Source organism: Streptomyces sp. NPDC003036, assembly GCF_040611175.1.
GTDB lineage: Bacteria > Actinomycetota > Actinomycetes > Streptomycetales > Streptomycetaceae > Streptomyces.
In genome coordinates this window covers 57,672-114,548 of record NZ_JBEXNO010000020.1, presented here as the reverse complement: position 1 = coordinate 114,548, position 56,877 = coordinate 57,672, and the positions used below count along the sequence as shown (strand labels likewise).

The window sequence follows — 56,877 nt, the reverse complement described above, 5'->3', positions numbered from 1 at the left end:
CCTTCCCCTTCATGCTGAACCTGCCTCAGGAGATTTTGGAACGCTCCCTGGAACGCCACGCCCGTGCCCTCGGGGTGACAGTGCGGCGCCGGTGCGAGGTGGTCTCCGTGTGCCAGGACCGCGCCGGTGTTGACCTCACTGTGCGGGAGACGGTGGGCCGGCACCGTATCCGGGCCCGCTATGTGGTCGGCTGCGACGGCAGCCACAGTCTGGTCCGCGCGCACGCGGGCATCGCGTTCACCGGTCCCCCGGTGCGCGCCACGTCCCTGCTGGCCGATGTGATCCTGGACCGCCCGCCCCCATGCGGAACCGCTCCGAGCAACGACGGGCGCGGAGTGCTGCTGCTATGGCCGCTGCCCGAGCGCCTCCACCGTGTTGTGGTGATCGATGAGCACACGGTGGGGCTGCCCGCGCACGGTACGGCGACCCTGGCCGAGGTCCGCGCGGCCCTGCGGCGCGTGTGCGGTGACGACTTCGGCGTGCGGGCGCCCCGGCGGCTGGCCCGGGTTTGCGGCGCCTCGTACCACGCCGAGTGCTACCGCGCGGGCCGTGTCCTTCTCGCGGGGGACGCCGCCCACGCCCTCTTCCCGGCAGGCGGACAGGGGCTCAACACCGGACTGCAGGACGCGGTCGACCTGGCGGGCGCGCTTGGCGCCCATCTGGCCGGGGGTGCTCCCGCGGAGTTGCTGGACGCCTATGCCACCCGGCGCCGGGCGGCGGTGGCCCGAGTGCTGGCGAGTACCGACCTGCAACGCGCGGTCATGACCGACTTCACTGTGCCGGGCACCGTTCTGAAGTGTCTGCTCACCCGGCTTCTCGCCGTGCCCGCGGCCAACCGCGCGCTCGCCACCACCGTCGCCGGCCTGCTTCCGCCCTCCGACTGAACCACCTCCCACGCCTGCGCGCGTCCAAAAGCGCGACGCGTGGGCCGCCGAAGGGTTCGGCTACGCCGTCTCGCACTGACGCGGTATCACCCGGCTTCCGGGTTCGTTCCCTCGAATGGCTCGACCCGATTGCCGCCGACAGGCGTGTGCCGATCCTGGAGTAGGGGCGGCGCGACGGAAGGACCAGCACTGATGTCCGAAGCAGCTTGCCGCCGGTACGTTGTCACCGAACCGCCGGCGCTGGACTTCGACCCGTTCCTGCTCGCCTCCCTGCGCGAGTGGCCGATCTTCCGCATTCAACTGCCCTTCGGCGAGGGGGTCGCGTGGCTGGTGACCCGCTACGACGATGTCGTCCGCGTCGTCTCCGACCCGCGGTTCAGCCGGGCACGCGCCGGCGTCGGCTCCTTCCCCAGGACCACGAAGCACAACATCTCACGCCCCGGAACACTGACCATGCTCGATCCGCCGGAACACACCCGGCTTCGCGCGGTGGTCAACCCGCTGTTCTCCCGGCAGGCCATGGACCGCTTGCGGCCGGTGGCCCAAGACCTCCTGGACCGGCTGCTGGAGGATTTGCTGACGGCCGGGCCGCCGGCCGATCTCGTGCGGCAGGTGATCAGCCCGTTCACGCTCCATGTCTCCGGCGAGCTGATCGGTGTCCCCACCGCCGACCGGGAGCGCATCCGCGAGTGGTCGCGGCGAGCCCTGATGCGGTCCACCGACGACGCCGGCGCCCACGACGGGCGCCAAGCCAGCCAAGCCATGAGTGACTACTTCCGCACCCTCGTCTCCGGTGAACGCGTCCACCCCGGGGACAACACCGTGCTCGGCGCCCTGCTGGCCGCCGTGAACCAAGGCTGCATCGACGAGGGCGAACTCGCCGAGACCGTCACCGGGCTGCAGATCAACGCCTGGAACATCTTGCGCAACAATTTCTCGAACTTCCTCTACGTCCTTCTCACCCGCGAGGAGCTGTGGGCCCACCTGCGCTCCGCGCCGCAGCTCCTACCGCAGGCGGTGGAGGAGCTGCTGCGCTGGACCCCCAGCCGCTACGGCATCGGGCGGCCCCGGCTCGCCACGGACGACGTCGAGATCGGTGGCGTCACCATTCGCAAGGGCGAGTACGTCTGCCACTCCTACATGACCGCCAACCGCGACGAAGACGCCTACCCGGACGCCGGCCGGATCGATTTCACCCGCCAGGGACCACCCCAGCTGGCCTTCGGACACGGCCCGCACTACTGCCCCGGCGCCCCGCTGTCCCGCATGGAAGCGGACGTCCTGCTCGGGACCCTGCTGCGCCGCCTTCCCCGCCTGCGGCTCGCCCACCCCGCCCATCAGGTGCGATGGCAGCCCGGCACGATCTTTCGCGGACCCGAGGAGCTGGCCGTGACGTGGTGATGGCGGGGTGTGGGCCGTAGGCGGCGGGCGCGGCGCCGGTCATCAGGACCGCCCGGGGCGGGCGGGTGCGACGCTACGCGGCCGTCGACGGAGGGGCCGGGACGGGCGGGCGCTACGCCGGCGTCGAGGCAGCCGCGTCGCGGTCCGCCGCCGCGCGCAGCACCGCCGCCGCGTCGTCCGTCAGCGGGTCCCCGTGGCCGAAGCAGACGGTGTGCGGGGCGAGCTCGGCCATCCGCCGCATCGAGGCCTTCGCCTCTTCGCGGTCCACGTGGAACACGCCCAGCGCCACCTGCCCCACCGACGCCACGGTGTCGCCCGTGAACAGCACGCCGTGGCGCGGCAGGTGGACCGCGATCGAGCCGGGCGTGTGGCCCGGCGTGTGCACGATCCGGGCCCCGTCGCCGAAGCCCGGCTCGTCGCCGTCCGCCAGCTCCCGGTCCACCCGCGTCGGCGGCGCCGGCGGAACCGTCAGCCCGTGCTCGTACAGCGGCACCTCCCAGTCCAGCAGGACCGGGTCCGGGACCGGCGCCTCGCCCCGTACCACCGGCGCGTCCAGCGCGTGCGCCATCACCTCCGCGCCGTACCGGCCGGCGAGCTCGCCCGCCGCGCCCACATGGTCGCGGTGGCAGTGCGTCAGCACGATGCGGCGCAGGCCCTCCGGGCGCAGCCCGGCCCGGCGTATCGCCGCCTCCATGGCCGGGGCCGCGCCCGCCCAGCCCGCGTCGACGAGCGTCAGGTCGTCGTCCGCGTCGCGCCACAGATAGGCCTGGCCGATCGAGAAGCGGAGCATGTGCAGCCGGGGCGCCACCTCGACGAGGTCGAGGTCAGGGGAGTGATCGTTCATGGGGTGAACGTACGCCCGGACCGTGCCCTGTGCCCCGGCCTTCCGCCCAGCGCGAATTCAGCTCGGGGCTCAACGGGGCCGGCTCAACCCCGCTTCGAGCGCGCGTAGTTCACCAGGAAGTGCGCCTCCGCGACCGACATCCGCTCCAGCTCCTCCGGCGACACGCTCTCGTTCACCGCGTGGATCTGCGCCTCCGGCTCGCTCAGCCCGATCAGCAGGATCTCCGCCTCCGGGTACAGCGCCGCCAGCGTGTTGCACAGCGGGATCGAGCCGCCCATGCCCACCGTCTGCATCTCCTGGCCCGGATAGGCCGCCCGCAGCGCCTGAGCCATGGAGGTGTACGCCGGGCTCGTGGTGTCCGCCTGGAACGGCTGGCCCTGCCCCACCTGCTCCACCGACACCCGCGCGCCCCACGGCGTGTGCGCCTCCACGTGCGCCGCCAGCAGCTTCGTCGCCTCCGCGGCGTCCTGGCCCGGCGGCACCCGCAGGCTGATCTGCGCCCGCGCGGAGGCGTGCACGGACGGCGTGGCCCCGACCACGGGCGGGCAGTCGATGCCCATGACGGTCACGGCCGGGCGGGCCCACAGCCGGTCGCCGACCGCGTCGTGACCGATCAGGTCCACCCCGTCGAGCACCTTCGCGTCCTTGCGGAAGTCCTCCTCCGGATACCGGAGCCCCTCCCACCGGCCGTCCGCCGCCAGCCCGTCCACCGTCGTCGAGCCGTCCTCGGCGCGCAGCGAGTCCAGTACGCGGATGAGCGCGGCCAGCGCGTCCGGCGCGGCCCCGCCGAACAGGCCCGAGTGCAGGTTGCCCTCCAGCGTGTCCACCTGGACGCGCAGCATCGTCATCCCGCGCAGCGACGCCGTCACGGTGGGCAGACCGGCGCGGAAGTTCCCCGCGTCACCGATCACGATCGCGTCCGCCGCCAGCAGCTCCGGGTGCTCCTCGGCGTACCGCTCCAGGCCGCCCGTGGCCTGCTCCTCCGAGCCCTCGACGATCACCTTGACGCCCACCGGGATCCCGCCGTTCGCCTTGAGGGCGCGCAGCGCGAGCAGGTGCATGATGACGCCGCCCTTGCAGTCCGCGGCGCCGCGGCCGTACCAGCGGCCGTCCTCGCGCTCGGTCAGCTCGAACGGCGGAGTCACCCAGCCGGCCAGGTCCAGCGGCGGCTGCACGTCGTAGTGCGCGTACAGCAGGACCGTCGGCGCGCCCGCCGGGCCGGGCAGGTACCCGTACACCGACTGCGAACCGTCCGGGGTGTCCAGGACGGCCACGTCCCGGAAGCCCTCCGCGCGCAGGGCGTCCGCCACCCACGCCGCCGCGGCCTCGCACTCGCTCGGGGGGAACTGCGCCGGGTCCGCCACCGACTGGAACGCCACCAGCTCCGCGAGCTCCGCCTTCGCGCGGGGCATGAGGGAGGCGACGGTCTCGGCGATCGGCGCGGTGGTCGGGTCGGCGGTGCTGGCGGACATGGGCACGCTCCTGGTGGGTGCGACGTTGGACTGACGGTGGTGACCGTTGCGTGTACGGCGAACGCGCGTCCGATCCTCCCACAGGGGGTGGCGCGGGCCCGAGCCGTAGGATGCGATCGAGATCATGGGCACGGGCCGGGTTCGGCCGGACGTCGGGACAGGAGCAGAAGCACATCGTGAGCAGCGAGAACGCAGACGCCGGTAACGAGCACTCCGCGCCGGTGTGGGATGTCGTCGTGGTCGGGGCAGGACCGGCCGGGGCGTCCGCGGCCTACGCGGCGGCCGTCGCGGGCCGCCGGGTGCTGCTCCTGGAGAAGGCGGAGCTGCCCCGCTACAAAACCTGCGGCGGCGGCATCATCGGCCCCTCGCGCGACGCGCTGCCACCCGGCTTCGAGCTGCCGCTCCAAGACCGGGTACACGCCGTGACGTTCTCGCTGAACGGCCGCTTCGCGCGTACGCGCCGCTCCCGGCGCATGCTGTTCGGGCTGATCAACCGCCCGGAGTTCGACGCCGCGCTCGTCGAGCACGCCCAGAAGGCGGGCGCCGAGCTGCGGACCGGCGCGACGGTGGCGCGCGTCGAGCAGCACGGCACCGCCGTGCCCGACCGGCGCACGGTCGCCGTGGTCCTGGCCGACGGCGAGGTCGTGCTCGCGCGGGCGGTCGTCGGCGCGGACGGCAGCGCCAGCCGGATAGGAGCCCATGTGGGCGTGAAGCTCGACCAGGTGGACCTGGGGCTGGAGGCGGAGATCCCGGTGCCGCCGACGGTCGCGGAGGACTGGGCGGGCCGGGTGCTCATCGACTGGGGCCCGATGCCCGGCAGCTACGGCTGGGTGTTCCCGAAGGGCGACACGCTCACCGTGGGCGTGATCTCGGCGCGCGGCGAGGGCGCGGCGACCAAGCGGTACCTGGAGGACTTCATCGCCCGTCTCGGGCTCGCCGGCTTCGAACCGGCCCTCTCGTCGGGCCACCTGACCCGCTGCCGCAGCGACGACTCGCCGCTGTCGCGGGGCCGGGTGCTGGTGTGCGGGGACGCGGCCGGGCTGCTGGAGCCGTGGACCCGCGAGGGCATCTCGTACGCGCTGCGCTCCGGGCGGCTGGCGGGGGAGTGGGCGGTGCGGCTCGCCGAGTCCCACGACGCGGTCGACGCGCGGCGGCAGGCGCTGAACTACGCGTTCGCCATCAAGTCGGGCCTGGGCGTGGAGATGGCGGTCGGCCGGCGGATGCTGGCGCTGTTCGAGCGCCGGCCCGGGCTGCTGCACGCGGCGATCACCGGTTTCCGCCCGGCGTGGCACGCCTTCGCGGACATCACCCGCGGCGTGACGACGCTGGCGGGCCTCATCCGCTCGCACGGGGTGGCGCGCCGGGCCCTGGACGCCCTGGACCGCCGCGTCGAGGGCTGACGCGGCGGCGCACCCGGCGTGCCTGTCCGGCGCGCGCCCGGCGTGGCGCGGGGCCGTCAGCCGGCGGGTGCGGCCGGAGGCGCAGGCGGGGGAGGCGGCGGAGGCGGATACGGAGGCGGCGGCGGAATCCGGGGTCCGGCCGGTCCCACGCTGGAAGGCGGCGGCGGGGGCTCCGCGGGCGGCCGGACCGGCCGCCGGGGAGGCCCCGCGGGAGCCGGAGGCGGCGGACCCGGCGGCGGTGGCGGGGGCGGCTCGATTCCCGACAGCAGCGGCCCGCCGGCCCGCAGCCGGGCGATGGCCAGCTCCCTGCGGCGGTGGGCTTGCGGGGAGTCGTCGCGCTCGTAGTCGAGCTGGACTCCGCTGGGCCAGGTGGTGCGGACGGCGAGCAGCCGGTAGCCGAGCGCGTGGGCCATCTCGTCGGCCCGGTGCCGCATCGCGTCGGTGAACCGGCCGGGCTGCAGCGCGACGCGGGCGCGGCCGTCGAAGTGCGCGCGTATCTCGTCGTCCTCCACCTGACTCCCCACTCGGTCAAGAGCGGCAGCCCCGGGGCCGCCGCATCCCGTGATCGTCGCATACGGACCGAATTCCGGACCGAATCCCCGGACCGAGCGCTACCCGGCGGGCGCGTGCACGGCGTTCGGCAGGAGCGCCGGTCCTGGCGCAGGATCCGCCGGTGCGGCTCGCGCGGTTGAGCGCGGCGTACCGGCTTACGCCTCCGGCCCGGCCGCCCGTCCGCCCCCGAACCGCCACAGCACGCGGACGACGCGGGCCACGAACCCCAGGCACGCGGTGACGGCGGCCGCGACCAGCACCGACCGCTCGGCGCCGCCGTCCAGGTCGAGGCCGACCACGGGGGCCGCCATCAGACAGAAGAGCCCCGCCGCGACGAAGACGCCGGTCACCAGGGCGTAGCCGATCTCGACGGTCATGGCGTCACGCTGCGCCTGTGTCCTGGTCCCCATGCCCGGCAGTCTGACAAGCGGGCGGCCGGTGGGCAAGCGCACAACCCACCGGCCGCGAGAACCACCTGGCGTGGCGTCAGTCCCGTACGGCGACGGCCTCGGCCGCGTCGTCGGCCACAGCGGCCACCGGCGTCGTCGACTTGGCGACCACCACCGATGGCCCGCCCGTACGGGCGCGGCGCAGACCGGTCAGGGTGATGAGCAGGCCGACGACCGCGATGGCGGTGACCACGGCCAGGCCGGGCCGGAAGCTGTCCAGGACCGCTTGCCGGGAGCCGCCCTCGGCGCCGCCGGCCGTGATCACGGCCGTCACCACGGCGAGGAAGATGGCGCCGCCCACCTGGACGGAGGTGTTCAGCAGACCGGAGACCATGCCCTGCTCGTCGTCGTCCACGCCGTTCGTCGCCTGGATGTTGAGCGACGGGAAGGTCAGCGCGCAGGCCGCGCCCAGCAGCAGCATCGACGGCAGGATGACGGCCGCGTACCGAGGGGTGAGGTCGACCTGGAGGAAGATCGCGTACGAGGCGACGAGCAGCGCGAAGCCGGTCGCGATCACCCGCGGCGTACCGAACCGGTCCACCACGTCACCGACCTTGGTGGAGGAGAGCGCCACCAGCAGACCGGCCGGCAGGAAGGCGAGCGCGGTCTGGAGCGCGCTCCAGCCGAGCAGCCCCTGCATGTACTGCGTCACGATGAACTGGAAGGCGACGTACGAGCCGAAGAACGTGGCGGCGCCCAGCTGGGCCCGCAGCTGCGAGCCGGAGCGCAGCACGCCGAGGCGCAGCAGCGGGCTCGCGGTGCGCCGCTCGATGGCCACGAACGCGGCGAGCAGGACGGCGGCCGCCAGGAACGACAGCAGGGTGCGGGCGGAGGCCCAGCCCGCCTCGGGCGCCTCGACGACGGTGAAGACCAGCAGCAGCATCGCGGCCGTGCCGGTGACGGCGCCCGGCAGGTCGTAACCGCCGCGGGCGTCCTCGCGGTCGCTGTGCGGGATCATCCGCAGACCGACGACGAGGGCGATGAGGGCGATCGGCGCGGGGAGCAGCATGGTCCAGCGCCAGCTCAGCTCGGTGAGCAGGCCCGAGAGCACCAGGCCCATGGAGAAGCCGGTGGCGGCGCAGGTCGTGTAGATGGACAGGGCCCGGTTGCGCTGCGGCCCCTCCTTGAAGGTGGTGGTGATGATCGAGAGTCCGGCGGGCGCGGTGAACGCGGCGCTGAGGCCCTTGATGAAGCGGCTGGCGATCAGCAGCGGGCCGGAGTCGACGAGACCGCCGAGCAGGGAGGCGAGCGCGAAGACGGCGAGCGCGATGAGGAAGACGCGGCGGCGGCCGAGGAGGTCGGCGGCCCGGCCGCCCAGGAGGAGCAGGCCTCCGTAGCCGAGGATGTAGCCGCTGACGATCCACTGCAGGGTGGCGGTGGACAGGCCCAGGTCGGCGCCGATGGACGGCAGGGCGACGCCGACCATGGACACGTCGAGGGCGTCGAGGAACATCGCGGCGCAGAGCACCAGCAGGGTGCCCCACAGGCGGGGGCTCCAGCGCTCCTGCGACGAGGGGGACGAACCGTTGAGCGGAGAATTCATGCGGAGCACAGTACATGCGCTTGCATTGAATGCAAACGCATTTAATTCCGTTGCAACGAAGCCCCTCCTCTCTGGTAACTTGTGCCCATGGCTGCGACGAACTCCGAGCGTGCGCTCGTCGAGCGGTGGCACGGCGTGCGTGCCCTGCATGCCCGTACGACCTGCGAACTCGACCGCGAGCTGCATCCCTACGGTCTCGGCGCCAGCGACTTCGAGGTCCTCGACGCCCTGGCCGAGGCCGCGGCCGAGGGGGACGGCTTGTCCTACCGCGTCCAGGAGCTCGCGTCCCGGGTGCACCTCAGCCAGAGCGCCCTGTCCCGGCTCGTCGCCCGCCTGGAGAAGGAGGGCCTCGTCACGCGCGGCATGTGCAGCCAGGACCGGCGCGGGGTCGAGGTCGCCCTGACGGACCTGGGGCGCGCGCGGCACGCCGAGGTGCGGCCCCTGCAGCGCGCCGTGCTCGGCCGGGCGCTGGCCGAAGCGCAGCCGGGATCGCCGGACGCCTCCGGCCAGGGGACCGCCTGCCGGGCCTGAGCACTCCAACCGTCAGATGATGGCGGAGGTCTCCCGCCACAGCCGCGCCAGGCGCTCGTCGCCCGTGACGGTCACGGCGCTCTGCGGCAGCCGGTTCCACAGCGCCAGGTAGAGCCGCTCCGCCGGGCCGCTCAGCTCGCAGTCGGCCGCGCCCCCGTCGTCGCCCCGCGTCGCCCGCGGCGGCTGGGCCGACAGCCGTACGGTCCACACATCGCCGGTGTCGGTCGCCCGTACGCGCAGGACGGCCGGCTCCTGCGTACGCACCCGGCTCTTCTCCCGCGCGTGGAAGCCGCACAGCAGCTCGTCGATCCCGTCGGCGGCGAACTCCGCGTCCACCGGCCCGAGCGCCGCGTCGCCGAGCGCCGCCTGGACGTCCACCCGGTGGACGGCCGTCTCGTGCGCCTGGCGCCGCGACCAGAACCCGCGCGGCGAGGACCCGGGCAGGAAGGTCCAGCACTCCAGGGAGTCGGGCGCGTCCGACAGCGCCTGGACGAGGAGCCCGTGGCCCTCCCGGAACCACGCCACGAGTTCGTCGCCGTCCAGGTCGGGCTCGTCCGCCATGGGGTGGAAGGAGCCGTGCCCCTCCACGACGAACGCGGTGGCCCAGCGGTGCACCACGCCGGTGTGCCGCAGCGCGTCCCGCACGCGCCATCCGGGACAGGGCGGCACGGGCGCGTCGAGGCCGGCCTTCTCGGCGGCCTCGGCCATCAATCGGCCCTCGCGGGCGAGGGTTTCGAGGTACTCGGTGATCTCCATGCGGGGATTGTGTCAGCGGCCACCGGCCTCCGGCCCGGCTATTTCCCGCGCCGACGCGCCCCCCACCGACGCGTCCCCGACCGACGCGCCCCGCACCGCGTAACCGATCATCGCCGCCCCGGCGGCCAGCATGGCCACCGTCGTCAGCGCGACCGGCAGCGAGAACCAGTCGGCCAGGAACCCGATCGCCGGCGGCCCCAGCAGCATGCCGCCGTAGCCGAGCGTCGACGCGGCGGCCACCCCGCCCGCGCCGGCCAGCGCGCCCGCGCGGGCCACCGCGACGGGGAAGATGTTCGCCAGGCCGAGGCCCGTGACCGCGAAGCCCAGCAGGGCGAGCCACACCGTCGGCGCGAGCGCGCCCAGCAGCATCCCGGCGGCCGCGGCCAACCCGCCCGCAACCAGCGTCCGGGTCTGGCCGAGCCGCTGCAGCAGCGCCGTACCGGAGAGGCGCCCGGCGGTCATGGCGAGCGCGAAGAGCGAGTAGCCGGCGGCCGCCGCGCCCGGATGGGCGTCCAGGTCCTGCTCCAGGTGGAGCGCGCTCCAGTCGGCCATCGCGCCCTCCCCGTACGCCGTGCAGAGCGCGATCACCCCGAAGACCGTGACCAGGCCGCGTGTCCGGCGGTCCATGCGCCGCGGCGCGGGCTCGTCCGAGGGAAGCGCCTCCGCCGGGGCGGGGCAGGGATGGCGCAGCAGTACGGAACCGGCCGCGGCGGTCACGAGGAGGCCGGTGACGGTGAGGCCCAGCAGGTGCGTGCGGGGCGCGAGGCCACCCGCGACGAGTCCGCCGAGTCCGGCGCCGAGCATGCCGCCGAGGCTGAAGGCGGCGTGGAAGCTGGGCATCACCGGGCGGCGCAGCGCGGCGACGAGCTCGACGGCGGCGCTGTTCATGGCCACGTTGATGCCGCCGTACGCGGTGCCGAAGACCAGCAGCACCAGGCCGAGCGCGAGCGCCGAGTGGGTCAGCGGCGGCAGCGCGATGCTCAGCGAGAGCAGGACGCCGGCCGCCACCGTGACCGGGTGGGTGCCGAAGCGGCGGCAGAGCCGGCCGGTGAGGGTCATGGTCAGGACGGCGCCGGCCGACACGCCCAGCAGGGCGAGCCCGAGGTCGCTGGGGGAGGAGCCGGTCTGCTCCTTGATCGCGGGGATGCGGACCACCCAGCCGGCGAAGAGGAAGCCGTCGAGGGCGAAGAACAAGGTCAGGGCGGTGCGGAGGCGGGTCAGGGAGCGTGCGGCGGTGTCTCCGCCTGATTCCCCCGGAACGGCCGTCCGTAGTTTGTTTAGGTGCGGCACAAAGTCAGGATAGGGGCCGCCCGGACCGGCGTACAACCGCGCCGGTCCGGGCGGCCCCTCTCACCCCCGCGGGCGGTGAGCTCCGCGGCGGGCCCCGTCAGGGCCGTTCCATGTTCCCCTTCGGCTTGCCGGACTGGAACGGCGTGCCGTGCGGCGGCGGGTGGATCGGCTGCGGCGAGCCGGAGGGCGAGACCGGCGAGCCGGCCTGGGCCTTGCCCGGATGTTCGGGCTGGAACGCGCCCGGATCGCCACCGGACGGGGTAGCCCCCTGCTCCAGCTGGTGCTTGCGGGCCGTCAGGACCTGGACGACCATGGGGCGGTCGGCGTGCGCGTGCTCGTAGTGCACCAGCTGGTCGATCTGCTCGCCGCTGAGCGCCCGGATGCGGTGCTCCAGCGCTCCGACGGGCAGCTGGTCGTAGTCGGGCAGCGGAAGTTCGCCGCGGTCGGCGGTGCTCATCCGGTCCTCCCTTGGTCAGGTCTCGTTGACTGTCTCCTGGACGTCCTCGACGACGTCCTTGTCCAGCGCGGCGCGCACCAACGCGGCGGCGAGAGCCGGCAGCTCCGCCTCGCCGGCCAGGCCGGCCAGCTGGTCGCGGTCCGTGGGCAGCCCCAGCCGTCTCGCGCCGTCCAGCGTCTTGCGGTCCAGGTACGGCGCCACTTCCGGCCAGACGCCCTGCACCTCCCGCAGGAAGATGTCCGCCCCGGCGGGGCCGATGCCCGGCGCCTCCTGCAGCAGCGCGCGCAACCGGTCCAGGTCACCGTCGGCCTTCTCGCGCATCCGGCGCAGATCGCCGCCGTACGCGTCGAGGACGAGCTCGGCGACCTGACCCAGCTGGGTGGCCGTCCGCTCGTCGTACCGGCGGTAACCGCCCTCTCCGAGTGCGTCGACCCGCTGCTGCCAGGTGGCGTCGCGCATGTGCCGCGCGTCCTTCATCCCGGCGGCGAACAGGGCGCGCGCGGCCGCGACCGCGATGTCGGCGCGGATGCGCGCGCTCAGCAGATGAGCCAGCACCAGCAGCTGGTACAGCGGCTGCGGGGTGTCCTTGAGGTGGATCCCGGCCTCCTCCGCGTACGTGCGCGCCTGCTCGTCGAGCAGCGCCCGTACCACCGCCTTGGTGTCGGAGCGTGCCATGGGGCCTCCCGTCACCTCGCGCCGCCCGCGCAGCTTGCGTCAGCCACCCGCAGTACCCGCCCACGACCGGCCGAAACAGTTCGCGGACCGGCGCGGGACGGGGTCGGGCCCCGGCGCGGGGCGAGGCCGGGGCCCGCGCGGGAGGGGGTTGGGCCCGGGCGGTGGACGGGACCGGGCAGGCCGTCCGCATGCTGGATCATGGGAGACTCGGCCCCATGAACGGCAAGGCGACCATGACCCGATCACGGCTGGACAGGGGCCGCAGCGCACTCGGCCCCGCGCTCGAACTGGTGCACACCGGTCGCGCGCCCACCCGCGCCGTGCTCACCGCCGAGCTCGGCGTCACCCGCGCCACCGCCGGCGCCGTCGCCGCCGAACTCGAAGCGCTCGGGCTGATCCGCGTCGACTCCCGCCCCGGCGCGGCGGCCGGCTCCCAGGGCCGCCCCTCCCACCGGCTCATCGTCGACGAGAACGGCCCCGTCGCCCTCGCGGCTCAGGTCCACGCCGACGGCTTCCGCGCGGCCCTCGTGGGCCTCGGCGGCCGCATCGTGGCCACCGCCCCCGGCTGCGTGACCGTCACGGCCGATCCGGCCCAGGTGCTCGCGGCCGTCGTCGAGGAGGGCGCCCGGCTGCTGCGCGAGAGCGGGCGCCGGTGCGTGGGCGCCGGGCTCGCCGTACCGTCCGCGGTCGCCGAACCGGAAGGGACGGCGCTCAACCCGCTGCACGTCGCCTGGTCGGCCGGGGCGCCCGTCCGGGACATCTTCGCCGCACAGGTGCGCAAGGCGGGCATCGAGGGCCCCGCCTTCGCCGGCAACGACGTCAACCTGGCCGCCCTCGCCGAGCACCGCCACGGCGCGGGCCGCGGTGCCCAGCACCTGCTCTGCGTCGCCACCGGGCACCGCGGCGTCGGCGGCGCCCTGGTCCTGGACGGGCGCCTGCACACCGGCAGTTCCGGCCTCGCCCTGGAGGTCGGCCACCTCACCGTCCACCCCGAGGGCGGGCGCCCCTGCCACTGCGGCAGCCGCGGCTGCCTCGACGTCGAGACCGATCCGCTCGCCTTCCTCACCGCCGCGCGGCGCGACCCGGGCCCCGAGGTGTCCCTGCTGCAGCAGGCCCGCGACCTGCTCCGTACGGAGGGCGACGACCCGGCCGTACGCGCCGCCACCGAGGAGCTCATCGACCGCCTCGGCCTCGGCCTGGCCGGCCTGGTCAACATCCTCAACCCCGACCGGATCATCCTCGGCGGCCTCCACCGCGAGCTCCTCGCCGCCGACCCCGAACGGCTGCGCGCCGTGGTCGCCGACCGCAGCCTGTGGGGCCGCAGCGGCGTGGTGCCCATCCTGGGCTGCACCTTGGACCACAACAGCCTGGTGGGAGCGGCGGAGCTGGCGTGGCAGCCGGTCCTCGACGACCCGCTCGCCACGCTGGGCCGTCCCGCGGCGGCGGCACAGACCTCTTAGACGTTGCCACAGAAAGTATTGCAACGAACGATCCAAAACGGTTAGGCTCGGGGCATGGCTCGACCGCGGATGTTCGACGAGGAAAGGGCCCTGGGCGCGGCGATGCGTACGTTCTGGGAGAAGGGCTATGAGGCCACTTCCACCCAGGACTTGTGCGAAGCCACGGGGTTGGGGCGCAGCAGCATCTACAACACGTTCAAGAGCAAGCACGACTTGTTCACGCGTGCGCTGGCCCGCTACATCGACACCATGACGACGGCCCAGCTGGCCGTTCTCGAGGACGAACGGCTCAGTGCCGCCGACCGCCTCCGCGCCCTGTTCGCCATGGTCGTGGAGGGCGAGACGGAGCACCGGGCGGGTGGTCGCGCCCTGGGCTGTCTGACCGTGAACACCACGGTGGAGCTGGCCGGTCGGGACGCCCGCGCGGCGGGGATGCTGGAGCGTGACACGGCCCGCCGGCTGGTGGCCCTGCGTGCGGTGATCGAGGAGGGGCGGCGGGACGGCAGCATCACGTCCACCCGGGACGCCGGGGCGCTGGCCCGCTTCGTCAACGCGGCCATCGGCGGCATGCGCGTCTCCAGTCAGGGCGGTGCCGACCGGGCCGTCCTGGAGTCCATCGCCGACGTCGCCATGGACGCCCTGACCTGCTGAGTTCCGGGAGTCCCCGGAATCACCCAGTCGCTGACGCGCACCTCGCCCCACGCGGCGATTTTCCATGACCAAGTTTTGGACCGATCAATACATAACCTGATCCGGTCCGCCGAGCACCCGAAGGAGAGGGAGAGCAACCGTGCCTCGCGCCGTATACGTCCTGGCACTCGGCATCTTCGCCATGGTGACCAGCGAGTTCGTGGTCGCCGGTCTGATGCCGCAGATGGCCGACGGCCTGAACGCGACCATTCCGCAGATCGGCTACCTCATCACCGCGTTCGCGGTGGCCATGGCGGCCGGCGGGCCGCTCCTGACCGTGGCCCTGATGAACCTGCGCCCGCGCACGGCCCTGATGGCGCTGTTCGCCGTCTTCCTGGCGGGCAACGTACTGGCCGCCACGGCGACCGGTTACTCCACGATGATGGCCGCGCGGATCATCACCGGCATCGCGTCCCAGGCCTTCTTCGGCGTGGGCATCTCCCTGTGCGTCCAGCTCACCCGTCCCGAGGTCCGCGGCCGCGCGATCGCGGTCGCGATGAACGGCCTGATGCTCGGCACCCTGCTCGGACTGCCGATCGCCACGCTGGTCGGTGAACGGTTCGGCTGGCGCGCGGCCTTCTGGGCCATCACCCTGATCACCGTGATCGCCGCCGTCGCCACGCTCATCGGCGTGCCGCGCATGGAGCGCGCCGAGGGCGGCGGTGGCTTCCGCCGGGAGCTCGGCGTCTTCCGGAAGCCCAAGCTGTGGCTCGCGCTGTCCACCAGCACCCTCATCATCGGCGCCACCTTCTCGGCCTTCAGCTACTTCAACCCGATCCTCACCGACGTGACCGGCTTCTCCAGCGGCACCGTCCCCCTGTTGCTGATCGCCTACGGTGCCGCCACCGTCGTCGGCAACAACATCGTCGGCCGCTTCGCCGACCGCCACACGGTGCCGGTGCTCGCCATCGGGCTGGTGCTCAACCTGCTGTTCCTCACCGGCTTCGCCCTCCTCGCCGACCTGCCCGCCCCGGCCGTCGTCTGCATGATGGGCATCGGCCTGGCCGGCGTCACCATGAACCCGGCGATGGCGACCCGCGTCCAGCGCGCCGGCAACCCCGGCCCGCTCGTCAACACCGTCCACTCCTCCTTCATCACCCTCGGCATCATCCTCGGCTCCTCCATAGGCGCCGTCGTGATCGAGGTCTGGGGCCTGCGCGCCCCCCTCTGGCTGGGCGCGGCCATGGCCTTGGCCGGCCTGGCCACCGTCCTGCCCGACCTCGCCCGCCGCTCCACCCCCGCACCGCACACGGTGTCGTCGCAGCCGAGCTGAGGCTCTTCCGAGCCGCCCGCGCCCTCACCACTGCCGCCCCCGGGGCAGCCGGTGCCGTTCCGGTGCCGACAGATGCAGGACGCGGTACACCTCACCGCCCGCCGGACGCGGCGCGTCCCCGGCCCAGAAGGTGACGTGCAGCAGCTCCCAGTGGCGCGGGTCCACGGCGAGGGCGGCGGCCACCACCCCCTCCGCACCAGCCTGCGACCGGTGCTCCTCCAGTGCGCGCCCCACGGTGTCGGCGGGCTTCTCGTTCCCGTCCGTACGCACCCGGCGGCGCGTCATGGTGCGGGGCGCGGCCGCGGCCGCGGGGCCCTCCTCGTACAAGAGGCCGGTCCAGTGCTGTACCTCGGGGCGTCCGAAGTCCTGGACGATGCCCTGGAAACCGGGGCCCCAGAGGAAGGCGTTCATGCCCTCGGGCGCCGTCCACAGGTAGAAGGGCGCGTACTGGTTCACGGGGGAGCCGTCCGCGCGCTCCCGTATCAGGTAGGCCTTCAGACCCAGCCCCGGAAAGTCGTCGAGGAGGTGTCCCTCCGTCGCGACCCGACGGCGGATGATGTCCATGTCGTAGTCGGCGGGCAGGGTGATCTCGTACTGCATGGCGTGCACGGCGGGGTCTCCTCAGGCGGCGGTGCGGGCGGCCAGCAGCGTGAGCAGGCCGCTCACGGCGGTGTCGAAGGGGGCGGGGGAGCCCGACGCGCGGGCCAGTACGTAGCCGCCCTGGACGGTCGCGACGATGGCCGCCGCCGTGTCCCGCGGGTCGAGCGGCCCGGTGAACTCTCCGCTGTCCAGGCCCTCCTGGACGATCCCGGAAAGCCGGTCACGCAGCCAGGCCAGGGTCTCCTCGACCGGGGCGAGCAGCTCTGCGTCGGCGATGACCTCCGGGTCCATCGTCAGCCGTCCGACCGGGCAGCCGCGCAGCACGTCGCGCTCCCGCCGCAGGTAGGCCTCGATGCGCGCGTACGCCGGTCCGCTGCCGCCCAGGGCGGACTCGGCGGCGGCGCGCATCTCCTCGGCGGTACGGCGGATGGCGGCGAGCGCCAGGGCGGGCTTCCCGGCGAAGTGGTGGTACATGCTGCCCTGGCCCGCCTCGGCCCGCTGCTGGATGGCCTTGGGGCTGGTGCCGACGTAACCCCGCTCCCACAGCAGGTCCCGCGTGGCCTCGATCAGCCGGTCGTGAGTGCTCATGATCGTACTGTACATAACAGTAGGTACAGAGGTGCGGGCATACCTGTACGGCGACGAGGGGGTCCTCGCCGCCGTACAGGCGCCCGGCCGTGGCATCCGGCCGTGTGCCGTGCCGTCCGGTCAGCCCGCCACGGCGGGCGATCGGTCGGCCGGAGGCCGTTCGCGCACGGTCTCGACCGTCTCGAAGGGGACCGGTTCCGTGAACGGTGCGCCGCCGGCCGCCCCGTACACCGGGAGCGACGGGATCGGCGGCAGGGGAGTGGCCGAAGGCGCCGGAAGCGTGAACCAGACGACCTTGCCGGTGTCGCCCTGCGGCCGCGCGCCCCAGCTCTCGCTGAACGCCTCTATCAGGGCCAAGCCGCGCCCCGAAGTGGGAAGCGGGTCGGCGGGGTTGAGTTCCAGGACCGTCGGGAGGCGGGGGTCGTGGTCGTGGACCGAGACCGTCAGCCGGTCGAGCAGCAGCTCGAGCTCGACGGTGCACACCTTGTCCGGTTGGGCGTGCTGGTGGACGTTGGTCAGCAGCTCGGTGACACCGAGTGCGGCTTTCTCGATCAGACTGTCGAGATTCCAGTAGCGCAGTTGCGCCGACACGATTCTGCGGACCTGACCGATCCGCGACGGCAGGGCTTGGAGCTCTACCGTGCACTGCCTGCTTGCCTGGCTGATCACGGCTGCGACTCCCCGAAATAGGTCCGGAAGAAGACGGAGATCGGATCCAGTGGATGGCTGGCTGTTCGGTCCGGCGGGCTGGATCGCAGCGTCACCGCCGGTGCACCCTGAGTAGTGATGTCAAACCAGCGTGAACCAGCGGTGACCGTTGTGCAACTCGCGGCCACCGATCGCGGTTCGGTGTCTGTCTCGGTCCTTGGCTCAATCGCCGGCCCGGTACCTCGCGCGGTCCCTGGCCCGGTCCCTCGCCGTGCCGGCCGTGCGGACCGCCTCCAGGAAGCGCCCGGCCAGGGCCGCGGCCCCGCCCGGCCCACGGCCGCGCCGCCCCATGGTCAGGCGGTAGCGGTGGCCGTTGAGCGTCGCCACGGTCGCGTCGCCGCGCCCCGCGAACCACGGCCTGCCCGCCCGGACCGCGCGCACCGGCGCACTGTCGATCACCCGCCCGTAGCTGGTGAGCAGGGCCAGCCTGCCGTCCTCGATCAGGACCTCGCCCGCCCTCGTCAGCGAACGCGGCCACCGCTCGATCCGTACGCCCGTGGCGCTGAAATCAGGCCCAGCCATGACTCTCCCGCCCCCTTCGTGCGGCTTGCCGGTGCGGTCAGTCTGCCCAAGTACCCGCGTGTGCACCAGGGCGCGTCGGCCGGCCGTTCCCCAAGCCGGTCCTATGGAGCATCAAAGTGAACGTTTGCGCAGGTGAGGAGGGTATGTTCGCAGAGAGACAGCAGTGGAGACAGTTGAGGAGCGCAACGCGTGAGCCCTGTTGAGCAGGCTGGGACGACAGGGGCCGCCGGGACAAACCAACCGGCGCCCACCATCGATGTGGACCGGAGCGATCCGGACTACCGCGCATGGCTGAAGGAAGCCGTACGCAAGGTCCAGGCCGACGCCACCCGGTCCGCCGACACGCACCTGCTGCGCTTCCCGCTGCCCGAGCGGTGGGGGATCGACCTCTACCTGAAGGACGAGTCCACCCACCCCACCGGCAGCCTCAAGCACCGCCTGGCGCGTTCGCTCTTCCTCTACGGGCTGTGCAACGGCTGGATCCGCCCCGACAAGCCCCTCATCGAGGCGTCCAGCGGCTCGACGGCCGTCTCCGAGGCGTACTTCGCGAGCCTCATCGGCGTGCCCTTCATCGCCGTCATGCCGCGCACCACCAGCCCCGAGAAGATCCGGCTCATCGAATTCCAGGGCGCCCAGTGCCACTTCGTCGACGACTCCCGCATGATGTACGAGGAGGCCGCGGCCCTCGCCGCCCGCACCGGCGGCCACTACATGGACCAGTTCACGTACGCGGAGCGCGCCACCGACTGGCGCGGCAACAACAACATCGCGGAGTCGATCTACCAGCAGATGCGCCTGGAGCGCTATCCGGAACCGGCGTGGATCGTCGCCACGGCGGGCACGGGCGGCACGTCGGCGACCATCGCCCGCTACGTGCACTACATGCAGTACGACACCCGCATCTGCGTCCCCGACCCGGAGAACTCCTGCTTCTTCGAGGGGTGGACCACCGGCAACGCGCTGGCCGCCAGTGACTGCGGCTCCCGCATCGAGGGCATCGGCCGCCCCCGCATGGAGCCGAGCTTCGTGCCCGGCGTCATCGACCGGATGATGAAGGTGCCGGACGCGGCGAGCATCGCCGCCGTACGGGCGCTGGAGAACGCCATCGGCCGCAAGGCGGGCGGCTCCACCGGAACGGGCCTGTGGAGCGCGCTGAAGATCGTGGCCGAGATGGTGGCGCAAGGCCGCACCGGCAGCGTCGTCACGCTGATCTGCGACCCCGGCGAGCGCTATCTGGACAAGTACTACTCCGACCACTGGCTGGCCGAACAGGGCCTGGACATCGCCCCGTACAGCGCCGCCATCGACGAGTTCCTGCACAGCGGCTCCTGGCCGGAGTGAGGGCGGCGGCGACGTGACCCGCGCCGGGCCGACTCGCCGGGAGCCGAGCAGCTCACCGGGGTTCGAGCAGCCCGGCCAGGGCCCGCCCGAAGACCAGCCGCCCGGCGCGCGCCAGCAGCCCGTCGCAGGCGCGCGGCAGGCCCCGTACGCGCAGCTCCTCGGTCCACGTCACACGTGTACGGCGGTCCGTGACCGCGTGGACGGCGATCTCGGCCCATCCGGCGACCACCCGCCCGCGCTTCTCCAGCCGGCACAGGCCCACCGTCCGGCCTGGCCCGGGAGGCTCCCAGCGCACGACCTCCATCGGATCGTCGAACCCGAACCGCCCGGCCCCGGTACGCGCGTTGATCCGGCTGCCGCGGCGCGTCGGCCCCTCCGGCACCACGGCCACCCGGGTCAACGGCACGCGGGCCCCGTGCGCCGGCCAGTCGGTCACCCGCCGCCACGCCTCGGCGGCGTCCAGCGGCGCCCATCGCTCGATCCGGAAAACGGCCACCCCGGGAATCAGCCCTCGCCCGCGACCGCGTCAGCGCCCGTGTCCGCGCCGCCGTCCTCACCCGCCACGATCAGGCCCGGCAGGTGTTCCGCCATCTCCGCGCGCGCCTCGGCCGACAGACCCGCGTCCGTCACCAGATGGTCGACCTCGTCCAGGCGGGCGAAGGAACTCAGGCCCACCGTGCCCCACTTGGTGTGGTCGGCGACCACCACCACCCGCCGTGCGGAACGGACGAGACGACGGTTGGTCTCGGCCTCCGCCAGGTTCGGCGTGGACAGGCCCCCCTCCACCGAGATGCCGTGCACCCCGAGGAACAGCACGTCGAAGTGGAGCGAACGGATGGCCTGATCGGCCACCGGCCCGACCAGCGAGTCCGACGGCGTCCGGACCCCGCCGGTGAGCACCACGGTCGCCGCGCCCGGCGCCGTGCCCTGCGCCGCGTGGAACACGTCCGCCACCCGCACCGAGTTGGTCACCACCGTCAGGTCCGGCACGTCCAGCAGGTGCTGCGCCAGCACGTACGTGGTGGTCCCGCCCGACAGGGCGATCGCGCTGCCCGGCGCCACCATCGCGGCGGCCGCCCGCGCGATGTCCTCCTTCGCGCTCCGCTCCAGCGACGACTTCGCCTCGAAGCCCGGCTCGTGCGTGCTCGCCTCGGCCACCGGCACCGCCCCGCCGTGCACCTTCGCGACGACGCCCTGACGGGCCAGCGCGTCCAGGTCGCGGCGTACCGTCATGTCCGACACGTTGAGCCTGCGGGTGAGTTCGTTGACCCGCACCCCGCCGCGCCGCCGCACCTCCTCCAGGATCAAGGCGCGCCGCTGCTCCGCGAGGAGGTTCTGGTTGTCGCTCACCGCAGGGGCCGGTCCTTCCACGTCGTCGACACCGCTCGCCAGGGACCCCTCATCCTGCCACGCGCCCCACAGCGCGGTACGGCGGGGAGATTGCGTGAATGAGCCGTACACATCGCCGCCCCCATGGACGATTCTTGTCAAGCGCTCCCATCCCGCCCCCACCCCTTTCCGCCACGCAGAGAGCGAGCCGCCGAAGTGCACCCAGCCACCACGGAGCCCGCCGGCCCCGGAGCCGCGCTCGAACTCCTCGTCCACGGCGTCGGCGGCACCACGCCCGAGGAGATGCTCGACGACCCCCGTACCGTACGGGTGACCGGCGACAACACCGCCGCCATCTTCCGCCGTACCGTCGACAAGGACGCCGAGAAGGAGCCCGAACGCTTCCGCCACGGCCCCGTCCCGGAGGCGTACTGCTGGTGCAACCTCACCTCCGGCAACGGATCGCGCGCCCTGTGGCTGCTGCTCCTGCCGTTCATGGTGGTCAACCTCGCGCACTGGATGCGGCCGCCGGCCGAAGGGCGGGCCGCCGCCGTCCGGCTCTACGGCGTGCTCGTACGGCTCGTCGCGCTGAGCCTCACCGTCCTGCTCACCGCCGCCGCCTGCGAGGTCGCCCTGGACCTGACGGCCTGGCAGTGCGCGGGCTCCGCCCGCTGCGCCGACGAGCGGCCCTGGCTCGGCTTCCTGTCCGTCACCAACGGCGGCTGGTGGTCGCAGCCCGGCCGCCGCCTCGCGCTCGCCGCGCTGGTCCCCGCCGCGCTCGTCGGGCTCCTGTGGTACCTCTCCAACCGCACGTGGAGCGCGTACGAGGCACAACGCCCGCCGCGCGGCGAGCAGGACGGCGACGGCACGACTGGCCGGCAGCAGCGGCCCGCGCTCGGCCGCCCCGGTTTCTGGTACGGCCGCCGCCTCGTCGCCCGGCTGCGCGCCGCGCACACCGCCGCCGGGTTCCTCACCATCGCCGCCGCCGTCGGCGGCGCGGCGGCCCGCCACGACCGGAGCGCGGGGAGCGCCACGCGCGAGCTGCTCGGCTGGGCCCTGGAAGGCGCCCTGCTGCTCGGTGCGGTGGTCGTGACGTGGGTGGTGTGCCGCCGCGGGCGCAGCGAGAAGCGGCTCGACAACCGGCTCGACCGCGCCCTGGTCGGCTGGCTGCCCGGCTCGTCCCTCGCCCTGCTCGCCTTCGCCATGGGATACGCCGCCTGGTCCCGCCCCGGCTGGCGCTCCGCGCGCACCCTCCCCGGGGACACCGCCTTCAGCGTCATCACCCTCGCCCAGGGCGTCCTCGTCCTGGCCCTCGCCGCCGTCGCCCTGCACCTCCACCGCCGCGCCCCGCACACGCGCACCGTCCTGTACGGGCTCGGCGGGCCCACCGTCGCCATGCTGGCCTGCGCACTCGGCGGCGTGATGAGCGGCGGGGTCGCCCAGCGCGTCGCCGACTGGCTCGACGGGCCGGCCACCCCCGGCACCGGGCAGGGCCCCATCGTCGGACCGCCGGTGCTGCTCAGCTGGCAGGCCTCCGTCATCCCCGTGCTGCTGCTCGTGTTACTGATTCCGGCGCTCTTCCTCGCCGTCCGCACCGCGCTCACCGCCCGCCGTCTCGGACCGGTGGTGGAGGCGGAGTACGAGGGCGAGAAACCCGATGCCGTCCGGACCCGCCACATCGCCGCCGTCCGCGCGCGGGCGGCGCTCACCGACTCGGCGCCCGGTCTCGTCGGCATCCTCTCCGGTGCCACCCTGCTGCTCGGCGCGGTCGCCCTCGCCGGGTCGCGGGCGAGCGGAACGGTGCCCGGCAAGGCCTTCGCGGGGACGCACCCCCTCGTCGAAAGCGTGGCCGAGGCCGCGCAGGCGCTCGGCTCCTGGCTGATCGGGTTCGGCTTCATACTGTTCGTCACCTGGGGCCGGCGCGCCTACCGGGACGCTTCCGCGCGGCGCACCATCGGCATCCTGTGGGACGTCGGTACGTTCTGGCCGCGCGCCGCCCATCCGTTCGCGCCGCCCTGCTACGCCGAGCGGGCCGTCCCGGACCTCGCCTGGCGGATGTCGTCGTGGACCGGCCGGACCGGCGGCCGCCTGGTCATCTCCGGCCACTCCCAGGGCAGCGTGCTCGCGGCGGCGGCCGTCTGGCAGCTCCCGGCCGCAACCCGCCGCCGCGTCGCGCTCCTCACGCACGGCTCCCCGCTGGAGCGGCTCTACGGACGGTGGTTCCCGGCCTACTTCGGCCCGGCCCCGCTGGCCGCCCTCCACCGCGAAGTGCACTGCTGGCGCAACCTGTGGCGCCGTACGGACCCGATCGGCGGCCCGGTGAACCTCCCCGCCGAGGGCGACAAGCCGGAGGTCGACCACAAGGCGCTGCGCGACCCGATCGTGTACGGGCGCACCCCCGAACGCCCGCTGCCCGAACCGGTCCTGGGCCACGGCGACTACCGGGCGGACCCCGTCTTCGTCAGGGAGCGGACCATCCTGCTCGACCGGCTCCCGCCCGCCCTGCCGCTGCCCGTCCCGCAGCAGCGCACGGACGAGTCTCAGGGCATGTCCGGCAGGTCCTCCGGATAGAGCAGGGTCAGGTCGTCGGTGCTCGTCTCGGCGAGCTCCGCGACCCGGCCCGCGTGCCGCTCGACCATCGACTCGAACGTCTGCCGCGCGGTGCGGCCGTTGCCGAACGCGGGGCCCTTGGGCAGCTCCGTGAAGTACTTCAGCAGCGCCTCGCCCGTGCCGTCGCCGAGCCGGTACTCGTGCTCCTCCGCCTGCTGCCCGACGATCCGCACCAGCTCGTCGGGCGCGTAGTCCTGGAAGGTGATCGTCCGTGAGAACCGGGAGGCGACGCCCGGGTTGACCGTCAGGAACCGCTCCATCTCGGCGGTGTACCCGGCGACGATCACCACGACCGCGTCCCGGTGGTCCTCCATCAGCTTCACCAGCGTGTCGATTGCCTCACGACCGAAGTCCCGCCCCGAGTCCTCCGGGGACAGGGCGTACGCCTCGTCGATGAAGAGCACCCCGCCCCGCGCCCGGTCGAACGCCTCCTGGGTGCGGATCGCGGTGGAGCCGATGTGCTCGCCCACCAGGTCCACCCGCGACACCTCGACGAGATGACCGCGCTCCAGCACACCGAGGGAGGCCAGGATCTCGCCGTACAGGCGGGCGACGGTGGTCTTGCCCGTGCCGGGGGAGCCGGTGAAGACCAGATGGCGGCGTGCGGAGGCGGCCTTGAGGCCCGCCTCCTGGCGCTTCCTGCCGACCTCGATCATGTTGATGAGGGTGCGGACCTCCCGCTTGACGCTCTCCAGCCCCACCAGGGCGTCCAGTTCGCCCAGGACGTCCTGCGCGCCCCGTACGGGCCTGTCCGGCGCCGCCGGGGCCGGGAGCGCCGGGGCCGGGGCCCGTTCCGGAAGGGCGGAGGCCTGTGCCGGGACCGCCGGGGCCGGGACCGCGCCGAACAATCCCCCTCCGGGCGCCTGCGCCGCCGTCCGTACCGTGCCGTGCGCGGCGCCCTCCGGCGCCGTGAGCACGCCGCTCTCGTCGCTCGTGCACTCCTCCGTGACGGGGCCGTCCTCACCGAACTCGTACCCACCGCGCGCACACCGCTCCGTACGGCACCGCCTCAGCGTCGTACGGCACCCGTCCATGACGTGGAAGCCGTACCCCCCGCTGCCCGTCACCCGGCATCCGTGGAAGGTGCCCCGGCCCTCCGCCGAGACGTAGAAACCCGCCTCGGCGGGGGAGGTGACCGTGCACCGCTCGACCGTCGGGTCGGCGCCCTTGGTGACGATGACCCCGGTCTGCACGGCGTCGATGGTGCAGCCGCTGAGCGTGCCGCCACTGCCGTGGTCCCGGAACCAGGCGCCGGTCGACGCCTCCCGGATGCGGCAGTCGTCCAGCTGTACGAGCGCGCCGTCGCTGACCGACACCGCGGTGTTGCGCACCTGCGACAGGTCGCTGTCGACGACGTCCACGCGCGAGCCGCGGTCGAGGACGAAGAGGGCGTCCGGTACGTCGCGCACGCGGCACCCATCGAGGACGGCGGCCGCGCCGTCGGAGACCCACACCGCCGGATAGTCGCCGGTGCTGTCGTGGATCTCGCACTGGTTGGCGTCCACGCGGGTGCCCGGGTCCCACACGGACAGGCCGTTGCGGCCGAACCGCCGTACCGTCGAGCGGGTCAGCGTCAGCACGGCGCGCGACCGCAGGTCGACGGCGTTCTCCGGGACGTCGTGGATGTCGCAGTCGGAGAGGGTGAGCGCGGCGTCGGTGTCCAGGGTGATGCCGTCGGCCGTCGTGCGGTGCACGGACGAGTCGGTCAGGTGCGCCGTGGCCCGTGCGGACACCTGGACGCCGCTGCCCTTGATCTCGTACACCTCGCAGCCGATCGCCTCCAGGCCGGTGCCCTCGCCGGTCACGGACACGCCCGCGCCGGAGGCGTGGTGGATCCGGCACCGCTCCAGGCGCGGATGCGCGCCGCCGCGCACCGAGACGCCGGACTGCCCGGCCGACACCACCTCGCACTCCTCGAACACGCCGCCCGCGCCGTCCAGTACGCCGATGCCGACGCCCGCCGGATTGTCGACGGTGCAGCGCCGTACGGTGGGCCGCGCGGCCCCGCGCACCTCGACCCCGGACGCCGAACGGGTCACGATCCGCAGGTCCAGGAGCTCCGGCGTACCGTCCTCGATGAGCACGGCGGGCGCCGAGCCGTCCTGGCCCTCCACCTGGAGGTCCTGCACGGTCGCGGAGGCCCGTACGGTCAGGGGTACGCCGTCGGCCGGGGCGATCCGGACGGAGCCCGAGGCCCCGTCCGTGCCGCGCAGCGTGACCGCCCGGCGCAGGATCAGATTCTCCCGGTACGTACCGGGGGCGATGGTCAGGACGTCGCCGTCCGCGGCCGCCTCCAGGGCCGCGGCGAGGGAGGCGTACTCGCCCGTGCGGCGCCGCCACCGCGATGTGCCGGTGTGCGTCACCTGGACCGTGCCCTGTGCCATGGTGCTGCTGAGCCCCCCACCTCGTCGTGCGTCGCTGCCGAAACGGTCGCACCACCGTAGCGCGCGCGACGAGGGCGAGTTGACCGGTCGGGGGCCCCACGTGCCCCCGGGTTCGCGTACGTGCCGTCAGGCCGGCTCAGGCGCCCTCGGGTCTCCCGAGCCCCGTGCCCTTCAGCTGTCCGCGCCCGTCCTGCCCCAGTCCGGGCCGGCCCTGGCCCACTCCTGGTCCAGGCGCGCGTACCGCCGCCGCGTCAGCTGCCCCACGACGACTCGGCGGGCCACCTCGACCAGGCCGGCGAACCCGACCGCGACGCCGATCCCCGCCAGTACGGCGTGGTCGCGGACCGTGTCCGCGTCCATCGGCCGGTCCACCGGGCGGCCCCGGTCGTCCGTCCAGAGGCGGAAGGTGTCACCCGGCTCCACGCTGTGCCGTGCGACGGTCACCACCCCGGTCCGCACCGTGCCGTCCGGCGCGGTCCAGCGCGCCGCGAGGGGCTCGCGCAGCCGGTGCTCGGCGGATGCCTCGGGGTCGCGCGATTCCGCCTCGCGTCCGCGGGCGGGGCCCGTCGCCTGGGCCGTGACGGGGTGGCGGTGTTCGTGTTGGATCCGCGCCGTCCGCTGGAGGGCGGATTCGGTCGCCGCGCCGGAAACCCAGCCCACGGCGGGAGCGACCAGACAGATCAGCAGCAGGGCGGCGAAGGCGGTCCACGCCTCCGCGAGATCGGTGGCCCGGCGCAGGGGGTTGTGCCGCCAGCGCCAGAGCCCGAGGACGGTGTGCAACGGGCCAGCACCCCCTTTCCGTGTCCGTCAACGCGCGTACGGACCTCCCGGGTTCCCGTGACGGCACCGCCCAAGCGCACGGTTCCGGCCTCGCAGGGGCGCTGCTCCTAGCTGTACCCGAGGATCTCGACCGGATCCCCGGCCCGGAGGGTGCCGGTGTTCTCCGGGACTAGGTTCTGGCCGAAGACCATCCGCTTGCCGAGGAGGCGGTGCCGGGCGAGGGTGCGCAGCGGCTCCTTGCCACGCTGTGCCGTGCGCTGGTCGGTGGTGGTCACGATGCAGCGGCCGCACGGCTTGGCGACGCGGAAGACGACCTCGCCGATCGCGATCCGCGTCCAGCGGTCCTCCTCCCACGGCTCCGTGCCGTCGACGACGACGCTCGGCCGGAAGCGCTCCATGGGCAGGGGGCCTTCGTCCGGGTGGTCCCCTTGTGCGATGAGCGAGTTGAGGGCGTCCAGCGAGGCGGTGGTGGTGACCAGCAGCGGGTAGCCGTCGGCGAAGCTGACCGTCTCGCCGGGCAGCGCGTAGTCCGGGTCGATGGGGCGGCGGTGCGCGGGATCGTCCATGTACGTCAGCCGCACCTCGTCGTCGAGGTAGTCGCCGAACCACGCGTCGGCGGTGGGACCGGCCGGTACGGCCTCCACCTTCGTGCCGAAGATCTCCACCGTGACCGTCCCCGCCGACCCGGACGGCACGGCGACGACGAGCTGCTCGCACCCCGGGGCGGACAGCCGGAGCGACCCGTCGGCGAGCAGCTCGGCCGAGGCCAACGCCAGCCGCGCGTGCCCGCGTTGGGTGACCGCCTTCCCCGAGGTGTCGATCAGCATCCAGCGGCGGTCGCCGGCGAGCCCCCACGGCTCCACCACCGCTTCGGCGGGCGTGGAACCGCCGAGGGACTTGACCGGGTGGATGTGCAGGGAGCGCAGTACAGGAGTGGGCATGGCCTCATCCTGCCAGTCGCTCCCGGCGCACGGTCGGTCAGTATCCACCGCCCTGGTAGGGGCGGTTGTACGGGTCGTCGTACGGAACGGGCTGGACGGGCGCCGGAGCGGGGCGCGGCGCCGCCGGGCGCATCGCCTCGTACCCGGTGGCGACCGGTCGCGCGTACGGGGCGGGCTGCGGCGCCGGATAGCCGCGCGGAGCCGTCGCCTGCTGCGGGATGTACGGCGCGGGCGCCTGGTGCAGCGGCGTGGGCTGCGGCATCTGGACCTGGACCGGCTGCGGATACGGCTGCGGCTGCGGTTGGGGGTAACCGTAGGAGCCGCCGTAGGAGGGGCTGGGCTGGGAGGGGGCTGCCGGGAGGGCGGGCAGCGCCGAAGGGAGGGCCGGCAGGTGGCTGCTGCCGGTGTCGTACGCGGCGGGCACTCGGATCGGGGCGATCTGAGGCGTGCCCCGTTCTGCGACCAGGGAGTCGTAGATCGGGGTGTCCGGGAACGACGGCGCGCCGTAGTAAGCGCCGCCGTAGGAACGGGGGGAGGTCATGGCACATAAGTTAAGCCCACGATGTGCTGAGTGGGGAGTCCGATAAGAGGGTTGTTTTACGTGTACTGAGCGGCCACCGAGGCTCAATGCGAGCGAACGTGGGGAAAAGGGGCGCCTCTTCTGGTAAATCCCATGCTGAGGAGGGGGTTACCCGTGGTCAGCCGCCCTCTTTTGGTTGGCCGGTACATAAAACTACGGCGGCCGGAACGGCGATCAAGGGCCGCCCGGTCGCGGTGGGCATGTCCATGATTAAGCGCGCGAATGTCGTGTCCGCGGACGCGGATACGTACGGCCCTTCCAGGACGCCCCGCGCCCGCGGTAGTGCTGCACCGCCGAATCGACCGTCATGCACAGATAGAGCACGGCCGTGAACGGCAGCAGGAAGGCCGACCACAGCGACTGGCGGTAGTAGCGGAGCATCGGCATGTACGTGCCCGTCATCACCGCCCACGCGCCGGCGCCCAGCAGCCCGGCCGCCGTGTCGCCCCCGAGCAGCCCCGCGGCCAGCGCGGCGGGCGGTGCCGCGTACACCAGCAGCAGCCCTCCCACCGTTCCGGCCAGGAGCAGCGGGTTGTGCCGGAGCTGGGCGTACGCGCTGCGCGACACCATCCGCCACAGGCTGCCCAGGCGCGGGTACGGGCGGATGCTGTCCACCCGTTCCGCCAGCCCCAGCCACAGCCGTCCGCCCGCGCGCCGTACCGCGCGCGCCAGTGACACGTCGTCGATCACGGCGTGCCGGATCGACTCCGGCACACCCGCCCGGTCGGCCATCCCCGTACGCAGCAGCACGCAGCCCCCCGCGGCGGCGGCCGTCCGCGCACCGGCCTCGTTGACCCGGCGGAAGGGATAGAGCTGGGCGAAGAAGTACACGAACGCCGGCACCACCAGCCGTTCCCAGCCGCTCGCCACCCGCAGCCGGGCCATCTGCGAGACGAGGTCGATGGACTGGGTGGTGGCCGCCGCCACGAGCTCGCGGAGGCTGTCGGGCTCATGCGCGATGTCCGCGTCCGTCAGCAGCAGATACTCGGGCTCGGGCCACGCCTCACCCGCGCGCGCCACCGCGATGCCGTGCCGTACGGCCCACAGCTTCCCGGTCCAGCCGGCCTCCGGCGGGCCCGGCGACGCCACCGTCAGCGGCAGCCCCCCGTACCGGACGGACAGCGCGCGGGCCAGGTCGCCCGTACCGTCCTTGCTGCCGTCGTCGACCAGGACGATCCACGCGGGTCCCGGATAGTCCTGGGCCAGGAGCGACGGCAGGCTCACCGGCAGCACCTCGGCCTCGTCCCGGGCCGGCACCACGACGGCGACGGACGGCCAGCGGGCCGGAGCCTCCCTGCGGGGCAGGCGCTGGTCCGTCCGCCAGAAGAAGCCCTGCCCGAGCAGCAGCCAGACCCATGCCGCCGACGATCCCAGCGCGATCCACGCAATGGTGCTCATTCGTCGCAGTCTGCCCCACAATGGCGGCAGCGCAAGGGGCGTCGGCTAGGGTGACCGGGTGAAGATCGCGCTCATGGACTCCGGAATCGGCCTGCTGCCGGCGGCGGCCGCCGTGCGTCGGCTGCGGCCGGACGCGGATCTGGTCCTCTCCTCGGACCCCGACGGAATGCCCTGGGGGCCGCGCACGCACGCGCCCGGTTACGTCGCGGAGCGCGCGCTCGCCGTGGCCAGGGCCGCCGCCGCGCACCGGCCGGACGCGCTCATCGTGGCCTGCAACACCGCCTCCGTACACGCCCTGCCCGCACTCCGCGCCGAGCTGGAGCCGGAGATCCCCGTCATCGGCACCGTCCCCGCCATCAAGCCCGCCGCGGCCGGCGGGGGCCCCGTGGCGATCTGGGCGACCCCGGCCACCACCGGCAGCCCGTACCAGCGCGGGCTCATCCGCGACTTCGCCGACTCGGTCGACGTCACGGAGGTGCCGTGCCCCGGGCTCGCCGACGCCGTGCAGCACGCCGACGAGGACGCCATCGACCGGGCGATCGCGGCGGCCGCCGCCCTCACACCCGACGATGTGAGGGCCGTCGTCCTGGGCTGCACCCATTACGAACTGCTCGCCGAACGCATCCGTGCCGCCGTACAGCCGGCCGGCCGGCCGCCCGTCGCCCTGTACGGCTCCGCCGACGCGGTCGCCGCCCAGGCGCTGCGCCGGATCGGCGCCGACCCGGACCCGGCCGCCACGCCCAGCACCTCCCTGGAGGTGCTGCTCAGCGGCCGGCCCTCCGAGCTCCCCGAAGCGGCACTGACGTACGCCGAAGGCCGCGTGCTGGCCGCCGTGACGCCCGCCCGCTGAGGCCCCCTGGACGTTGGGGAGGGGTACCCGCCGAGGGGCGCCGTCGAGGGGCCGCGAACGCGGAACGTGAGTACGCTGCTACGCATGAGGGACCTCCCCCGCAGTGAGCCGCCCCCTCCCGTGGACCCGGTGCCCGAGGTCTGGACGGGACGCGCCACCAACCGCGTCCAGTGGCTCCTCGCCGCCGCCGGCGCGGCCTGCGTGGCCCTCGGCATCGAGCTGGCCGTCGAATCCCCGTGGACCTCGGGCGTCGCGGCACTGCTGATGGCGGTGGTCGGCTGTGTCGCGGCGGGCCTGCTCGTGCTCTTCGGGACGCTCGCCTTCGTCCACGTCGAGCTCACCGTCGACCACCACGCCCTCGAAGTGCGCTGCGGCCACATGGGCCTGCCGCGCCGCCGCATCCCGTTGAAGCAGGTGGTGGGCGCCGACTTCGCCCCGTCCGTCACCCCGCGTCAGTGGGGCGGCTGGGGCTACCGCTGGCGCCCGGAGAAGGGCACGGCCGTGGTGGTGCGCCGGGGCGAGGCGCTGGTCCTCACCCTGGGGGACGGACGCAGCTTCACGGTGACGGTCGACGACGCGGAGGGCGCGGTCCGCTTCATCCGCCACCGCCTGCACCTCCACCGCCGCGAGAACCGCCACGAGAACCTCCGCGAGGGTCTCCGCGAGGATCTCTGAGGCCGGAACCCACCGGAGCCGTCGCCGGGGCGTGCGCCGACGCGAGGCCGGCCAGCAGCCCGGCGGCCGTCGTCACCGGGGTGAAGCTCAGCGCGTTGCCGACGGCCGCGAACGCGGCCAGCGCCGTGAGCGCCGCGGCGGCCGACAGGACCACGGGCGTCGGGCGCGGTGACCGCCACAGGCCGTACAGCAGCCAGCCGGACAGCGCCGCCAGCAGGCCCACGCCCACCAGCCCCTGCTCGGCCGCCTGCTGGAGCGGCGCCGAGTGCGGCTTGCCGTCCGAGCGCGGCGACTGCTGCGCCGTCGCGCTCAGGTCGCCGAAACGGCCGGGGCCCGCCCCCAGGAGCGGGTCCGTCCGGGCGACGCCGACCGCGTCCCGCCACACCTGCACCCGGTACGAGGTGAGCGGGCCCTCCACGGAGGCGGCCGGCCCCGGCGGAACGGCGCCCCCGGCCACCGCCCACGGCGTCCCGGCCAGCAGCCCCCCGGCCAGGGCCAGCCCTGCCAGCGCGGGCAGCCGCCTTCGTATCCGGGCCACCGCCAACGAGCACAGCAGCACCAGCGACCCCGCGACGCACCCGGCCACCGACCCCGATACGAGAGCGGCGCACGCCACGCCGAGGGCCAGCAGCCGCAGGGCGAAGCGGGACATCGGACGGCCGGCGGCCGCGGCGGCGCAGCAGGCGAAGCCCACGGCCAGCGCCGTCAGCGCGGCGTACGCGCCGGTGTCCCCGGGCAAGGCCGGGCCGACGGCCGTCGCGCCCGGCAGCCCGGGCCGCGTCGCGAGGGCCAGGCCCACGATCCCCAGCGCCGCACCCGTGGCAGCGGCCACCGGCAGCAGTGCCCCGGCGATCCGGCCGCACGCGTACCCCGCCGCGACGGCGAGCACCGCGAGCAGCACCCCCTCGGGGCGCGCGTCCCGCCCGGCCGCGCTGATCAGCGCCGCGACGGCGCAGGCACCGAGCAGCGCGGCACCGACGACGTCCGACCCCCTGCGGTGTTCCGCGTCCCGCTCGCCGGGGCTTCCCGCGACGGGCTCCGGGACCTGGTCCGCGGCGGGCTCCGCGACCCGCTGCGAGACCATCCCCTGGTACCGGTCCGGGACCGGCTTCGGCACAGCAAACATCCCCGTCAACCCCCCGAACGTGACGGGCCCCCTGGTGAAAGGGGTCCGTCACTCACCGTAGGGCACGTGAACCGAGATGTGGAGGGCCTGTGCAGAAACGATGAGGCGGTCGTCGAGGCAGACCTTGAGCAGACGTCGGGGCGGGTGTTGCGACACGGGCCGATGCGGGCGGCGAGACGGCGGTGGGCAGCCGCCCGGACCGGCTTCCCGCCCCTCCGGGGCACCGCCGTAGACTCCGCTCGTGAGCGCCACCATGACCCCCGTCGACGACGCACCCCCGCCCGCGGCCGCCGAGAAGCGGAGCGTACGGCTCCTGCGGCAGCTGGCGAGACCGGGGGCGGCGGCACTCTCCGGTGTCCTGCTGTACCTCAGCTTCCCGCCCCGCCCCCTGTGGTGGCTCGCCGTGCCGGGGTTCGCCCTCCTCGGGTGGGTGCTGCGCGGCCGGCGCCTCAGGGCCGGCTTCGGCCTCGGCTACCTCGCCGGACTGGGCTTCCTCCTCCCGCTGCTGGTGTGGACGGGCGAGGAGGTCGGGGCCGTGCCGTGGCTCGCGCTCGTCGCCGTCGAATCGCTCTTCCTGGCGGCCGTCGGCCTCCTGACCGCCGCCGTCTCACGGCTCCCCGCCTGGCCGGTGTTCGCCGCCTCCGTGTGGATCCTGGGCGAGGCGGCACGCGCGCGTGGACCCTTCGGCGGCTTCCCCTGGGGGAAGATCGCCTTCGGTCAGGCGGACGGCCTGTTCCTGCCGCTCGCCGCCGTCGGCGGTACGCCCGTCCTCGGCTTCGCCGTCGCCCTGTGCGGCTTCGGCCTGTACGAGGGGGTGCGCGTCCTGCGCGCGTACCGGAGGACCGGCGCCCTGCCGCGCGGACCGCTCGCCGCGGCCCTGCTCTCCGTGCTCGTCCCGGTCACCTCGGCCGTCGCCGCACAGCCGCTCGTCTCCGACGCGGCCGAGGACGGCACCGCGACCGTCGCCGCCATCCAGGGCAACGTGCCGCGCCTGGGGCTGGACTTCAACGCCCAGCGCCGTCAGGTCCTCGACAACCACGTCCACCGCACCGAGCAGCTCGCCGCCGACGTCGCCGCCGGAAAGGCCGCGAAGCCGGACTTCGTCCTGTGGCCGGAGAACTCCTCCGACCTCGACCCCTACCGCAACGACGACGCCCGCGACGCGATCGACCGCGCCGCCAAGGCCATCGGCGTCCCCGTCGTCGTCGGCGCCGTCCTCACGCCCGACACCGGGAACCTGCGCAACACGCTCATCGAGTGGGACCCGCGGCGCGGCCCGGTCGACACGTACGACAAGAGGCATGTGCAGCCGTTCGGCGAGTACATCCCCATGCGGTCCTTCGTGCGGATCTTCAACAGCGATGTCGACCGCGTCAGCCGGGACTTCGGGCCGGGGCACGAGGTGGGCGTCTTCGACCTCGCCGGGACCCGGGTGGGGCTGGCGACGTGCTACGAGGCGGCCTTCGACTGGGCGGTACGGGACACCGTCACGCACGGGGCCCGGCTCATCAACGTGCCCAGCAACAACGCCACCTTCGGGCGCAGCGAGATGACCTACCAGCAGCTCGCCATGTCGCGCGTCCGGGCCGTCGAGCACAGCCGTGCCGTGGTCGTCCCCGTCACCAGCGGCGTCAGCGCGATCATCCGGCCGGACGGGACCATCGTCCGCGAGTCCCGGATGTTCACGCCGGACGCCCTGGTCGCCGAGGTGCCGCTGCGGTCCTCCCTCACCCCCGCCACCCGCCTCGGCACCCTCCCGGAGGCCGCCCTGGTGGCGATCGCCGCGGCCGGGATCGGCTGGACCGCCGCCCGGGCGCGCCGTACCCGCCGGCCGGCCACCGCTTAGGGTCGGGGGCATGGCAACCCCAGACTTCATCCGGGCCTTGAGGGCCACCGCCGGCCATCAGCTCCTGCTCCTCCCGGGCGTCACCGCCGTCGTCTTCGACGACGCGGGACGGGTGCTGCTGGCGAGACGCGCGGACACCCGCAAGTGGTCGCTCGTCGGGGGGATCCCGGAGCCGGGCGAGCAGCCGGCCGTCACCGCCGTACGGGAGGTGTACGAGGAGACCGCCGTCGAGTGCGTGGTGGAGCGGGTCGTCCTGGTCGAGGCGCAGCCGGAGCCGGTGACGTACCCGAACGGCGACCGGTGCCAGTTCATGGACACGACCTTCCGCTGCCGGGCCGTCGGCGGGGAGGCGCGCGTCAACGACGATGAGTCGCTGGAGGTGGGCTGGTTCCCGGTCGACGCGCTTCCGCCGCTGCGGGAGCCGGAACTGTTCCGCATCAAGCAGGCCCTCACCGACGACCCCACATGGTTCGCCACCACGGCCCCATGAAGCGAAGTATGGAGCCGGAGCACATACGTCGCTGACTCACGGCTTCATAGGGTGCCGAGCATGACCGCACCCCACCCCCTCGCCACCCCCCTCGACCTCGGCGGCCGCACCGCGCTCGTCACCGGCGCCGCGAGCGGCATCGGCCGGGCCTGCGCGCTCCGCCTCGCGGCCGCCGGGGCCAAGGTCAGGGCCGTCGACCGGGACGCCGACGGCCTCGCCGCGCTGGCCGCACTCGCCGAAGCGACGCCCGGCCTGCCCGGCGCGGTCGCCCCGCACCTCCTGGACCTCACCGACCTCGACGCCGCCGAAGAGGCCGCCGCCGCCACCGACATCCTGGTCAACAACGCCGGGCTGCAGCGTGTGAGCCCCCTGGAGGACTTCCCCCCGGACGTCTTCCACACCGTCCTCACCGTGATGCTGGAAGCGCCCTTCCGCCTGATCAGGGGCGCGCTGCCGCACATGTACGGGCAGGAGTGGGGCCGTATCGTCAACATCTCCTCCGTCCACGGGCTGCGCGCCTCCGCCTACAAGTCGGCTTATGTGGCCGCCAAACACGGCCTGGAGGGACTCTCCAAGACCGCCGCCCTCGAAGGCGCCCCGCACGGGGTCACCTCCAACTGCGTCAGCCCCGGCTATGTACGCACCCCGCTCGTCGAGGCGCAGATCGCCGACCAGGCCGCCGCGCACGGCATCCCGCGCGAGCGCGTCCTGTCCGACGTCCTGCTGAAGGACTCGGCGCTCAAGCGGCTCATCGAGCCCGAGGAGGTCGCCGAGGCCGTCGCGTACCTCTGCGCGCCGCAGGCCTCCTTCGTCACCGGCACCTCGCTCGTCCTCGACGGCGGCTGGACCGCGCACTGAGTCCGGTGCGGCGCCCCGGGGTTTTCCACAGGGCTGGTGCGATCACCCGTACGACAGGAATCCTGTGACCATGTCCGACGACCAGCCCGGCCAGCCCGCCCCGCCCGACCGGCCCGCCTTGCCCGACCGGCCCGCCTTGCCCGACCACCTCGCGTACACCGAGCAGCTCCCGTACCTGGACCTCCTCGCCCGTGGCGCGGCCGGGGAGGCCTACGACCGGCCCGTGCTGCTCGCCCGTGCCGAGGGGGCGGGCCCCGAGGCGCTGGCCGCGCTGGAGCGCGCCAAGCGGCTCGCGCTGCGCGTGCGCGCGGAGCTGGAGGGGCGGCGGCGCCGGGAGGCCGAGCTGTCCGCCCTGTTCGAGACCGCGCACGACCTCGCCGGGCTGCGCGACCTCGACGCGGTGCTGCGGGCCATCGTGCAGCGCGCCCGGTCCCTGCTCGGCACGGAGGTCGCCTACCTCAGCCTCAACGACCCGGCCGCCGGGGACACCTACATGAGGGTCACCGAGGGCTCCGTGTCGGCGCGCTTCCAGCAGCTGCGCCTGGGCATGGGGGAGGGCCTGGGCGGGCTCGTCGCCCAGACCGCCCGGCCGTACGTGACGGAGAGCTACTTCGACGACGAGCGGTTCCGCCACACCCGCGCCATCGACTCCGGCGTACGGGACGAAGGGCTCGTCGCCATCCTCGGCGTGCCGCTGATGCTGGGCAGCCAGGTCATCGGCGTGCTGTTCGCCGCCGACCGCCGGGCCCGGGTCTTCGAGCGCGAACAGATCGCCCTGCTCGGCTCGTTCGCCGCCCACGCCGCCGTCGCCATCGACACGGCCAACCTCCTCGCCGAGACCCGCACCGCGCTGGCCGAGCTGGAGCGGGCCAACGAGATCATCCGCGCCCACAGCGGCGTCATCGAACGCGCCTCGGACGTCCACGACCGGCTCACCGAGCTGGTGCTGCGCGGTGGCGGCGTGCAGGACGTGGCGGCCGCGCTCGCCGAAGTGCTGGGCGGAACCGTCGAGTTCACCGAAGGGCCGCTCCCGGCGGCGCACGGCGACGGCCACGCCGTACGGCACGGCGACGACTGGGTGGCGGCCGTCTCGGCGGGCGGCGAGGTGTTCGGGGCGCTCGTCGTGCACGGCCACCCGGACCTCGACCCGGTCGACCGGCGCACCCTGGAGCGGGCCGCGATGGTCACCTCCCTGCTGCTGCTCGCCCGCCGCTCGGCCGGCGAGGCGGAGCAGCGGGTGCGCGGCGAACTCCTCGACGACCTGCTGGACGCGCCCGACCGCGACCGACGCCTGCTCAAGGAGCGCGCCGCCCGCCTGCGTACCGACTTCGACGTCCCGCACGCCGTGCTGGCCGCCCGGATCGACCGGCCCGCGCCCGGCAGCGTGGAACGGGACGGCGCCGACCGGCAGCGCCTGTGGTCGGCCGCCTCCCACCTGGCCGCCACCCGGCACGGACTGGCCTCCGCGCGGGACGGCGGCACGGTCCTGCTACTGCCGCTCGGCCCCGACGGCACCGCGGCCGACCTCGCCCGCCAGGTGGCCAGGCACCTCGGCGGAGCCCTGCGCGAACCGGTCACCGTCGGCGCCTCGTCACCCGTCGACGAGCCCGCCGCCCGGCCGGGCGCGATATCCGCCGCGTACACCGAGGCCCGCCGCTGCCTGGAGGCCCTGCGACTGCTCGGCCGCTCCGGGGAGGGCGCCGCGGCGCAGGACCTCGGCTTCCTGGGGCTGCTGCTCGCCGACACACGCGACATCGCCGGGTTCGTCACCCGCACGATCGGCCAGGTCATCGCGTACGACCGGCGCCGGGGCACGGACCTGGTCCGCACCCTCGACGCGTACTTCGCCAGCGGGATGAGCCCGGCCCGCACGAAGGACGCACTCCACGTCCACGTCAACACGGTGGCGCAGCGCCTCGAACGGATCGCCTGCCTCCTCGGCCCCGACTGGCAGTCCCCGGCCCGCGCCCTGGAGGTCCAGCTGGCGCTGCGGCTCCACTCCATGTCGGCCGCCGTCACCCACTGAAACGGCCGACCGCGGGTGCGGCCGGCCGTCGGTCCCGTCCGTGCCTCAGCGGTCCGCGGTGACGCGTCCCGGGGCGTCCTCGGCCACCATCGGATCGGCCAGGTCCCGGCTGCGGGTCTCCCGGGCGCACCCGATGGCGACCACGGTGAGCAGCGCCGCGGCGATGACGTACAGCGCGATCGGCGTGGAACTGCCGTAGTCGGCGAGCAGCGCCGTCGCGATGAGCGGCGCGGGCGCACCCGCCGCCACCGAGGAGAACTGCGCACCGATGGAGGCGCCCGAGTACCGCATCCGCGTCGCGAACATCTCCGAGAAGAACGCCGCCTGCGGCGCGTACATCGCCCCGTGCAGGACCAGCCCGACGGTCACGGCGAGCAGCAGGCTGCCGGAGCTGCCGCTGTCGATCAGGGCGAAGAACGGGAACATCCACAACCCGACACCCACCGCTCCGATCAGGTACACCGGCCGCCGCCCGATGCGGTCCGACAGCGCACCCCAGGCGGGGATGACCGCGAAGTGCACGACGGAGGCGATGAGTACGGAGTTGAGGGCGGTCTGCTTGCTGAGCCCGGCCGACGTCGTCGCGTACACCAGGATGAAGGCGGTGATCACGTAGTAGCTGATGTTCTCCGCCATCCGGGCGCCCATCGCCACCAGCACATCGCGCCAGTGGTGCCGCAGCACGGCCACGAGCGGCATCTTCTCCAGCTGCCCGGACTCCGCCCTGCGGGCCTCGGCCTGGGCCAACGCGGCCTTGAACACGGGGGATTCGTCGACGGAGAGCCGGATCCACAGGCCGACGATCACCAGCACACCGGACAGCAGGAACGGGATGCGCCAGCCCCACGAGGTGAAGGCGGCGTCCGACAGCAGCGCGGTGAGCGCGGACAGCACCCCGGTCGCCAGCAACTGCCCGGCCGGCGCCCCGGTCTGCGGCCACGACGCCCAGAACCCGCGCCGCCGGGCGTCCCCGTGCTCCGACACCAGCAGCACGGCCCCGCCCCACTCACCCCCGAGCGCGAACCCCTGCACGAGCCGCAACACGGTGAGCAGCACCGGAGCAGCCGACCCGATGGCGGCGTGCGTCGGCAGCAGGCCGATGGCGAAGGTGGCACCGCCCATCAGCAGCAGACTGAGCACGAGCAGCTTCTTCCGCCCGAGCCGGTCCCCGTAATGCCCGAACACGAGCGCCCCGAGCGGCCGCGCGGCGAACCCGACGGCGTACGTCAGGAACGACAGGAGGGTGCCGACGAGCGGATCGGACTCGGGGAAGAAGAGCTTGTTGAACACGAGCGCGGCGGCGGAGCCGTAGAGGAAGAAGTCGTACCACTCGATGGTGGTGCCGATGAGGCTGGCGGCGACGATGCGCTTGAGGCTGGACGGTGCTGGTGGAGCGGTCGCGGGGGAGGACATCGGCACCACTTCCTGAACGTGTGACGGGACTCTGCGTGTCGCCACACGGTAGGAACCTGCAGGTCAGAGGCGTATGTGGTGGGACACCATAGTTCTGGGGCCGAGTGTGCGCTGGGCCACCATGCGATCAGGGCGTCCAGGGTGCCGCCGGTGCAGTCGGCGATCCGCTCGGCGGCTGCCCGCCGGCGGCCGGGTCGGTGACGTCCAGGAGGACGCCGACGGCTCGGCCGCCGCGGGCGACCACACTGTCCACGAGCGAGTCGGCGGCCGCGGGCCTGCGGTGGCCGGCCAGGACGAACCACCCCCGGGCGGCGAGCAGTTCGGCGGTTGCCCGGCGCAGGCCGCGGTTGGCTCCGGTGATCACCACCCCCCGGCAGGAGACCCTGATGCCCGAGACGACGCCCGACACCACCCCCAGCGCGGACGTCACCCGCCGCAGTCTGGATCCGGCTGATGCCGACGCGTGCGAGCGGCTGGCCCGCGCCCTGTGCACCGGCGGCCTGCTCCGTCTCACATTCGAACGCACGGACCCCCGATGACTGCGGTCGGCCCTCGTAGGTCGCGCGATCAGGGCTGGTTCGCGGTGCGCGCGGCCGAGGCCTGCCGGAGGTCCGCGCCGGAGCCGACGTGCCGTTGGGTCTCCTGGGGACCGTGCCAGTCCAGGCACACGGCGGTGGCATCGTCTCCGAGTCGGCCGTCGGAGGCGTCCCGGACCGCGGACGTCAGGACCAGCGTGGTCTCCCGCGGGTGCAGGTGCCGGGTGCGTTGCAGCAGGGCGGGCAGGTCGACCTTCTCGCCGTGGCGTTCGAGCATGCCGTCGGTGAACATGAGCAGACGGTCACCGGGCTGGAGACTGAGGTCCTGCACGCGATAGGGGTGGGGGGTCAGCTCGGACAGGCCGAAGGGGTGATCCACCTCGCAGGTGATCGCCTCCACGACCCCCTCCCGCATGCGCAGTGGCCAGGGATGACCTGCGTTGACGAGCTGGGCTCGCCCGGTGGGGAGACTGATGCGCAGCAGTTGCCCGGTGGCATGACCGTGGCCGTGAGCGATGAGTGCCTGGTCGGCGAGGTGGGCCTGTTCGGCGAGGTCGGCGCCCGCCCGGCGGGCGCCGCGCAGGGCGCCCACGAGGACCGTGGCGGCCAGGGCGGACTCGATGTCGTGGCCCATGGGGTCGGTCACCGACACGTGCAAGGTGTCGCGGTCCAGTATGTAGTCGAAGGTGTCACCGCTGAGGTCTTCGGACGGCTCCAGGTTCCCGCACAGTGTGAACTGTGCGGCCTCGCACGACAGCGACGGGGGGAGCAGCTGGTACTGGATCTCAGCTGCCAGGGTGGGGGGCCTGGAGCGTTTGCCCCAGGTGTAGAGGTCGGTGAAGCGACCGTTGGCGATCACGATGTAGGCCAGGACGTGTGCGGCCTCTGCGACCGCGTCCAGGGTGGGCTTGCCGGTATCGGCCGACAGGAGCAGTTCCAGTAGCCCGATCGCATCCCCACGGTTGGTGACCGGCACGATGACCCTCCGCCCCCGGTCGGTCGCCTCCTGATACAGCCGCTGGGTACGGATCACATCCTCGTAGACGCTGCCGAACAGGGAGATCCGCTCGGTCTCCCGCCCACTCCCCGCGGCGGAGGTGGACAGCCGCGCCACCGACTTCCCCGTCAGGTCCACGATGAGGAAGGAGACCTCCGTGGCGTGGAAGCGACGCCGCAGGTCCTCCGCGACCACCTCGACGGCGTCCGCCGGCGCCGCCGCCTCCGCCGCCGTCAGCAATCGGGGAAGTTCGCTCTGTCCACCACTCACGCCCGCGGTCCCTTTCCACCAGCCCCTCTACCAGCTTGGCACGTTCCGGCGGTCGCCCGCAGACGCGGCGGATCCGCGCTCTGATCACGGAGAGCCCCACTTCCGCTGGTGACCAGGGCCCTGCGTAAGAGAGTCGTTAGAGAGCCGTCAGTCCCCGTATGAACTCCGTCAAGAACGGTCGGGAGGGGCTCAATATCGCGCTTTGCTCAGGAGGTCCGTTCTTCCTCATCCAACCAAACCTCTTCAGGAGCTCACGATGGCCGACGTGGCCTTCGTCGTCACCACGGTCGCGGTGTTCGCGCTGGTGGCCTTCATCGCCAAGGGGGTGGCCAAGCTGTGACGGCCGAGAACATCGTCGGCCTGATCGTGGCCGCCGCACTGCTGGGCTATCTGGTCCTCGCCCTCATCGATCCGGAGAGGTTCTGAGCACCACATGAGCCCCTTCCTCGCCGGCGTGCTCCAGCTCCTCGCGCTGATCGCCGCGCTGGCGCTGGCGTACCGTCCGCTCGGCGACCACATGGCCGGGGTCTACACCTCCGACAGGCATCTGCACGCGGAGAAGTGGATCTACCGGGCCATCGGCGCCGACCCCTCCGCCGAGATGCGGTGGCCCGCCTACCTGCGCGGTGTCCTGGCCTTCTCGGCGGTGGGTGTGCTCTTTCTTTACGGCTTCCAACGGCTCCAGGGCGGCCTGCCCGGCTCCCTCGGCTTCGCCTCCATCGACCCGGACCAGGCGTTCAACACGGCCGCGTCGTTCGTGTCGAACACCAACTGGCAGTCGTACTACGGCGAACAGGCCATGGGCCACGTCGTGCAGACCGGCGGCCTGGCGGTGCAGAACTTCGTCTCCGCCGCCGTCGGCATGGCGGTGGCCGTGGCGCTGGTCCGCGGCTTCGCCGGCGCCCGCACCGGTGAGCTGGGCAACTTCTGGGCCGACCTGGTCCGCGGGGTGGTCCGGATCCTGCTGCCACTCGCCGTCGTCGGCGCCCTCGTACTGGTGGCCTGCGGCGCCATCCAGAACTTCTCCGGCATCCATGACGTCGGTCAGTTCCTTGGCGGCCCCCAGCAGTGGAACGGCGGCGCGGTGGCCTCCCAGGAGGTCATCAAGGAGCTGGGCACCAACGGCGGCGGCTACTTCAACGCCAACTCCGCCCACCCCTTCGAGAACCCCACCGCCTTCACCAACCTCTTCGAGATCTTCCTGATCCTCCTCATCCCGTTCTCGCTGACGCGGACCTTCGGCCGGATGGTCGGCTCCGTGCGCCAGGGGTACGCGATCCTCGGCGCGATGGCCACCATCTGGGTCGCCTTCGTGCTGCTGATGTGGGCGACCGAGTACGCCGGCCACGGCCCGGCCTTCGAGGCCGCGGGCGGGGCGATGGAGGGGAAGGAGGTCCGCTTCGGGATCGGCGCCTCGTCGATCTTCGCGGTCTCCACCACCCTGACCTCGACCGGCGCGGTGGACTCCTTCCACTCCTCTTTCACCGGCCTCGGCGGCGGTGTCACGATGCTCGGCATGATGCTGGGCGAGATCGCGCCCGGCGGCGTCGGCTCCGGCCTGTACGGCATGCTGATCATGGCGGTCATCGCGGTGTTCATCGCGGGCCTGATGGTCGGCCGGACCCCCGAGTACCTCGGCAAGAAGATCTCCACCCGCGAGATCCGGCTCGCCGCCTGCTTCCTCCTGGTCACGCCGGCGCTGGTCCTCGGATTCACCGCCGCGGCCATGGCCCTCCCCGGGCCCGCCGAGTCGATGACGAACAGCGGCGCCCACGGCTTCTCCGAGGTCCTGTACGCCTACACCTCCGGCGCGAACAACAACGGCTCCGCCTTCGCGGGCCTGAACGCCGACACGCCCTGGTTCAACACCACCATCGGCCTGGCGATGCTGCTCGGCCGGTTCGTCCCGATGGTGTTCGTCCTGGCACTCGCCGGCTCGCTGGCCGGGCAGACGCCCGTACCGAAGACGGCGGGCACCCTGCGCACGGAGAAGCCGCTGTTCACCGGAGTCCTGGTCGGCACGATCACCGTCATCACCGGGCTGACCTACTTCCCGGCGCTCGCGCTGGGCCCGCTCGCCGAAGGACTGGCGTCATGACCATCGATGTGAAGAACCCGAACGACACCGTGCCGGCCCTCACCGCGACGCCGGAGCCGCACCACGACGTGCCCAGGGGGCACACGCCGCGCGGCGGACGCGGGGGAGGGGGCCTGTTCGACGCCGGACGGTTGTCGGCGTCCCTCCCCGTCGCCCTGCGCAAGCTCGACCCGCGCGTGATGGTCAAGTCCCCGGTGATGTTCGTGGTACTGGTCGGCTCCGTGCTGACCACCGCCCTGGCCATCGCCGACCCGGCCGACTGGTTCGGCTGGGCGATCACCGCCTGGCTGTGGCTGACCACCGTCTTCGCCAACCTGGCGGAGGCGGTGGCCGAGGGCCGGGGCAAGGCGCAGGCGGACACCCTGCGCAAGGCCAAGACGGACACGGTCGCCCGCCGACTGGTGGACGGGGCCGAGGAGCGGGTGCCGGGCACCGATCTGCGCGTCGGGGACCTGGTGGTCTGCGAGACGGGCGACGTCATCCCCGGAGACGGTGACGTCGTCGAGGGAGTGGCGTCGGTGGACGAGTCGGCCGTCACGGGCGAGTCGGCACCGGTCATCCGCGAGTCCGGTGGTGACCGGTCGGCCGTCACGGGCGGTACGAAGGTGCTATCCGACCGGATCGTCGTCAGGATCACGACGAAGCCGGGAGAGACCTTCATCGACCGGATGATCAACCTGGTCGAGGGCGCGGCCCGGCAGAAGACCCCCAACGAGATCGCACTCGACATCCTGCTGGCCTCGCTCACGATCGTCTTCCTGCTCGCGGTCGTCACGCTGCAGCCCTTCGCGACCTACGCGGGCGCCGAACAGACCATGATCGTGCTGATCGCCCTGCTGGTCTGCCTCATCCCCACCACGATCGGCGCCCTGCTCTCCGCGATCGGCATCGCCGGCATGGACCGGCTCGTCCAGCGCAACGTACTCGCCTTGTCGGGCCGTGCCGTCGAGGCGGCGGGCGATGTGTCGACCCTCCTGCTCGACAAGACCGGAACCATCACCCTCGGAAACCGCCGGGCCGCCGAGTTCGTCCCCGTCGAGGGCACCACGGCGGCCGAACTCGCGGACGCGGCCCAGCTGTCGTCCCTCGCCGACGAGACGCCGGAAGGACGCTCGGTCGTCGTCCTCGCCACGGAGCGGTACGGCCTGCGCGAACGCCACCCGGGAGAGCTGGAGCACCCCCACTGGGTCCCCTTCACCGCCCAGACCCGCATGTCGGGTGTGGACGTCGACGGGCGCGCGGTACGCAAGGGAGCGGCCGGTTCGGTCGTGGCCTGGGTGGAGGAGCGGGGCGGTCGTGTCGCCGAGGACGCGCAGGCACTCACCGACCGGATCGCGCAAGCCGGTGGTACGCCGCTGCTGGTGGCCGTGGAGGACGGCGAGGGCCCGCGCGTCCTCGGTGTCATCCACCTGAAGGACGTCGTCAAGGACGGCATGCGGGAGCGGTTCGAGGAGCTGCGCCGCATGGGCATCAAGACCGTCATGATCACGGGCGACAACCCGCTCACCGCCAAGGCGATCGCGGACGAGGCCGGTGTCGACGACTTCCTCGCCGAGGCCACGCCCGAGGACAAGATGGCCCTCATCAGGCGCGAGCAGGCGGGCGGCAAGCTCGTCGCCATGACCGGCGACGGTACGAACGACGCCCCCGCCCTCGCCCAGGCCGACGTGGGCGTGGCCATGAACACCGGCACCTCGGCCGCCAAGGAGGCCGCCAACATGGTGGACCTCGACTCCGATCCCACCAAACTCATCGAGATCGTGGAGATCGGCAAGCAACTCCTCATCACCCGAGGCGCCTTGACCACCTTCTCCCTCGCCAACGACGTGGCGAAGTACTTCGCGATCATCCCCGCGATGTTCGCGGTCGCCTACCCGGGCCTCGACACGCTCAACATCATGGGCCTCACCTCGCCGCGGTCCGCGATCCTCTCCGCGGTCGTCTTCAACGCGCTGATCATCGTCGCGCTCGTGCCGCTCGCCCTGAGAGGCGTCCCGTACCGGCCGATGAGCGCCGACGCGATGTTGCGCCGCAACCTCGCGGTCTACGGGCTCGGCGGCCTGATCGCCCCCTTCATCGGCATCAAACTCATCGACCTGCTCCTCTCCCTCATCCCCGGGATCGGGTGACGACCACCATGAACAACACCGCCGCGAACACCGCACGGCTGGTCGGAGCGGGACTGCGGGCCCTGCTCGTCCTGACGCTCGTGACGGGCGTGCTCTACCCCCTCGCCGTCACCGGCATCGCTCAGGCGGCCTTCCCGCACCAGGCCAACGGCTCCGAGATCACCGACCGGGACGGCGACGTCGTCGGCTCCGCGCTCATCGGACAGCGCTACGACCTGCCGCCGAAAGCCGGGCAGGAGACCCCGGCCCCCGACCTCAGGTGGTTCCAGCCGCGCCCGTCCAACGGCCTGGGCACCAACACCGTCAACACCCGGTACGAGCTGCTCCTCTCCGGCGCGACCAACCGCTCCGGCGACAACGCCGACCTGGTCGCGTGGGTGGAGGACGCCAAGGCCGCCGTCGTACGGGACAACTCCACGGCGACGTACCGGGTCCGGCCCTCGGACGTGCCCGCCGACGCCGTCACCTCCTCCGGCTCCGGCCTGGACCCCCATATCTCGCCGGAGTACGCGAGGCTCCAGGTCCACCGGGTCGCGGAGCGGAACGGACTCGACGTCGCCGACGTGGAACGGCTGGTGGCCCAGCACACCGAGGGACGGCTCCTGGGCTTCCTCGGCGAGCCCGGGGTTAACGTGTTGCAGTTGAACATCGCTCTGCGAGAACTCATCCAGAAGTGACCGAGCCGGGGGCGGGGGCGTAACCCGCCCGCCCGCCCCCCGCGTTCGGTTCCCTCCATTTTCCGTACATCGAGAAAGGCGGCACGCCGATGACCCGGGTGCTGGTGGTCGAGGACGAGCCACAGCTCGTACGGGCTCTCGTCATCAACCTCAAGGCGCGGGCGTACGAGGTCGACGCCGCGGCCGACGGGGCGTCGGCGCTGAAGCTCGCGGCCGAGCGGCCCCCGGACGTCGTCCTGCTGGACCTCGGACTGCCGGACATGGACGGCATCGAGGTGATCAGAGGACTCCGCGGCTGGTCCAGGGTGCCCGTGCTGGTCGTGTCCGCGCGGAGCACCTCCGACGAGAAGGTGGACGCCCTCGACGCCGGTGCCGACGACTACATCACCAAGCCCTTCAGCATGGACGAACTGCTCGCCAGGCTCCGCGCGGCCGTCCGCCGGGCCGACACCGCCGCGGCCGCCACCGAGGAGGCGGCGATCGTCACCGCCGGGGACGTCACCGTCGACCTGCTCGCCAAGAGGGTGCGGCGCGGCGACCGCGACGTGCGCCTCACCCCGACCGAGTGGCACCTCCTGGAAGTGCTGATCCGCAACCAGGACCGGCTGACCACCCAGAAGATGCTGCTCCAGGAAGTGTGGGGCCCCACCTACGGCACGCAGACGAATTACCTGCGCGTCTACATGGCGCAGCTCAGGCGCAAGCTCGAAGCGGACCCGTCGCACCCCCGGCACCTCATCACCGTGCCGGGCATGGGCTACCGCTTCGAAAAGTGACGGAACGGATCGGACCACTCGGAACCATGGGACGCGGCAAGCTCCGGATCTACCTCGGCGCGGCACCGGGAGTCGGCAAGACGTACGCGATGCTCTCCGAGGCCCACCGCCGCGTCGAGCGGGGCACGGACTGCGTGGTCGCCTTCGTGGAGCACCACGGCCGGCCGCGCACCGAGGTGATGCTGCACGGCCTGGAACAGGTCCCGCGCAGGGAGATCGAGTACCGCGGCACCGTCTTCACCGAGATGGACGTGGACGCGGTGCTGGAGCGCCGCCCCACCGTCGCCGTCGTCGACGAACTCGCCCACACCAACGTGCCCGGATCGCGCAACCCCAAGCGCTGGCAGGACGTCGAAGAGCTGCTGGAGGCGGGCATCCACGTCGTCTCCACCGTGAACATCCAGCACCTGGAGTCGCTCGGCGACGTCGTGGAGTCCATCACGGGGGTACGGCAACGGGAGACGGTCCCCGACGAGGTCGTCCGCCGCGCCGACCAGATCGAGCTCATCGACATGTCCCCGGAGGCCCTGCGCCGCCGGATGGCCCACGGCAACATCTACCAGCCGGACAAGGTCGACGCCGCCCTCTCCAACTACTTCCGTCCCGGCAACCTCACCGCGCTGCGCGAGCTGGCGCTGCTGTGGACCGCCGACCGGGTGGACGCGTACCTGACGCAGTACCGCACCGAGCACCGCGTGTCGAAGATCTGGGGCTCGCGCGAACGCATCGTCGTCGGCCTGACCGGAGGCGCGGAGGGCCGCACCCTCATCCGCCGCGCCGCCCGCCTCGCGGAGAAGGGCGCCGGCGGTGAGGTGCTCGCCGTCTACATAGCGCGCGGCGACGGCCTGACGTCGGCGTCGCCGAAGGAGCTGGCCGTCCAGCGCACCCTGGTCGAGGACCTCGGCGGCACCTTCCACCACGTCATAGGCGACGACATACCGCAAGCCCTGCTGGAGTTCGCCCGCGGCGTCAACGCCACCCAGATCGTGCTGGGCGCCAGCCGGCGCAGGCCCTGGCAGTACGTGTTCGGGCCGGGCGTCAGCGCCACGGTCGCCGTCCAGTCGGGGCCCGACCTCGACGTCCACATCGTCACCCACGAAGGGGCGGCGAAGGGCCGCGGCCTGCCCGTGGCGCGCGGCGCCCGGCTCGGCCGCGCCCGCACCATCGGCGGGTGGCTCACCGGAATCGCCGGCCCGTCGCTCCTGACGCTGCTCATGACCCTCACCGGCGCCGAACTGGGCCTGGCCAACAACGTACTGCTGTACCTGTCGTTGACCGTGACCGCGGCGATGATCGGCGGCCTGCTGCCGGCGCTGGCCTCGGCCGCCGTCGGATCGCTGCTGCTGAACTGGTTCTTCACCCCGCCGCTGAACCGCATCACGGTCGCCGACCCGAAGAACATCGTCGCCCTGGTGATCTTCTTCGGCGTGGCGCTCGCGGTCGCCTCGGTCGTCGACGTCGCCGCCCGGCGCGCCCACCAGGCGGCCCGGCTGCGCGCCGAGGCGGAGATCCTGTCCTTCCTCGCCGGCAGCGTGCTGCGCCTGGGGGTGCCCCCGGCCGAGCCGGGGGGAGAGACCGCGCTGGACGCCCTGCTGGAACGGGTCCGCGAGACGTTCGGCATGGAGTCGGTGGCCCTTCTGGAGCGGCCGAGCGGCGTCGAGCCGTGGACCTGCGTGGGCAGCGTCGGCCCCCGTCCGGTCGCCCGCCCGGAGGACGCGGACGTCGACATGCCGGTCGGCGACCACATGGCGCTCGCACTCACCGGCCGGGTCCTGCCCGCCGAGGACCGGCGGGTGCTCGGCGCCTTCGCCGCCCAGGCCGCCGTCGCCCTGGACCGCCAGCGCCTCCAGCACCAGGCCGACCAGGCCCGCGAGCTGGCCGAGGGCAACCGGATCCGCACCGCGCTGCTCGCCGCCGTCAGCCACGACCTGCGCACCCCGCTCGCCGCCATCAAGGCGTCCGTCACCTCCCTGCGCTCCGACGACGTCGAGTGGTCGGACGAGGACCGGGCCGAGCTGCTCGCCGGCATCGAGGTGGGCGCCGACCGCCTCCACCACCTGGTCGGCAACCTCCTGGACATGTCCCGCCTCCAGACGGGCACCCTCGCCCCGCTCATCCGGCCCGTCGACCTGGACGAGGTCGTCCCGATGGCACTCGGCGGCGTACCCGAGGACAGCGTCGTCCTGGACATCCCCGAGAACCTGCCCATGGTGGCCGTCGACGCGGGCCTGCTCGAGCGCACCGTCGCCAACGTCGTCGAGAACGCCGTCAAGTACAGCCCGGACGGCGAACCGGTCCTGGTGGCGGCCAGCGCGATCGCCCACCGGGTCGAGATCCGGGTGGTGGACCGCGGCCCCGGCGTCCCGGACGAGGCCAAGGACCGCATCTTCGCCCCGTTCCAGCGGTACGGCGACGCCCCGCGCGGCGCCGGGGTCGGCCTCGGCCTCGCCGTCGCCCGCGGCTTCGCCGAGGCCATGGGCGGCAGCCTGACCGCCGAGGACACCCCCGGCGGCGGCTTCACGATGGTCCTCGCCCTCCCGACGGCCTCCGGGCGTCCCCCGGTCCGGACGGACGCGTCGGCAAGCGGGCCCGCCGCCGTTGTCAGTGCCGGATGACACCATCCGGCCATGAGCAGCGCATCTTTCAACTGGCACGAGTTCCTGGGACGGTGGCAGGAGGAGTGGGTTCCGCCCGAGGACGCCGATGAGGACGACGGCGAGGGCGAGGACGGGGGCGGCGAGCAGACCCCCGTCCGCCTGGGCAGGCCCGGGGCGGACGAGGCGGCGATCGCCGCGGCCGAGGAGCGGCTGGGACGGCGGCTGCCGCCCTCGTACCGGGAGTTCCTGGCCGTGAGCGACGGGTGGCAGGTCGACCAGACGGCCGCGATCTACCAGCTCGGCGGCACCGCGGACATCGACTGGTTCCGGGATCCGTACGGCATGACCCCGCTGTACGAGCAGAACCTGGGCGACAACCCGCGCGAGGAGGAGGTGCTGCTGGCCGGGATGTGGCGACGGGCGCTGCGGCTGGAGACGGACTCCGACATGTCGTACGCCCTGCTCGACCCGGAGGACACGGACCAGGACGGCGAGTGGGCGCTCTACGTCTACAAAGGCTGGAGCGGTGAACTGCCGGACCGGTACCCGTCGTTCCGCGCGTACATGGAAGCCATGTACCGCCGCTTCCACTCCGACCGGGCGGGGCTGCCCGACTTCGTGAACGCGACCACGCGCGCCCAGGACGCCCATGTGGAGCAGGCCCGCCTGCTCGCCCTGCGCGGACGGTACGAGGAGGCCATGCCCCTGCTGGAGGAGGCGCTGTCCTTCGGAAGGCCGCGAAGCGCCGTCCTGCTGGACCAGCTCCGGCACCTGTCGGCTCCGAGCAGTTCCCGGAGTTACGGCAGCATGGTGGCCGACCCGCGCTACCTGCCCGAGATCCTGCCCGTCGAGGCCATGGCACCGGCGCGCGGCGACGGATGGCGGCCGGACGCAGACGAGTACTGGCTCCGGATGATGACCGCTCGAGGGGCCGCTCCGAAGACCGCCGAGGCCGTGCTGAGCGCGGTGCGGGACGGCACCCATCGCTACGCCCCTCCCGGGCCGTGGGGCCGGGCCGTCGCCGAAGCCCGGGAGTCGGCCCGCTGGGGGGCGTCCGACGCCGCGTGGCGGGTGCTGCGGGACGCGCTCCCGCTGTGGGAGCCGCCGGGGCCCTTGCTGATCGCCCCGCTCGGCGTGCTCGCCGATCCCGTCCTCGGGCCGCTGATCACTCCGGAGCGCGGGCGGGAGATCCTCGCGACACCGCGGGCCGGAGAGACGGGACCCGCTCCCGAACCAGCGCCCGCACACGACCCGCCGGGCCTCACCTGGCTGAGGGAGCCGGCCGCGAACCGGCAACCGACCGACGGCTACCGCTGTGTCTGGGTCGAGGGGATCGACCCCGCCCGCCTGCCGGCCCTGATCGGCGAGGAAGGCGCGGAACTGAGCGCGCCCGTGGATCCGAAGAGGGCTTCCGTGCGGGCGCCCCGGCCCCACGAGCGGGAGGGCGTGGAGCTCTGGGAGGACCGGGCCGTCGTCGCCGTCGGCCGCACGGGTGGCACGGGCGGCACGGGTGAAGGGTGGGCCTTCGCCTTCGACGGCTACTCCCACCACTACCTGAGCGACCTGTTCCTGTCGCCCGCGGCGGCGGCCTCCTCGTCGGGCCGTGCGGTGGTGGTGTGGTCCGACCCGAGGCGCTCGTCCCCGGGTGACCACCCGGCCGCGTTCCATCTGTCGGTGGCCGAACACGGCGAGGAGCTCTACGCCTTCACCGTGCGGGGCACGGAGATCCAGCGCTCCGGCGCGATACCCGAGGCCCTGGACCCCGCACGGCTGTTCCGGCCGGAGGACACCGAGCGGGACAACGAACTGCGGGTGCTGGAGGCCCTGCACACCGAACTGGGTCTCTCGCTGCCCCGCTTCGCGCTGACCCAGGGCAGGATCCACACCTTCACCACCCGGTCCTGGACCCGGGCGCCACGCGCGGGCGAGGGCTTCGCCTACATCAGCTTCGGGCGGCACCGGTCCTGAACGCGGGTGGGCCCGCGCCCTCGTCGCCCTCGTGGAAGGCGGGCCGCTGGTGACGACCTCCTGGGCAGTGCTAGATTCCCGGCCCGACATGATCAAACGTGCGATACCGCTCTCCAAGACGCCGCTCTCCAAGACACCGCTCTCCAGGACGGCCCGTTCCCTGCTCGTCGCCGCCTGCGCCGCCCTCGCCTGCGTCCTCGTCCTCGCCGTCACCGGCTTCTTCGGCCCCACCGCGTACGACACCGGTGAGCGCCGCATCACCGTGGCGGTCGGCGACGAGTTCACCCTCGAGGTCCCGGCCCGGCCCTACATCGGCGAGCACTGGTACCTGGCCGACCCGAAGCCGGACGCCGGCGTCCTCGACTACCAGGGCACCCACGAGGACATCGAGGGCACCGAGAAGGGCATCGCCGGCGGCGGGGACGGCACGGCGTACTTCGACTTCACCGCCCGTGGCAAGGGCACGACGACGGTGACGCTGCTGCACTGCCCGATGGCGCGGTGCGGCAGCGCCGCCCGGACGACGGCCACCGCCTCACCCGTCCCCACGGCGGGCGCGACGGAACAGCCGGGCGACGAGCCGGCGTTCTTCCGCTACGAGATCACCGTCCGCTGAGGGGCCGCCCCTTGGACTTTCCGCCGAGGGAACCCACCGCCCATGGTCGGGACAGCACATTGCCCGCAGGGTCGTCGGCGGATTGGATGGCGCGAATGAGATCCCTGCTCGACGGCTGCACGCCCTGGCCCGAGGAGTTCGTCGACCGCTACTGGTGGGCCGGGCACTGGCGCGGCGACACACTCGACAGTCTGCTGCGCGGCTGGGCCCTGCAGTACGGACCCCGGACCGCGCTCGTACAGGACGGCGACCGGATCACGTACGCGAACCTGCACCGGCGCGTCGACCGGATGGCCGCCGGATTCCGGCTGCGCGGACTCCGCCCCCGGCAACGGGTCGTCGTCCAGCTCCCGAACGTTCCCGAGTTCGTCATCACCGTGTTCGCGCTGATGCGCGTCGGCGCCGTCCCCGTGTTGTGCCCGGTCTCCCACCGCGCGCCCGAGGTGTCCCGCCTCGTGCGCGTCGCCGAGGCCGTCGGCTACGTCGGCCCCTCGACGTACCAGGGCTTCGACCACACGGCGATGGCCGCGGACATCGCGGCCGAAGGGCCGTTCCTGCGGCGCGTGTTCACCCTGGACGCGCCGGGCGGACCGTCCCCGTACGGCGGCCTCGCGACCGACCCGTCGGGCTGCCACTACTTCCCGCTGGGCTCCGTCGAGGCGCCGCCCGGGCCGGCGCTCGCGCAGAGCGCAGGCCAGGTCGCGTTCCTCCTGCTCTCCGGCGGGACTGCCGAGGCGGCCCGACTCGTTCCACGCACCCACAACGACTACGCCTACCAGGCGCGGGCCGCCGCCGCGCTGGTCTCGCTCACCGAGAGCGACGTGTACCTCGCCGCGCTGCCCGCCGCGTACAACTTCGCCTTCGGCTGCCCCGGCATCCTCGGTACCCTCTCCGTCGGCGGCACCGTCGTCCTGGTCGAGCACCCGGAACCCGCCGAGTGCCTCGCGGCCATCGAACGGGAGCGGGTCACCCTCACCTCGGTGGAGCCCGACGCCGTCGAGCGGTGGCTCGACGTGCATGCCACGGTCCGGGCCGATGTGAGCAGCCTGCGCCTCGTCCAGGTCGGCGGCGCTCCCTTGCCCCGGGCGACCGCGGAACGGATAGGCCCCGCATGGGGCTGCCGCCTGCAGCAGGTCTTCGGCATGGCCGAGGGACTGCTCACCCTCACCCGGCCCGCCGATCCGGACGAGACCGTGCTGACCACACAGGGACGCCCGCTCTCGCCCGACGACGAGATCCGCATCGTCGACGTCGACGGCAACGACGTGCCCGACGGCGAGTGCGGCGAGCTCCTCGCCCGCGGCCCGTACACCGTGCGGGGCTACTACCGGGCGCCCGACGACACCGCACGCTCCTTCACCGCCGACGGCTACTTCCGCACCGGCGGCCTGGCGCGGCGCAGCCCGGACGGCAACCTCGTCGTGACCGGTCGCCCGCGCTCCTCTGACGCCTTGCTCGATGAGGAAGCCGCTGGTCCGTGACGTGCGATGTCCCACGTGCCGCCGCGTCAGGAGCTCGTTGCACGCCTCGGTGAACGTGCGTTAGTGTCCTGACGACCAGTTAGACCAGCAGGACCGGGCGGCGCGCCGGAGGGGACCAACGGGGCGGAGACGCCCCGGCGGACCGGGTGCCCCGGGTATTTCATGTGTGAAGCGGGGGAAATCGTGAGCCGTATGCCCGGGCATTCCATCTTCATGGCGGACATCTGTGCTGCCGTGCTGTCTCTGTGAGCTTTGCGGCTGTGACGGCGTGACCGTTCGGCGTTCCTCTCGGCGGTCCCTCCGACTCACCCTTTCCACTCCTCTTCAGGCAGCCTGACGCCTTCGCATTCGGGCTCGCCGTTTTCCACCCCCGCACGCCCGCTCCGTGTGGCGCGCTGTCGCGCGTCCGCGGAACGGCGGGCCGCGCCGCCCCCACCTGCTCATGTCGAGCCGCCGTTACGCGGCGGCAGAGGAGTCTGCGCACCACCATGAACACCAAGCACACCGGTTCCGCGCGAATGCGGCGGATCATGACACGCGGTCTCGTGACCGCCACCGCTCTCGCGGCCGTCACCGGCGCCGTCGCGCCCGGCGCGATCGCCGACAGCGCCCCCGAGGCCGGGGCGTCGGACGCCGTCGCCCGCGCCGCGGGCATCGGGACGACCGACACCCAGCGCGTCGAGGCGGCGGCCGTGGTCCGTCTCGACCCGACCGCCGAGGTACTCCTGCTCAGCGACTACGACTTCATCCACGCCCTGTGGCAGAAGGCCCGCGACGCGGGCGAGAAGCTGGAGGCCGTACGCACCGCCGCCGAGCAGGCGATGGCCGGCACGGCCGCCGAGGACCACGTGCGGTTCATCGTGTCCGGCGTCCACGAGGCGTACAAGCTCGACCAGCAGCGCGAGCGCGACAAGGCCGAAGAGGAGCGGGCGGCCCGGCTGGCCAAGTCCCAGGTCCTGGCCGCCATCGGCATCGCCGGCACCCCCGAGCTGTTGGCGCTGAGCGACGACAACTTCATCCGGGCCGTGGCCAAGCACGACGCGTCCGGCCCCGAGGTGCGGGCCGCCGCCCTCAAGGCGCTGCTCGGTGAGCCGGCCGACTGGCGCGAGTTCATCGTCAACGGCGCCCGCGAGGCCCACAAGCGGGACGTGGCCAAGGAACTGGAGGACCTGGCCGAGCAGGACCGCAAGGAGGCCGAGCGCCGCAAGGAGCTGGCCGCCCGCAAGAACGTCGCGGCCCTGTTCCGCATCACGCCCTCCGAGGCCATGCTCGTCCTGAGCGACGACAACTACATCCGCGAGCTCCTGCGCCTCGCCCCCGCCGACCTGCGGGACAGCGAGCTCTACGCCGAGGCGCAGCGCGCCACCCTCAGCTCCGACCCGGCCGCCTGGAAGGCGTACCTCCACTCCGGCGCCGACGCCGCGTACAAGCGGGACGACGAGAACCGGCGCAAGAAGCTGGCGGAGGCGAACCGCAAGCTCGCCCTGCAGATCCAGGCCGCCGCGGAGAACGGCGGGGTCAACCCCCACCTGGCCGCCGCGGCCAAGAGGGCGCTGGCCGGCAGCGACGAGGACGTCGCCCACTTCCTGAAGGCGGACACCCAGTATCGGCTCAAGCGCCAGTCCCTGACGGCGATGGGAGAGGGCGAATACGCCCGCCAGTCCAGCGCGGACGGCGGAAAGGTGCTCCTCAACGACACGCTCAAGTCGACCAGCCCCCTGGCCGACCGCGAGGACGCCACCTGGGTCGTCGTGCCGTCCCTCGCGAGCCAGCCCGGCTGCTACTCCTTCGAGTCCGCGCGCAAGCGCGGCTACTACCTCAGGAGCGGCAAGGCCGAGAAGGATGGCCTCCGGGTGGAGATCGCCGCCGACGACCGGAGCACCGCGTTCCGTAAGAGCGCCACGTGGTGCGTCCGCCCGGCTCCCCTGATGCCCACCAAGCTGCGCGGTGTGTCCTTCACGCAGCCCGCGGGAACCGGCGTGAACTGGCTCGCGCCCACGACGAAGGACGTCTACGCCCGCTCCACCTTCACGTTCCCCCTGCCCGGTGGCGTCGAAGGAGAGGCCAAGAAGGTCCGCATCGCGGGCTGGCGCGTCTCCGCTCCGCTGGCGCCCTGACGTGGCACCGGAACCGATGAGGAGAGCAGAAGTGGAATCGGATTCCGCAGGCCGCGGTACGAGCGGCCGCGGCACGCGCGGTCGCGGTACGAGACGCCGACGATGGGCCGCACCCGGGGTGGCCGTGGCCGTACTGGCCGGTGGCGGCCTGTCCATGGGAGCGGCTCCGGTGCCGGCGCACACCGCGGCGGCCGAGGCGGCGGCCGTGGCCGGGGCCGGGGAACCGGCCGGTGGGTCGTCGCCCGTGGTCGCCGTCGCGGCGGAGGAGGCGCGGGCGCGGGTGCTGAGGCTGGCCAAGTCGGGGCTGCCCGCGGAGATCCGTACGTCGGCGTGGAACGCGCTGCGCAGTACGCGCGGTGACGCGGCGATCGCGGAGTGGCTGGCCCCCGGGGGCGGCTACGACGCGGCCAAGCAGCGCCTGCGGGACGCGCGGTCGCGCAACCGGGCGTTCTGCGAGCGGGTGGTGAGCACCCATCCGGCCGCCTTCTCGCCGGAGGTGCGGCAGGCCGCGGAGCGGGCGCTGAAGGGCAGCGATGCCGATCGGGCCGCGTTCGTGAAGACGGGTTACGCCGAGGCGCAGCAGCGCGACCGCACGCTCCGGGAGGCCGACGCGCAGCGCCGGGTGGAGGTCGCCGAGCGGGACCGTGCCTTCGTGCGGACGCTCGCGGAGGGCGATCCGGGGGAGCAGGTGCGGGTGGCGGCGCAGTGGGCGCTGCGGACCGGCTCCACGGACGCGGACGTCGCGGAGTTCTTCGGGTACGGCTGGGCGACGGGTGCGGCCCTGGACGTGGAGGCGTACCGGCTGCGGCTGGCGGACGCCGAGGTGCGGCGCCACCACGTGCTGTCGCTGCTGATCGCCAAGGCGGTGGCTGCCGAGGAGACGCTGAAGTCCTCGGCGGACGCGGCTCGGGCGCGTGCCGAGGCCGAGCGGGCGTGGCAGGCGGTGGCCGAGCACGCCGACGGGGCGCGCAAGGCGTGGCTGGCCGAGCAGGAGGCGGCCAGGGCGCAGGCGGAGAACTGGCAGAACATCGCCCGGCTCTCCAAGGAGAGCGCGGACGGCCTCTGGCAGAAGATCGCCGCACCGGCCGAGGCCCGGCAGGGCGACTGGGCCAAGGAGCAGACGGAGGCCGGCCTGACGGCCGCCTTCTGGAAGGACATGGCGGACAAGGCCCGGGACGGCGAGAAGCGCGTCAGGGGCTGACGCCGCCTGCATGCGGCGGCGCCGGGGCCCACCGTGGGTAAGCGGCCGACGAGGCCGGGCGGCGACGGCACTTCCGGTGCCGAGCCGCGCCGTGATCGTCGACCGGGACGGCGAGAGCGACCCCGAGGACTGGGACTCGGCCGTGCTGTACGACGGGGAGAGCCCGTCCCACTTCCCGGACCGGGTGCTGGTGCGCGACCCGCTCGCGGAGCGGCTCCGGAGGTCCTCGCCGGAGCTGAGGAGTGAGGAGACCGGGGGAGGCCTGACCCTGTTCGCACCGGGACCCGTCCGTCCGCTGTGACGGCCGGAGGTCCGCCGTGCGGCGGACCTCCCGGAGGAAAGCCCCGCTGGTTCCACGACCAGCGGGGCTTTTCCGTGGGGGGCGAGGCGGGCACCCGTACGCGCCTGACGCGTCAGACGGCGCTCGTGCTCCGCTTGGTGAAGCGGTGCCACCAGTGACGGCGCCGAGGGTGCACGGCACGCCCCAGCCGGCGACCCAGTACCAGGTAGCCGAGCAGCGCGCCCGTGGTGTTGAGCAGGACGTCGTCGATGTCGAAGGCACGCCCGGTGATGAGGGCGCCCTGGACCAGCTCGACCAGCAGCATCACCAGGGCGGTGACCACCGCGACGCGTACGAGCCCTCGGGCGCGGGGAACCAGGACCGGCAGGAGC

At 73.3% G+C, this 56,877-nt stretch carries 53 protein-coding genes (2 of these 53 running past the window's edge); 28 read left to right on the top strand and 25 right to left on the bottom strand.

Annotated features, from left to right (window positions below):
- Both ABZX67_RS17140 and ABZX67_RS17135 read left to right on the top strand, forming a co-directional pair.
- Window positions 1–884, top strand: the 3' portion of a protein-coding gene (locus ABZX67_RS17140) for an FAD-dependent monooxygenase (RefSeq protein ID WP_355360685.1). 271 nt of this gene lie to the left of the window's left edge; the window shows 884 of its 1,155 coding nt (coding positions 272–1,155); its start codon lies off the left edge, out of view; it ends in the stop codon at window positions 882–884.
- A 192-nt stretch (window positions 885–1,076) separates the two neighbouring features.
- Window positions 1,077–2,285, top strand: coding sequence for a cytochrome P450 (locus ABZX67_RS17135; RefSeq protein WP_355360682.1), 1,209 nt, complete (start codon window positions 1,077–1,079; stop codon window positions 2,283–2,285).
- Window positions 2,286–2,397: 112 nt separating this feature from the next.
- Here ABZX67_RS17135 and ABZX67_RS17130 read toward each other — a convergent pair whose 3' ends face one another.
- Window positions 2,398–3,129 (bottom strand): MBL fold metallo-hydrolase, encoded by a 732-nt coding sequence (locus tag ABZX67_RS17130; protein WP_355360679.1) that lies wholly within the window; start codon window positions 3,127–3,129, stop codon window positions 2,398–2,400.
- Between the two features lie 83 nt (window positions 3,130–3,212).
- Window positions 3,213–4,601: a dipeptidase gene (locus ABZX67_RS17125; protein WP_355360676.1), complete on the bottom strand. Its 1,389-nt coding sequence runs from the start codon at window positions 4,599–4,601 to the stop codon at window positions 3,213–3,215.
- A 176-nt stretch (window positions 4,602–4,777) separates the two neighbouring features.
- Between ABZX67_RS17125 and ABZX67_RS17120 the strand changes: the two genes are divergently transcribed.
- The gene (locus ABZX67_RS17120; RefSeq protein WP_355360673.1) at window positions 4,778–6,001 is read left to right on the top strand and encodes a geranylgeranyl reductase family protein; all 1,224 of its coding nucleotides are present in this window, start codon (window positions 4,778–4,780) and stop codon (window positions 5,999–6,001) included.
- A gap of 56 nt (window positions 6,002–6,057) precedes the next feature.
- Here ABZX67_RS17120 and ABZX67_RS17115 read toward each other — a convergent pair whose 3' ends face one another.
- The 3 genes from ABZX67_RS17115 to ABZX67_RS17105 form a co-directional block, all read right to left on the bottom strand.
- Window positions 6,058–6,513 (bottom strand): hypothetical protein, encoded by a 456-nt coding sequence (locus tag ABZX67_RS17115; RefSeq protein WP_355360670.1) that lies wholly within the window; start codon window positions 6,511–6,513, stop codon window positions 6,058–6,060.
- A 195-nt stretch (window positions 6,514–6,708) separates the two neighbouring features.
- The gene (locus ABZX67_RS17110; RefSeq protein WP_355360668.1) at window positions 6,709–6,963 is read right to left on the bottom strand and encodes a DUF6332 family protein; all 255 of its coding nucleotides are present in this window, start codon (window positions 6,961–6,963) and stop codon (window positions 6,709–6,711) included.
- A gap of 76 nt (window positions 6,964–7,039) precedes the next feature.
- A complete protein-coding gene (locus tag ABZX67_RS17105) occupies window positions 7,040–8,545 on the bottom strand; it encodes an MFS transporter (protein ID WP_355360665.1) in 1,506 nt (501 codons plus the stop codon).
- Between the two features lie 87 nt (window positions 8,546–8,632).
- Here ABZX67_RS17105 and ABZX67_RS17100 point away from each other — a divergent pair, with 87 nt between their 5' ends.
- Window positions 8,633–9,076, top strand: coding sequence for a MarR family transcriptional regulator (locus ABZX67_RS17100; protein ID WP_355360662.1), 444 nt, complete (start codon window positions 8,633–8,635; stop codon window positions 9,074–9,076).
- A gap of 12 nt (window positions 9,077–9,088) precedes the next feature.
- Here the strand turns inward: ABZX67_RS17100 and ABZX67_RS17095 are convergent, their stop codons facing one another.
- The 4 genes from ABZX67_RS17095 to ABZX67_RS17080 form a co-directional block, all read right to left on the bottom strand.
- The gene (locus ABZX67_RS17095) at window positions 9,089–9,832 is read right to left on the bottom strand and encodes a maleylpyruvate isomerase family mycothiol-dependent enzyme (protein WP_355360659.1); all 744 of its coding nucleotides are present in this window, start codon (window positions 9,830–9,832) and stop codon (window positions 9,089–9,091) included.
- Between the two features lie 12 nt (window positions 9,833–9,844).
- Window positions 9,845–11,122 (bottom strand): MFS transporter, encoded by a 1,278-nt coding sequence (locus ABZX67_RS17090; RefSeq protein WP_355360656.1) that lies wholly within the window; start codon window positions 11,120–11,122, stop codon window positions 9,845–9,847.
- 97 nt (window positions 11,123–11,219) lie between these two features.
- Window positions 11,220–11,579, bottom strand: coding sequence for a hypothetical protein (locus ABZX67_RS17085; RefSeq protein ID WP_355360653.1), 360 nt, complete (start codon window positions 11,577–11,579; stop codon window positions 11,220–11,222).
- 15 nt (window positions 11,580–11,594) lie between these two features.
- Window positions 11,595–12,254, bottom strand: coding sequence for an endonuclease (locus ABZX67_RS17080; RefSeq protein WP_355360650.1), 660 nt, complete (start codon window positions 12,252–12,254; stop codon window positions 11,595–11,597).
- A 215-nt stretch (window positions 12,255–12,469) separates the two neighbouring features.
- Between ABZX67_RS17080 and ABZX67_RS17075 the strand changes: the two genes are divergently transcribed.
- The 3 genes from ABZX67_RS17075 (at window position 12,470) to ABZX67_RS17065 (ending at window position 15,677) form a co-directional block, all read left to right on the top strand.
- Complete coding sequence (locus ABZX67_RS17075; RefSeq protein WP_355360647.1) at window positions 12,470–13,714, top strand: ROK family protein; 1,245 nt, start codon at window positions 12,470–12,472, stop codon at window positions 13,712–13,714.
- A 54-nt stretch (window positions 13,715–13,768) separates the two neighbouring features.
- On the top strand, window positions 13,769–14,365 hold the full coding sequence (locus tag ABZX67_RS17070) for a TetR/AcrR family transcriptional regulator (protein WP_355360644.1): 597 nt from the start codon (window positions 13,769–13,771) through the stop codon (window positions 14,363–14,365).
- Window positions 14,366–14,504: 139 nt separating this feature from the next.
- Window positions 14,505–15,677: an MFS transporter gene (locus ABZX67_RS17065; protein WP_355360641.1), complete on the top strand. Its 1,173-nt coding sequence runs from the start codon at window positions 14,505–14,507 to the stop codon at window positions 15,675–15,677.
- 24 nt (window positions 15,678–15,701) lie between these two features.
- On the opposite strand, the gene ABZX67_RS17060 is transcribed toward ABZX67_RS17065, so the two are convergent.
- From ABZX67_RS17060 to ABZX67_RS17045, 4 genes are all read right to left on the bottom strand, one after another.
- Window positions 15,702–16,286, bottom strand: coding sequence for a DUF4865 family protein (locus ABZX67_RS17060; RefSeq protein ID WP_355360638.1), 585 nt, complete (start codon window positions 16,284–16,286; stop codon window positions 15,702–15,704).
- 12 nt (window positions 16,287–16,298) lie between these two features.
- Window positions 16,299–16,865: a TetR/AcrR family transcriptional regulator gene (locus tag ABZX67_RS17055; RefSeq protein WP_355360635.1), complete on the bottom strand. Its 567-nt coding sequence runs from the start codon at window positions 16,863–16,865 to the stop codon at window positions 16,299–16,301.
- Between the two features lie 120 nt (window positions 16,866–16,985).
- Window positions 16,986–17,534: an ATP-binding protein gene (locus tag ABZX67_RS17050; RefSeq protein WP_355360632.1), complete on the bottom strand. Its 549-nt coding sequence runs from the start codon at window positions 17,532–17,534 to the stop codon at window positions 16,986–16,988.
- Window positions 17,535–17,735: 201 nt separating this feature from the next.
- Window positions 17,736–18,095, bottom strand: a complete 360-nt coding sequence (locus ABZX67_RS17045; RefSeq protein ID WP_355360629.1) for a hypothetical protein — start codon at window positions 18,093–18,095, stop codon at window positions 17,736–17,738.
- A 252-nt stretch (window positions 18,096–18,347) separates the two neighbouring features.
- On the opposite strand from ABZX67_RS17045, the gene ABZX67_RS17040 reads away from it, so the two are divergent.
- Window positions 18,348–19,436, top strand: a complete 1,089-nt coding sequence (locus tag ABZX67_RS17040; protein ID WP_355360739.1) for a PLP-dependent cysteine synthase family protein — start codon at window positions 18,348–18,350, stop codon at window positions 19,434–19,436.
- Window positions 19,437–19,488: 52 nt separating this feature from the next.
- Here the strand turns inward: ABZX67_RS17040 and ABZX67_RS17035 are convergent, their stop codons facing one another.
- Entirely contained in the window at window positions 19,489–19,932 is a 444-nt protein-coding gene (locus ABZX67_RS17035; protein ID WP_355360626.1) for an SRPBCC family protein, read from the bottom strand.
- 8 nt (window positions 19,933–19,940) lie between these two features.
- Window positions 19,941–20,786 carry a DeoR/GlpR family DNA-binding transcription regulator gene (locus tag ABZX67_RS17030; protein WP_355360623.1) on the bottom strand — a complete coding sequence of 282 codons (846 nt, stop codon included), beginning with the start codon at window positions 20,784–20,786 and terminating at the stop codon, window positions 19,941–19,943.
- A gap of 195 nt (window positions 20,787–20,981) precedes the next feature.
- On the opposite strand from ABZX67_RS17030, the gene ABZX67_RS17025 reads away from it, so the two are divergent.
- The gene (locus tag ABZX67_RS17025; protein ID WP_355360620.1) at window positions 20,982–23,336 is read left to right on the top strand and encodes a hypothetical protein; all 2,355 of its coding nucleotides are present in this window, start codon (window positions 20,982–20,984) and stop codon (window positions 23,334–23,336) included.
- On the opposite strand, the gene ABZX67_RS17020 is transcribed toward ABZX67_RS17025, so the two are convergent.
- The 5 genes from ABZX67_RS17020 to ABZX67_RS17000 all read right to left on the bottom strand — a co-directional run bounded on the left by ABZX67_RS17020 (window position 23,306) and on the right by ABZX67_RS17000 (window position 29,458).
- Window positions 23,306–25,759 (bottom strand): right-handed parallel beta-helix repeat-containing protein, encoded by a 2,454-nt coding sequence (locus ABZX67_RS17020; RefSeq protein ID WP_355360617.1) that lies wholly within the window; start codon window positions 25,757–25,759, stop codon window positions 23,306–23,308. The two genes, ABZX67_RS17025 and ABZX67_RS17020, sit on opposite strands and share 31 nt — an antisense overlap.
- A gap of 171 nt (window positions 25,760–25,930) precedes the next feature.
- Window positions 25,931–26,539, bottom strand: a complete 609-nt coding sequence (locus tag ABZX67_RS17015; protein ID WP_355360614.1) for a hypothetical protein — start codon at window positions 26,537–26,539, stop codon at window positions 25,931–25,933.
- Window positions 26,540–26,646: 107 nt separating this feature from the next.
- Window positions 26,647–27,480 (bottom strand): MOSC N-terminal beta barrel domain-containing protein, encoded by an 834-nt coding sequence (locus ABZX67_RS17010; RefSeq protein ID WP_355360611.1) that lies wholly within the window; start codon window positions 27,478–27,480, stop codon window positions 26,647–26,649.
- Between the two features lie 37 nt (window positions 27,481–27,517).
- The gene (locus ABZX67_RS17005) at window positions 27,518–28,021 is read right to left on the bottom strand and encodes a DUF6643 family protein (protein WP_355360608.1); all 504 of its coding nucleotides are present in this window, start codon (window positions 28,019–28,021) and stop codon (window positions 27,518–27,520) included.
- 249 nt (window positions 28,022–28,270) lie between these two features.
- Window positions 28,271–29,458, bottom strand: coding sequence for a glycosyltransferase (locus ABZX67_RS17000; protein WP_355360605.1), 1,188 nt, complete (start codon window positions 29,456–29,458; stop codon window positions 28,271–28,273).
- Between the two features lie 58 nt (window positions 29,459–29,516).
- Between ABZX67_RS17000 and ABZX67_RS16995 the strand changes: the two genes are divergently transcribed.
- Window positions 29,517–30,308 (top strand): aspartate/glutamate racemase family protein, encoded by a 792-nt coding sequence (locus ABZX67_RS16995; RefSeq protein WP_355360602.1) that lies wholly within the window; start codon window positions 29,517–29,519, stop codon window positions 30,306–30,308.
- Window positions 30,309–30,392: 84 nt separating this feature from the next.
- A complete protein-coding gene (locus tag ABZX67_RS16990; RefSeq protein ID WP_355360599.1) occupies window positions 30,393–30,983 on the top strand; it encodes a hypothetical protein in 591 nt (196 codons plus the stop codon).
- On the opposite strand, the gene ABZX67_RS16985 is transcribed toward ABZX67_RS16990, so the two are convergent.
- On the bottom strand, window positions 30,904–32,100 hold the full coding sequence (locus ABZX67_RS16985) for an O-antigen ligase family protein (protein WP_355360596.1): 1,197 nt from the start codon (window positions 32,098–32,100) through the stop codon (window positions 30,904–30,906). The two genes, ABZX67_RS16990 and ABZX67_RS16985, sit on opposite strands and share 80 nt — an antisense overlap.
- A 250-nt stretch (window positions 32,101–32,350) precedes the next feature.
- On the opposite strand from ABZX67_RS16985, the gene lnt reads away from it, so the two are divergent.
- From lnt to ABZX67_RS16965, 4 genes are all read left to right on the top strand, one after another.
- Window positions 32,351–33,955: an apolipoprotein N-acyltransferase gene (gene lnt, locus ABZX67_RS16980; RefSeq protein WP_355360593.1), complete on the top strand. Its 1,605-nt coding sequence runs from the start codon at window positions 32,351–32,353 to the stop codon at window positions 33,953–33,955.
- Between the two features lie 10 nt (window positions 33,956–33,965).
- On the top strand, window positions 33,966–34,445 hold the full coding sequence (locus tag ABZX67_RS16975) for an NUDIX domain-containing protein (protein ID WP_355360590.1): 480 nt from the start codon (window positions 33,966–33,968) through the stop codon (window positions 34,443–34,445).
- Window positions 34,446–34,505: 60 nt separating this feature from the next.
- Complete coding sequence (locus tag ABZX67_RS16970; protein WP_355360587.1) at window positions 34,506–35,303, top strand: 3-hydroxybutyrate dehydrogenase; 798 nt, start codon at window positions 34,506–34,508, stop codon at window positions 35,301–35,303.
- A 70-nt stretch (window positions 35,304–35,373) separates the two neighbouring features.
- Window positions 35,374–37,329: a GAF domain-containing protein gene (locus ABZX67_RS16965; RefSeq protein ID WP_355360584.1), complete on the top strand. Its 1,956-nt coding sequence runs from the start codon at window positions 35,374–35,376 to the stop codon at window positions 37,327–37,329.
- A 45-nt stretch (window positions 37,330–37,374) separates the two neighbouring features.
- Here ABZX67_RS16965 and ABZX67_RS16960 read toward each other — a convergent pair whose 3' ends face one another.
- From ABZX67_RS16960 to ABZX67_RS16950, 3 genes are all read right to left on the bottom strand, one after another.
- Window positions 37,375–38,742: an MFS transporter gene (locus ABZX67_RS16960; RefSeq protein WP_355360581.1), complete on the bottom strand. Its 1,368-nt coding sequence runs from the start codon at window positions 38,740–38,742 to the stop codon at window positions 37,375–37,377.
- Between the two features lie 127 nt (window positions 38,743–38,869).
- Window positions 38,870–39,172 (bottom strand): SDR family NAD(P)-dependent oxidoreductase, encoded by a 303-nt coding sequence (locus ABZX67_RS16955; RefSeq protein WP_355360578.1) that lies wholly within the window; start codon window positions 39,170–39,172, stop codon window positions 38,870–38,872.
- Window positions 39,173–39,309: 137 nt separating this feature from the next.
- On the bottom strand, window positions 39,310–40,545 hold the full coding sequence (locus tag ABZX67_RS16950) for a PP2C family protein-serine/threonine phosphatase (RefSeq protein ID WP_355360575.1): 1,236 nt from the start codon (window positions 40,543–40,545) through the stop codon (window positions 39,310–39,312).
- 202 nt (window positions 40,546–40,747) lie between these two features.
- Here ABZX67_RS16950 and ABZX67_RS16945 point away from each other — a divergent pair, with 202 nt between their 5' ends.
- From ABZX67_RS16945 to ABZX67_RS16885, 13 genes are all read left to right on the top strand, one after another.
- A complete protein-coding gene (locus ABZX67_RS16945; RefSeq protein ID WP_355360572.1) occupies window positions 40,748–40,885 on the top strand; it encodes a hypothetical protein in 138 nt (45 codons plus the stop codon).
- Window positions 40,882–40,971: a K(+)-transporting ATPase subunit F gene (gene kdpF, locus ABZX67_RS16940; protein ID WP_355360569.1), complete on the top strand. Its 90-nt coding sequence runs from the start codon at window positions 40,882–40,884 to the stop codon at window positions 40,969–40,971. The genes ABZX67_RS16945 and kdpF overlap by 4 nt, the downstream gene beginning before the upstream one ends.
- A 7-nt stretch (window positions 40,972–40,978) precedes the next feature.
- Window positions 40,979–42,643 (top strand): potassium-transporting ATPase subunit KdpA, encoded by a 1,665-nt coding sequence (gene kdpA / locus ABZX67_RS16935; RefSeq protein ID WP_355360566.1) that lies wholly within the window; start codon window positions 40,979–40,981, stop codon window positions 42,641–42,643.
- Complete coding sequence (kdpB, locus tag ABZX67_RS16930; protein ID WP_355360563.1) at window positions 42,640–44,772, top strand: potassium-transporting ATPase subunit KdpB; 2,133 nt, start codon at window positions 42,640–42,642, stop codon at window positions 44,770–44,772. Before kdpA ends, kdpB begins: the two co-directional genes overlap by 4 nt.
- Window positions 44,773–44,780: 8 nt before the next feature.
- Complete coding sequence (locus ABZX67_RS16925; RefSeq protein ID WP_355360560.1) at window positions 44,781–45,449, top strand: potassium-transporting ATPase subunit C; 669 nt, start codon at window positions 44,781–44,783, stop codon at window positions 45,447–45,449.
- A gap of 89 nt (window positions 45,450–45,538) precedes the next feature.
- Window positions 45,539–46,225, top strand: coding sequence for a response regulator (locus ABZX67_RS16920; protein WP_355360557.1), 687 nt, complete (start codon window positions 45,539–45,541; stop codon window positions 46,223–46,225).
- Window positions 46,226–46,251: 26 nt separating this feature from the next.
- Window positions 46,252–48,840, top strand: coding sequence for a sensor histidine kinase KdpD (locus ABZX67_RS16915; RefSeq protein WP_355360554.1), 2,589 nt, complete (start codon window positions 46,252–46,254; stop codon window positions 48,838–48,840).
- A gap of 12 nt (window positions 48,841–48,852) precedes the next feature.
- A complete protein-coding gene (locus ABZX67_RS16910) occupies window positions 48,853–50,790 on the top strand; it encodes an SMI1/KNR4 family protein (protein WP_355360551.1) in 1,938 nt (645 codons plus the stop codon).
- Between the two features lie 88 nt (window positions 50,791–50,878).
- Window positions 50,879–51,406 (top strand): protease inhibitor I42 family protein, encoded by a 528-nt coding sequence (locus tag ABZX67_RS16905; protein ID WP_355360548.1) that lies wholly within the window; start codon window positions 50,879–50,881, stop codon window positions 51,404–51,406.
- 95 nt (window positions 51,407–51,501) lie between these two features.
- A complete protein-coding gene (locus ABZX67_RS16900; protein WP_355360545.1) occupies window positions 51,502–52,887 on the top strand; it encodes an AMP-binding protein in 1,386 nt (461 codons plus the stop codon).
- Between the two features lie 488 nt (window positions 52,888–53,375).
- Window positions 53,376–55,004 (top strand): AbfB domain-containing protein, encoded by a 1,629-nt coding sequence (locus tag ABZX67_RS16895; protein ID WP_355360542.1) that lies wholly within the window; start codon window positions 53,376–53,378, stop codon window positions 55,002–55,004.
- Window positions 55,005–55,128: 124 nt separating this feature from the next.
- On the top strand, window positions 55,129–56,205 hold the full coding sequence (locus ABZX67_RS16890; protein WP_355360539.1) for an ALF repeat-containing protein: 1,077 nt from the start codon (window positions 55,129–55,131) through the stop codon (window positions 56,203–56,205).
- A 76-nt stretch (window positions 56,206–56,281) separates the two neighbouring features.
- Complete coding sequence (locus tag ABZX67_RS16885) at window positions 56,282–56,506, top strand: hypothetical protein (RefSeq protein ID WP_355360536.1); 225 nt, start codon at window positions 56,282–56,284, stop codon at window positions 56,504–56,506.
- 112 nt (window positions 56,507–56,618) lie between these two features.
- Here the strand turns inward: ABZX67_RS16885 and ABZX67_RS16880 are convergent, their stop codons facing one another.
- Window positions 56,619–56,877, bottom strand: partial view of a VanZ family protein gene (locus ABZX67_RS16880; protein WP_355360533.1) — the 3' end only. It continues 308 nt past the right edge of the window; 259 of the gene's 567 nt are visible here — the last part of the coding sequence; the start codon falls outside the window, past its right edge; the stop codon is at window positions 56,619–56,621.

Excerpts from the sequence above, each read along its gene's own strand:
- ABZX67_RS17135 (WP_355360682.1), top strand. The coding sequence starts at position 1,077 with ATGTCCGAAGCAGCTTGCCGCCGGTACGTTGTCACCGAACCGCCGGCG.
- ABZX67_RS17130 (WP_355360679.1), bottom strand. The coding sequence starts at position 3,129 with ATGAACGATCACTCCCCTGACCTCGACCTCGTCGAGGTGGCGCCCCGG.
- ABZX67_RS17125 (WP_355360676.1), bottom strand. The coding sequence starts at position 4,601 with ATGTCCGCCAGCACCGCCGACCCGACCACCGCGCCGATCGCCGAGACC.
- ABZX67_RS17110 (WP_355360668.1), bottom strand. The coding sequence starts at position 6,963 with ATGGGGACCAGGACACAGGCGCAGCGTGACGCCATGACCGTCGAGATC.
- ABZX67_RS17105 (WP_355360665.1), bottom strand. The coding sequence starts at position 8,545 with ATGAATTCTCCGCTCAACGGTTCGTCCCCCTCGTCGCAGGAGCGCTGG.
- ABZX67_RS17100 (WP_355360662.1), top strand. The coding sequence starts at position 8,633 with ATGGCTGCGACGAACTCCGAGCGTGCGCTCGTCGAGCGGTGGCACGGC.
- ABZX67_RS17095 (WP_355360659.1), bottom strand. The coding sequence starts at position 9,832 with ATGGAGATCACCGAGTACCTCGAAACCCTCGCCCGCGAGGGCCGATTG.
- ABZX67_RS17085 (WP_355360653.1), bottom strand. The coding sequence starts at position 11,579 with ATGAGCACCGCCGACCGCGGCGAACTTCCGCTGCCCGACTACGACCAG.
- ABZX67_RS17080 (WP_355360650.1), bottom strand. The coding sequence starts at position 12,254 with ATGGCACGCTCCGACACCAAGGCGGTGGTACGGGCGCTGCTCGACGAG.
- ABZX67_RS17075 (WP_355360647.1), top strand. The coding sequence starts at position 12,470 with ATGAACGGCAAGGCGACCATGACCCGATCACGGCTGGACAGGGGCCGC.
- ABZX67_RS17070 (WP_355360644.1), top strand. The coding sequence starts at position 13,769 with ATGGCTCGACCGCGGATGTTCGACGAGGAAAGGGCCCTGGGCGCGGCG.
- ABZX67_RS17055 (WP_355360635.1), bottom strand. The coding sequence starts at position 16,865 with ATGAGCACTCACGACCGGCTGATCGAGGCCACGCGGGACCTGCTGTGG.
- ABZX67_RS17045 (WP_355360629.1), bottom strand. The coding sequence starts at position 18,095 with ATGGCTGGGCCTGATTTCAGCGCCACGGGCGTACGGATCGAGCGGTGG.
- ABZX67_RS17020 (WP_355360617.1), bottom strand. The coding sequence starts at position 25,759 with ATGGCACAGGGCACGGTCCAGGTGACGCACACCGGCACATCGCGGTGG.
- ABZX67_RS17010 (WP_355360611.1), bottom strand. The coding sequence starts at position 27,480 with ATGCCCACTCCTGTACTGCGCTCCCTGCACATCCACCCGGTCAAGTCC.
- ABZX67_RS17005 (WP_355360608.1), bottom strand. The coding sequence starts at position 28,021 with ATGACCTCCCCCCGTTCCTACGGCGGCGCTTACTACGGCGCGCCGTCG.
- ABZX67_RS17000 (WP_355360605.1), bottom strand. The coding sequence starts at position 29,458 with ATGAGCACCATTGCGTGGATCGCGCTGGGATCGTCGGCGGCATGGGTC.
- ABZX67_RS16990 (WP_355360599.1), top strand. The coding sequence starts at position 30,393 with ATGAGGGACCTCCCCCGCAGTGAGCCGCCCCCTCCCGTGGACCCGGTG.
- ABZX67_RS16975 (WP_355360590.1), top strand. The coding sequence starts at position 33,966 with ATGGCAACCCCAGACTTCATCCGGGCCTTGAGGGCCACCGCCGGCCAT.
- ABZX67_RS16970 (WP_355360587.1), top strand. The coding sequence starts at position 34,506 with ATGACCGCACCCCACCCCCTCGCCACCCCCCTCGACCTCGGCGGCCGC.
- ABZX67_RS16965 (WP_355360584.1), top strand. The coding sequence starts at position 35,374 with ATGTCCGACGACCAGCCCGGCCAGCCCGCCCCGCCCGACCGGCCCGCC.
- ABZX67_RS16960 (WP_355360581.1), bottom strand. The coding sequence starts at position 38,742 with ATGTCCTCCCCCGCGACCGCTCCACCAGCACCGTCCAGCCTCAAGCGC.
- kdpA (WP_355360566.1), top strand. The coding sequence starts at position 40,979 with ATGAGCCCCTTCCTCGCCGGCGTGCTCCAGCTCCTCGCGCTGATCGCC.
- kdpB (WP_355360563.1), top strand. The coding sequence starts at position 42,640 with ATGACCATCGATGTGAAGAACCCGAACGACACCGTGCCGGCCCTCACC.
- ABZX67_RS16925 (WP_355360560.1), top strand. The coding sequence starts at position 44,781 with ATGAACAACACCGCCGCGAACACCGCACGGCTGGTCGGAGCGGGACTG.
- ABZX67_RS16920 (WP_355360557.1), top strand. The coding sequence starts at position 45,539 with ATGACCCGGGTGCTGGTGGTCGAGGACGAGCCACAGCTCGTACGGGCT.
- ABZX67_RS16915 (WP_355360554.1), top strand. The coding sequence starts at position 46,252 with ATGGGACGCGGCAAGCTCCGGATCTACCTCGGCGCGGCACCGGGAGTC.
- ABZX67_RS16910 (WP_355360551.1), top strand. The coding sequence starts at position 48,853 with ATGAGCAGCGCATCTTTCAACTGGCACGAGTTCCTGGGACGGTGGCAG.
- ABZX67_RS16905 (WP_355360548.1), top strand. The coding sequence starts at position 50,879 with ATGATCAAACGTGCGATACCGCTCTCCAAGACGCCGCTCTCCAAGACA.
- ABZX67_RS16900 (WP_355360545.1), top strand. The coding sequence starts at position 51,502 with ATGAGATCCCTGCTCGACGGCTGCACGCCCTGGCCCGAGGAGTTCGTC.
- ABZX67_RS16895 (WP_355360542.1), top strand. The coding sequence starts at position 53,376 with ATGAACACCAAGCACACCGGTTCCGCGCGAATGCGGCGGATCATGACA.